64 protein-coding genes (2 of these 64 only partly in view) are annotated in these 57671 nt (G+C 27.8%); 40 read left to right on the top strand and 24 right to left on the bottom strand.

Annotated features, from left to right (window positions below; translation table 11 throughout):
• The 10 genes from CRU94_RS07055 to hypF all read left to right on the top strand — a co-directional run.
• Window positions 1-475, top strand: the 3' portion of a protein-coding gene (locus tag CRU94_RS07055) for a di-trans,poly-cis-decaprenylcistransferase (protein ID WP_129106072.1). It extends 212 nt beyond the left edge of the window; the window shows 475 of its 687 coding nt (coding positions 213-687); the start codon falls outside the window, past its left edge; it ends in the stop codon at window positions 473-475.
• A gap of 3 nt (window positions 476-478) precedes the next feature.
• Complete coding sequence (locus CRU94_RS07050; protein WP_129106071.1) at window positions 479-970, top strand: prepilin peptidase; 492 nt, start codon at window positions 479-481, stop codon at window positions 968-970.
• Window positions 967-1983 (top strand): LptF/LptG family permease, encoded by a 1017-nt coding sequence (locus tag CRU94_RS07045; RefSeq protein WP_129106070.1) that lies wholly within the window; start codon window positions 967-969, stop codon window positions 1981-1983. The genes CRU94_RS07050 and CRU94_RS07045 overlap by 4 nt, the downstream gene beginning before the upstream one ends.
• A gap of 2 nt (window positions 1984-1985) precedes the next feature.
• Entirely contained in the window at window positions 1986-2708 is a 723-nt protein-coding gene (truA, locus tag CRU94_RS07040; RefSeq protein WP_129106069.1) for a tRNA pseudouridine(38-40) synthase TruA, read from the top strand.
• Window positions 2709-2769: 61 nt separating this feature from the next.
• Entirely contained in the window at window positions 2770-3936 is a 1167-nt protein-coding gene (locus CRU94_RS07035) for a hydrogenase small subunit (RefSeq protein ID WP_129106068.1), read from the top strand.
• Complete coding sequence (locus tag CRU94_RS07030) at window positions 3936-5672, top strand: nickel-dependent hydrogenase large subunit (protein ID WP_129106067.1); 1737 nt, start codon at window positions 3936-3938, stop codon at window positions 5670-5672. The genes CRU94_RS07035 and CRU94_RS07030 overlap by 1 nt, the downstream gene beginning before the upstream one ends.
• Before the next feature lie 10 nt (window positions 5673-5682).
• Window positions 5683-6351 (top strand): Ni/Fe-hydrogenase, b-type cytochrome subunit, encoded by a 669-nt coding sequence (gene cybH, locus CRU94_RS07025; RefSeq protein WP_129106066.1) that lies wholly within the window; start codon window positions 5683-5685, stop codon window positions 6349-6351.
• Window positions 6348-6908: a HyaD/HybD family hydrogenase maturation endopeptidase gene (locus CRU94_RS07020; RefSeq protein ID WP_129106065.1), complete on the top strand. Its 561-nt coding sequence runs from the start codon at window positions 6348-6350 to the stop codon at window positions 6906-6908. Before cybH ends, CRU94_RS07020 begins: the two co-directional genes overlap by 4 nt.
• Window positions 6892-8511 carry a hypothetical protein gene (locus CRU94_RS07015; RefSeq protein ID WP_129106064.1) on the top strand — a complete coding sequence of 540 codons (1620 nt, stop codon included), beginning with the start codon at window positions 6892-6894 and terminating at the stop codon, window positions 8509-8511. The genes CRU94_RS07020 and CRU94_RS07015 overlap by 17 nt, the downstream gene beginning before the upstream one ends.
• Before the next feature lie 12 nt (window positions 8512-8523).
• Window positions 8524-10773 (top strand): carbamoyltransferase HypF, encoded by a 2250-nt coding sequence (gene hypF, locus CRU94_RS07010; protein ID WP_129106063.1) that lies wholly within the window; start codon window positions 8524-8526, stop codon window positions 10771-10773.
• Here the strand turns inward: hypF and CRU94_RS07005 are convergent.
• Entirely contained in the window at window positions 10754-11401 is a 648-nt protein-coding gene (locus CRU94_RS07005; protein WP_129106062.1) for a hypothetical protein, read from the bottom strand. The genes hypF and CRU94_RS07005 overlap by 20 nt on opposite strands.
• Before the next feature lie 117 nt (window positions 11402-11518).
• On the opposite strand from CRU94_RS07005, the gene hypB reads away from it, so the two are divergent.
• From hypB to mltA, 17 genes are all read left to right on the top strand, one after another.
• A complete protein-coding gene (gene hypB, locus CRU94_RS07000) occupies window positions 11519-12298 on the top strand; it encodes a hydrogenase nickel incorporation protein HypB (RefSeq protein WP_129106061.1) in 780 nt (259 codons plus the stop codon).
• Between the two features lie 129 nt (window positions 12299-12427).
• The gene (locus tag CRU94_RS06995) at window positions 12428-12709 is read left to right on the top strand and encodes a HypC/HybG/HupF family hydrogenase formation chaperone (protein ID WP_129106060.1); all 282 of its coding nucleotides are present in this window, start codon (window positions 12428-12430) and stop codon (window positions 12707-12709) included.
• A 4-nt stretch (window positions 12710-12713) separates the two neighbouring features.
• Window positions 12714-13838 carry a hydrogenase formation protein HypD gene (gene hypD / locus CRU94_RS06990; RefSeq protein ID WP_129106059.1) on the top strand — a complete coding sequence of 375 codons (1125 nt, stop codon included), beginning with the start codon at window positions 12714-12716 and terminating at the stop codon, window positions 13836-13838.
• Window positions 13839-13846: 8 nt separating this feature from the next.
• Window positions 13847-15037, top strand: coding sequence for an McrC family protein (locus CRU94_RS06985; protein WP_129106058.1), 1191 nt, complete (start codon window positions 13847-13849; stop codon window positions 15035-15037).
• Window positions 15034-16710, top strand: coding sequence for an McrB family protein (locus CRU94_RS06980; RefSeq protein ID WP_129106057.1), 1677 nt, complete (start codon window positions 15034-15036; stop codon window positions 16708-16710). Before CRU94_RS06985 ends, CRU94_RS06980 begins: the two co-directional genes overlap by 4 nt.
• Window positions 16707-17063, top strand: a complete 357-nt coding sequence (locus tag CRU94_RS06975) for a nucleotide pyrophosphohydrolase (RefSeq protein WP_129106056.1) — start codon at window positions 16707-16709, stop codon at window positions 17061-17063. Before CRU94_RS06980 ends, CRU94_RS06975 begins: the two co-directional genes overlap by 4 nt.
• The gene (gene hypE / locus CRU94_RS06970; protein ID WP_129106055.1) at window positions 17064-18062 is read left to right on the top strand and encodes a hydrogenase expression/formation protein HypE; all 999 of its coding nucleotides are present in this window, start codon (window positions 17064-17066) and stop codon (window positions 18060-18062) included.
• 40 nt (window positions 18063-18102) lie between these two features.
• Window positions 18103-18444, top strand: a complete 342-nt coding sequence (hypA, locus tag CRU94_RS06965) for a hydrogenase/urease nickel incorporation protein HypA (RefSeq protein WP_129106054.1) — start codon at window positions 18103-18105, stop codon at window positions 18442-18444.
• Window positions 18445-18534: 90 nt separating this feature from the next.
• Window positions 18535-19260: a DUF4198 domain-containing protein gene (locus CRU94_RS06960; protein WP_129106053.1), complete on the top strand. Its 726-nt coding sequence runs from the start codon at window positions 18535-18537 to the stop codon at window positions 19258-19260.
• Window position 19261: 1 nt separating this feature from the next.
• Window positions 19262-19864, top strand: a complete 603-nt coding sequence (locus tag CRU94_RS06955) for an energy-coupling factor ABC transporter permease (protein WP_129106052.1) — start codon at window positions 19262-19264, stop codon at window positions 19862-19864.
• Complete coding sequence (locus CRU94_RS06950) at window positions 19861-20340, top strand: hypothetical protein (protein WP_129106051.1); 480 nt, start codon at window positions 19861-19863, stop codon at window positions 20338-20340. The genes CRU94_RS06955 and CRU94_RS06950 overlap by 4 nt, the downstream gene beginning before the upstream one ends.
• Window positions 20337-20981: an energy-coupling factor transporter transmembrane component T family protein gene (locus tag CRU94_RS06945; RefSeq protein WP_129106050.1), complete on the top strand. Its 645-nt coding sequence runs from the start codon at window positions 20337-20339 to the stop codon at window positions 20979-20981. Before CRU94_RS06950 ends, CRU94_RS06945 begins: the two co-directional genes overlap by 4 nt.
• Window positions 20978-21628, top strand: coding sequence for an energy-coupling factor ABC transporter ATP-binding protein (locus CRU94_RS06940; RefSeq protein ID WP_129106049.1), 651 nt, complete (start codon window positions 20978-20980; stop codon window positions 21626-21628). Before CRU94_RS06945 ends, CRU94_RS06940 begins: the two co-directional genes overlap by 4 nt.
• Window positions 21629-21714: 86 nt before the next feature.
• On the top strand, window positions 21715-22506 hold the full coding sequence (locus tag CRU94_RS06935) for a heat-shock protein (protein ID WP_129106048.1): 792 nt from the start codon (window positions 21715-21717) through the stop codon (window positions 22504-22506).
• 9 nt (window positions 22507-22515) lie between these two features.
• Complete coding sequence (gene grpE, locus CRU94_RS06930) at window positions 22516-23109, top strand: nucleotide exchange factor GrpE (protein WP_129106047.1); 594 nt, start codon at window positions 22516-22518, stop codon at window positions 23107-23109.
• A gap of 103 nt (window positions 23110-23212) precedes the next feature.
• Window positions 23213-25096: a molecular chaperone DnaK gene (gene dnaK, locus CRU94_RS06925; RefSeq protein ID WP_129106046.1), complete on the top strand. Its 1884-nt coding sequence runs from the start codon at window positions 23213-23215 to the stop codon at window positions 25094-25096.
• 19 nt (window positions 25097-25115) lie between these two features.
• Window positions 25116-26177: a murein transglycosylase A gene (mltA, locus tag CRU94_RS06920; protein WP_164966577.1), complete on the top strand. Its 1062-nt coding sequence runs from the start codon at window positions 25116-25118 to the stop codon at window positions 26175-26177.
• A gap of 33 nt (window positions 26178-26210) precedes the next feature.
• Here mltA and CRU94_RS06915 read toward each other — a convergent pair whose 3' ends face one another.
• Window positions 26211-26435 carry a hypothetical protein gene (locus CRU94_RS06915; protein ID WP_129106044.1) on the bottom strand — a complete coding sequence of 75 codons (225 nt, stop codon included), beginning with the start codon at window positions 26433-26435 and terminating at the stop codon, window positions 26211-26213.
• Window positions 26436-26578: 143 nt separating this feature from the next.
• Window positions 26579-26821, bottom strand: a complete 243-nt coding sequence (locus CRU94_RS06910) for a hypothetical protein (protein WP_129106043.1) — start codon at window positions 26819-26821, stop codon at window positions 26579-26581.
• Between the two features lie 74 nt (window positions 26822-26895).
• On the opposite strand from CRU94_RS06910, the gene CRU94_RS06905 reads away from it, so the two are divergent.
• The 8 genes from CRU94_RS06905 (at window position 26896) to CRU94_RS06870 (ending at window position 33767) form a co-directional block, all read left to right on the top strand.
• Window positions 26896-27699: a phosphatidylserine decarboxylase gene (locus CRU94_RS06905; RefSeq protein ID WP_129106042.1), complete on the top strand. Its 804-nt coding sequence runs from the start codon at window positions 26896-26898 to the stop codon at window positions 27697-27699.
• On the top strand, window positions 27674-29059 hold the full coding sequence (locus tag CRU94_RS06900) for an EAL domain-containing protein (protein WP_258237422.1): 1386 nt from the start codon (window positions 27674-27676) through the stop codon (window positions 29057-29059). The genes CRU94_RS06905 and CRU94_RS06900 overlap by 26 nt, the downstream gene beginning before the upstream one ends.
• Window positions 29060-29115: 56 nt before the next feature.
• On the top strand, window positions 29116-29340 hold the full coding sequence (locus CRU94_RS06895) for a hypothetical protein (RefSeq protein WP_129106041.1): 225 nt from the start codon (window positions 29116-29118) through the stop codon (window positions 29338-29340).
• Between the two features lie 52 nt (window positions 29341-29392).
• On the top strand, window positions 29393-29809 hold the full coding sequence (locus CRU94_RS06890) for an ATP-dependent zinc protease family protein (RefSeq protein WP_129106040.1): 417 nt from the start codon (window positions 29393-29395) through the stop codon (window positions 29807-29809).
• Between the two features lie 9 nt (window positions 29810-29818).
• Window positions 29819-30751, top strand: a complete 933-nt coding sequence (rimK, locus tag CRU94_RS06885) for a 30S ribosomal protein S6--L-glutamate ligase (RefSeq protein WP_129106039.1) — start codon at window positions 29819-29821, stop codon at window positions 30749-30751.
• Between the two features lie 78 nt (window positions 30752-30829).
• On the top strand, window positions 30830-31192 hold the full coding sequence (locus CRU94_RS06880) for a thioredoxin family protein (RefSeq protein WP_129106038.1): 363 nt from the start codon (window positions 30830-30832) through the stop codon (window positions 31190-31192).
• 8 nt (window positions 31193-31200) lie between these two features.
• Entirely contained in the window at window positions 31201-32976 is a 1776-nt protein-coding gene (gene dsbD, locus CRU94_RS06875) for a protein-disulfide reductase DsbD (protein WP_129106037.1), read from the top strand.
• A 44-nt stretch (window positions 32977-33020) separates the two neighbouring features.
• Window positions 33021-33767: a sulfite exporter TauE/SafE family protein gene (locus CRU94_RS06870; RefSeq protein ID WP_129106036.1), complete on the top strand. Its 747-nt coding sequence runs from the start codon at window positions 33021-33023 to the stop codon at window positions 33765-33767.
• 27 nt (window positions 33768-33794) lie between these two features.
• Here CRU94_RS06870 and CRU94_RS06865 read toward each other — a convergent pair whose 3' ends face one another.
• Together CRU94_RS06865 and CRU94_RS06860 are read right to left on the bottom strand one after the other, a co-directional pair.
• A complete protein-coding gene (locus CRU94_RS06865; protein ID WP_129106035.1) occupies window positions 33795-35201 on the bottom strand; it encodes an anion permease in 1407 nt (468 codons plus the stop codon).
• A gap of 68 nt (window positions 35202-35269) precedes the next feature.
• Complete coding sequence (locus CRU94_RS06860; protein WP_129106034.1) at window positions 35270-36559, bottom strand: tellurium resistance protein TerC; 1290 nt, start codon at window positions 36557-36559, stop codon at window positions 35270-35272.
• A 67-nt stretch (window positions 36560-36626) separates the two neighbouring features.
• On the opposite strand from CRU94_RS06860, the gene maf reads away from it, so the two are divergent.
• Window positions 36627-37175, top strand: coding sequence for a septum formation inhibitor Maf (maf, locus tag CRU94_RS06855; protein WP_129106033.1), 549 nt, complete (start codon window positions 36627-36629; stop codon window positions 37173-37175).
• Here maf and CRU94_RS06850 read toward each other — a convergent pair.
• From CRU94_RS06850 to gap, 10 genes are all read right to left on the bottom strand, one after another.
• The gene (locus CRU94_RS06850) at window positions 37170-38312 is read right to left on the bottom strand and encodes an MFS transporter (RefSeq protein ID WP_258237421.1); all 1143 of its coding nucleotides are present in this window, start codon (window positions 38310-38312) and stop codon (window positions 37170-37172) included. The genes maf and CRU94_RS06850 overlap by 6 nt on opposite strands.
• A gap of 98 nt (window positions 38313-38410) precedes the next feature.
• Window positions 38411-39433 (bottom strand): cytochrome-c peroxidase, encoded by a 1023-nt coding sequence (locus tag CRU94_RS06845; RefSeq protein ID WP_129106032.1) that lies wholly within the window; start codon window positions 39431-39433, stop codon window positions 38411-38413.
• 121 nt (window positions 39434-39554) lie between these two features.
• Entirely contained in the window at window positions 39555-41360 is a 1806-nt protein-coding gene (gene dxs, locus CRU94_RS06840; protein WP_129106031.1) for a 1-deoxy-D-xylulose-5-phosphate synthase, read from the bottom strand.
• Between the two features lie 7 nt (window positions 41361-41367).
• Window positions 41368-42471 (bottom strand): histidinol-phosphate transaminase, encoded by a 1104-nt coding sequence (gene hisC / locus CRU94_RS06835; RefSeq protein WP_129106030.1) that lies wholly within the window; start codon window positions 42469-42471, stop codon window positions 41368-41370.
• A gap of 18 nt (window positions 42472-42489) precedes the next feature.
• Entirely contained in the window at window positions 42490-43572 is a 1083-nt protein-coding gene (gene pheA / locus CRU94_RS06830; RefSeq protein WP_129106029.1) for a chorismate mutase, read from the bottom strand.
• A gap of 9 nt (window positions 43573-43581) precedes the next feature.
• Window positions 43582-44790, bottom strand: coding sequence for a diaminopimelate decarboxylase (gene lysA / locus CRU94_RS06825; RefSeq protein ID WP_129106028.1), 1209 nt, complete (start codon window positions 44788-44790; stop codon window positions 43582-43584).
• 24 nt (window positions 44791-44814) lie between these two features.
• On the bottom strand, window positions 44815-45639 hold the full coding sequence (gene fabI / locus CRU94_RS06820) for an enoyl-ACP reductase FabI (RefSeq protein WP_129106027.1): 825 nt from the start codon (window positions 45637-45639) through the stop codon (window positions 44815-44817).
• The gene (locus tag CRU94_RS06815; protein ID WP_129106026.1) at window positions 45639-46349 is read right to left on the bottom strand and encodes a triose-phosphate isomerase; all 711 of its coding nucleotides are present in this window, start codon (window positions 46347-46349) and stop codon (window positions 45639-45641) included. The genes fabI and CRU94_RS06815 overlap by 1 nt, the downstream gene beginning before the upstream one ends.
• Window positions 46350-47552, bottom strand: coding sequence for a phosphoglycerate kinase (locus CRU94_RS06810; protein WP_129106025.1), 1203 nt, complete (start codon window positions 47550-47552; stop codon window positions 46350-46352). It abuts the gene before it with no gap.
• Between the two features lie 8 nt (window positions 47553-47560).
• Window positions 47561-48559, bottom strand: coding sequence for a type I glyceraldehyde-3-phosphate dehydrogenase (gene gap / locus CRU94_RS06805; protein WP_129106024.1), 999 nt, complete (start codon window positions 48557-48559; stop codon window positions 47561-47563).
• Window positions 48560-48649: 90 nt separating this feature from the next.
• Here gap and nadD point away from each other — a divergent pair, with 90 nt between their 5' ends.
• Together nadD and rsfS are read left to right on the top strand one after the other, a co-directional pair.
• Complete coding sequence (nadD, locus tag CRU94_RS06800) at window positions 48650-49198, top strand: nicotinate (nicotinamide) nucleotide adenylyltransferase (RefSeq protein ID WP_066351476.1); 549 nt, start codon at window positions 48650-48652, stop codon at window positions 49196-49198.
• Window positions 49188-49514, top strand: a complete 327-nt coding sequence (gene rsfS / locus CRU94_RS06795) for a ribosome silencing factor (RefSeq protein WP_066351473.1) — start codon at window positions 49188-49190, stop codon at window positions 49512-49514. The genes nadD and rsfS overlap by 11 nt, the downstream gene beginning before the upstream one ends.
• A 16-nt stretch (window positions 49515-49530) precedes the next feature.
• Here rsfS and argS read toward each other — a convergent pair whose 3' ends face one another.
• Genes argS through CRU94_RS06750 form a run of 9 tightly spaced genes read right to left on the bottom strand, consistent with a single transcriptional unit; the run spans window position 49531 to window position 56829 of the window.
• Window positions 49531-51120: an arginine--tRNA ligase gene (gene argS / locus CRU94_RS06790; protein WP_129106023.1), complete on the bottom strand. Its 1590-nt coding sequence runs from the start codon at window positions 51118-51120 to the stop codon at window positions 49531-49533.
• Between the two features lie 35 nt (window positions 51121-51155).
• Window positions 51156-51392, bottom strand: a complete 237-nt coding sequence (locus CRU94_RS06785) for a twin-arginine translocase TatA/TatE family subunit (RefSeq protein ID WP_129106022.1) — start codon at window positions 51390-51392, stop codon at window positions 51156-51158.
• 59 nt (window positions 51393-51451) lie between these two features.
• Window positions 51452-51838, bottom strand: coding sequence for a fluoride efflux transporter CrcB (gene crcB, locus CRU94_RS06780; protein WP_129106021.1), 387 nt, complete (start codon window positions 51836-51838; stop codon window positions 51452-51454).
• Complete coding sequence (locus tag CRU94_RS06775) at window positions 51828-52514, bottom strand: lysophospholipid acyltransferase family protein (protein ID WP_129106020.1); 687 nt, start codon at window positions 52512-52514, stop codon at window positions 51828-51830. Before CRU94_RS06775 ends, crcB begins: the two co-directional genes overlap by 11 nt.
• The gene (locus CRU94_RS06770) at window positions 52501-53574 is read right to left on the bottom strand and encodes a hypothetical protein (RefSeq protein WP_129106019.1); all 1074 of its coding nucleotides are present in this window, start codon (window positions 53572-53574) and stop codon (window positions 52501-52503) included. Before CRU94_RS06770 ends, CRU94_RS06775 begins: the two co-directional genes overlap by 14 nt.
• 20 nt (window positions 53575-53594) lie before the next feature.
• Window positions 53595-54266 carry a phosphoribosylformylglycinamidine synthase subunit PurQ gene (gene purQ, locus CRU94_RS06765; RefSeq protein ID WP_129106018.1) on the bottom strand — a complete coding sequence of 224 codons (672 nt, stop codon included), beginning with the start codon at window positions 54264-54266 and terminating at the stop codon, window positions 53595-53597.
• Window positions 54267-54268: 2 nt separating this feature from the next.
• On the bottom strand, window positions 54269-54514 hold the full coding sequence (gene purS, locus CRU94_RS06760; RefSeq protein WP_129106017.1) for a phosphoribosylformylglycinamidine synthase subunit PurS: 246 nt from the start codon (window positions 54512-54514) through the stop codon (window positions 54269-54271).
• A 45-nt stretch (window positions 54515-54559) separates the two neighbouring features.
• On the bottom strand, window positions 54560-55513 hold the full coding sequence (locus tag CRU94_RS06755) for a phosphoribosylaminoimidazolesuccinocarboxamide synthase (protein WP_129106016.1): 954 nt from the start codon (window positions 55511-55513) through the stop codon (window positions 54560-54562).
• Window positions 55514-55521: 8 nt separating this feature from the next.
• Entirely contained in the window at window positions 55522-56829 is a 1308-nt protein-coding gene (locus tag CRU94_RS06750; protein ID WP_129106015.1) for a S41 family peptidase, read from the bottom strand.
• Window positions 56830-56940: 111 nt separating this feature from the next.
• Here CRU94_RS06750 and CRU94_RS06745 point away from each other — a divergent pair, with 111 nt between their 5' ends.
• Together CRU94_RS06745 and CRU94_RS06740 are read left to right on the top strand one after the other, a co-directional pair.
• Complete coding sequence (locus CRU94_RS06745; RefSeq protein WP_129106014.1) at window positions 56941-57519, top strand: hypothetical protein; 579 nt, start codon at window positions 56941-56943, stop codon at window positions 57517-57519.
• Between the two features lie 3 nt (window positions 57520-57522).
• Window positions 57523-57671: the start of a hypothetical protein gene (locus CRU94_RS06740; RefSeq protein ID WP_129106013.1), read on the top strand. 835 nt of this gene lie beyond the right edge of the window; 149 of the gene's 984 nt are visible here — the first part of the coding sequence; it begins with the start codon at window positions 57523-57525; its stop codon lies off the right edge, out of view.

Below are 57671 nucleotides of genomic sequence, written 5' to 3'. Positions count from 1 at the left end.
TGATTATTTAATGAAGCTTTTGGAAAAGTTTTTAAAAAATGAACTTGAAACTTTGATGAAAAACAACATAAGATTTAAAGTTATAGGAGATTTAAGTAAATTCTCACAAAACTTACAAAAAATTATAAAAGAGTTAGAGGAAAAAACATCAAAAAACTCTGGACTTACTCAAGTTTTAGCTTTAAATTATGGCTCAAAAGATGAGATTATTAGAGCTATTAAAAAATTAAATGAAAAAAATCTTGAAATAAATGAAGAAAATTTTGAATCATGTCTTGATACAGCTGGATTTGGGGATGTTGATTTATTAATACGAACAAGTGGAGAGATTAGACTTTCAAACTATTTGTTGTGGCAAAATGCCTATGCAGAGATGTTTTTTACAAACACACTTTGGCCAGATTTTAGTGTTGATGAGCTTGAGGAGATTATTATTGAGTTTAATAAAAGAGAAAGAAGATTTGGAGGTCTATAAAATATGCAAACAGTTTTAATAACACTATTTTTTCTAAATCTTTTTATTTTAGTAATTTATGATTTTAAGTATAAAGCAGTTCCTGATTATCTTTTATTAATTGCTCTATTTTTATCATTTTTTATAAGTGAATATAGTTTTATTGACTCTTTAAAAAATGCATTTTTTATCTCTGGAGCATTTGTTTTATTAAATTTTGTTGTTACTTTTTATATACAAAATATTAAATCAAGATTTTTAAAAGATGAGAGCTTAAAAACAAAAACAGCTTTAGGTGAGGGAGATATACCACTTATTGCATCTTTTGCAATAATAGTTGGTTTAGAAGAGGTTATTTTTTTAGTTTTTTTATCTGCACTTTTAGCAATAGTTTTATACATTTATAGAGTAAAAAGGTTTAAAGATGGTGAAATACCATTTATTCCACCTCTTGCAGTAGCATTTTTACTTGACTATTTTTTAAATTTATCAATATTTTTTAAGGGATTGTTTTGAGATTAAACAGCTATTTACATGCACAACTAAGTATTACATTTTTTCCTATATTTTTAGGACTATTTTTTATTACAAGCGTAGTTTTTTTGGTAAGAATTGCATCATTAACATCAGTTATTACAATGGATTTATATGAACTTTTAAAACTTTTTAGCTACTCATTGCCTCAAATTCTGTTTTATACTCTTCCAATTACATTTTTTATCTCTTTAGCAATTAGTGTTTCAAAACTATCAAGTGAGTATGAACTAACAGTTATTACATCTTTTGGATTAAATCCAGTTAGAGTTTTAAAGATTTTTTTTCCAATTACTATTTTGCTCTCAGCTATGCTTTTGGTAATCTCTTTGGGGCTCATTCCAAAAACAAAATATCTGACAAAAACATTTTTAGATTTTAAGAAAAAAGAGGCAAACTTCAATATAAAAGAGAGTGAATTTGGTCAAAAATTTGGTGATTGGCTTATTTATATATCAGAAAAAGATGGCAAAATTTATAAAGATGTAAAACTTTTCAAAACTGAAAAGAATAAAGAGCAGTTTATTATAAGTAAAGAGGCACACCTTTTAAATCAAGATGGAAATTTAAGTTTTAGATTAGATGATGGAAAAGTTTTTATAATTGATATAGATGAGGTAAATCAAATTGACTACTCTAAAATGTATATAAATGACTCAATAGCTAGTTCAAATTATGAAGAGTTCACAAATAGTTATGATTTTTGGAAAAATAATTTTAAAATTAATAAAGATATTGATGATTTTACATTTTATATACTAACATCAATTTTTCCTCTAATATCACTATTTTTTGTAATAGTATTTGGATATTTTAATCCAAGATATGAAAAAAATAGAACAACAGCTTATGCAATTATTACAGTTGTAATTTATTATATTTTAATCAAATATATAGCAGATAAATTACTTTTTCATTCACTCTATATTATTCCACTTATTTGGATAGCTTCTAGCTATCTTTTATATAGCAGAACTATTAAAAAAGAGTATTAAAATTGAATCTAAAATTTACAATATCTTACGATGGAACTGCTTTTTGTGGAAGTCAAAAACAGCCAAACAAAAATACAGTTGAAGATGAGCTATTAAAAGTTTTTAAATCAATAAATATTGATACAAAAATTATTTTAAGTGGAAGAACAGATAGAGATGTTCACGCTACAAAACAGGTTTTTAATGCTTTCATTCCAGATTATTGGAGTGATTTTGAGAAATTAAAAAAGATAATAAATAAAAGAGTTGATAAAGCAGTAAAGATTTTAAATATTTCAAGAGTTGATGATAAATTTCACGCAAGATTTAGTGCAAAAACAAGAACTTATAGATATTTAATCACAACAAAACCTACAAATCCATTTAATCAAAAATATATTACTTATGTAAAAAGTGTAGATGAAGAGCTTTTAAAACTTGCTATAAAAGAGTTTGAAGGAGTTCATGATTTTATATATTTTCATAAAACTGGAAGCGAAAAAGAGAATACAAAAAGAGAGATATTTAAGACAAAATTTTATAAATATAGGGATATTTATGTATTTAAGTTTACGGCAAACTCATATTTAAGAAGTCAAATTAGATTGATGGTTGGATTTTTACTTGAAATAAATAGTAAAAAACTCACAATTGATGATTTAAGAAAACAGTTAAATTGTGAAAAAAATATATTCAAAACACCAATTGAACCAAATGGTTTATATCTATCAAAAGTAAAATATTAAATAAATAGTAAAGTTAAAGAGGATAGAATATGGAGCAAAAAATAAAACACAGGAGCATTTTTTGAAAAAGAGTGAACTTTATAACAAGTTATCTAATCGTTTAAAACAGTTAGAGAGCTTAGAGGGATTTAAAGAAGAGAAGAGTTTAGCTTCTCATTTGGAAGAAAAAGGTGTTTCAAGAAGAGACTTTATGAAGTGGGCGGCTGCTATGACTGCTATGTTAACACTTCCATCAAGTTTCTCTCCATTGATTGCAAAAGCAGCAACTTTAAGTGATAGATTACCAATTATTTGGTTACATATGGCAGAGTGTACAGGATGTAGTGAATCACTACTTAGAACAGATGCACCAACTATTGATTCACTTATTTTTGATTATATCTCTTTGGAGTATCATGAAACATTGATGGCAGCTTCTGGATGGCAGGCTGAACATAATCTTGAATCAGCTATTCAGAAGTATAAAGGAAGATATATTTTAATGGTTGAGGGTGGAATACCAACAGGAGAAAATGCAAGTTATTTAACTATTGGTGGTCATGGAAAAACAGGTGAACAAAGTGCAATAGAGGCTTCAAACAACGCTTTAGCAATATTTGCAATAGGAACTTGTTCATCTTTTGGTGGAGTTCAAGCAGCTTTTCCAAACCCAACAGGAGCTCAAGCTTTATCAAAAGTTACTAATAAACAAGTAATAAATGTTCCAGGTTGTCCACCAAGTGAAAAAAATATAGTTGGAACTTTGCTTCATTATATTCTTTATGGAACTTTACCCTCTCTTGATGCTTATAATAGACCAAAATGGGCTTATGGTTTAAGAATTCATGACTTATGTGAAAGAAGAGGTCATTTTGATGCTGGAGAGTTTGTTGAAGAGTTTGGAGATGAAGGTGCTAAAAAAGGGTATTGTCTATATAAAGTAGGGTGCAAAGGACCATATACATTTAATAATTGTTCAAAAAATAAGTTCAATTCTCATATGTCGTGGCCAATTCAAGCAGGTCATGGTTGTATTGGATGTAGTGAACCAAACTTTTGGGATACTATGGGACCTCTTGAAGAACCAGTTGCAAATAGATTATATAACACTGTATTTAAAGGGCTTGGTGCAGATGCAACTGCTGATAAAATAGGAGTTGGATTACTTACTATTACAGGAATTGGTATTGCAGCACATGCAGCTATTTCAAAATTTAAAAATCCAAAAGATTCACAAGGAGAACAATAATGTCAAATAAAAGAGTTATAATTGATCCAATTACAAGAATTGAGGGGCATTTAAGAATAGAAGTTGAAGTTGATGAAAATAATGTAATACAAAAAGCTTATTCATCTTCAACTTTGTGGAGAGGTTTGGAGACAATAGTAAAAAATAGAGATCCTAGAGATGCAGGTTTTTTAATGCAAAGAATTTGTGGGGTTTGTACATATTCACACTATAAAGCTGGAATTGAAGCTGTTGAAAATGCTTTAGGAATAGTTCCCCCTTTAAATGCAAAACTTACAAGAAGTTTAATGTTAATGGCACTTTTTATGCATGATCATGTTGTTCATTTTTATCATCTTCATGGGCTTGATTGGGTTGATATTGTTTCAGCTCTTGATGCAGATGAGAAAAAAGCTTCAAATGAAGCATTTAAGTATTCAGATTTTCCAATAGCAACTGGTGAAAATGATTTAAAAAAAGTTAAAACAAGAGTAAAAGAGTTTGTAGAAAAAGGGCAATTAGGACCTTTTGCAAATGCTTATTGGGGACATAAAACTTATAGATTATCTTCTGAACAAAACTTAATTTTATTATCTCACTATTTAAAAGCTTTAGAAGTTCAAAGAGATTTAGCAAAACTTATGGCTATTTTTGGTGGAAAACAACCACATCCACAAAGCTTAAGTGTAGGTGGAGTTACATGTATTATGGATTTATTAGATCCAACAAGAATGGGAGAGTATTTAACACTATTTAAAAATGCAGCAGAGTTTATAGAGAATGCTTATCATGCTGATATTGTAATGGCTGCAAGTGTATATAAAGATGAGTTGTCAGTTACAAGAAAAGCTGGAGTTATGAACTTTATTGCTCATCAAGAGATGATGTTAAATCAAACAGAGTTTTTATTTGATTCTGGAATTATTTTTGATGGTGATTTATCAAAAGTTTTTGAAATAAATGAAGATTTAATAACAGAAGAGGCGACTCACTCTTGGTATGAAAATGATGAAGCACTTCACCCTTATGATGGAAAAACAAATCCTAAATATACAGGCTTTAAAGATATGAAAACAGTTGGAATGAATAAAGAGCTTGTAGATTCTAAAGTTTTAGATGTAAAGGGTAAATATTCATGGATAAAATCTCCAAGATATGATGGAAAAGCTATGGAGGTTGGACCACTTGCTTGTATATTAGTATCTTATGCAAAAGGAAATAAAAGAGTAGTTCCAATAGTAGATGAGTTTTTAGCAAAAACAAAATTGCCAAAAAGTGCATTATTTACAACTTTAGGAAGAACAGCTGCTAGAATGCTTCAGGTAAAAGCTATTGCAAAACATGGATTAGAGACATTTAATACTTTGATTGAAAATCTAAAAGTAGATGAAACTACTTATACATCTTATAAAATAGATAAAAACAGAGAGTACAAAGGAAGATTTATAGGAGATGTTCCAAGAGGAATGTTATCTCATTGGGTAAGAATAAAAAATGGAGTGATTGAAAACTATCAAGCTGTTGTTCCTTCAACTTGGAATGCAGGACCAATAGATGCAAAAGGAGAAATGGGACCTTATGAAGCAAACCTAGTTGGTTTAAAAGTTCAAGATATTTCTCAACCTCTTGAGATTATTAGAATTATTCATAGTTTTGACCCTTGTATTGCTTGTGCTGTTCATGTTATGGATAAGAAAGGTAATGATTTAGGAACATATAAAGTAGATCCATTATATGGTTTTTCTTGTAATAGTTAAGGAATAAACTATGATTAAAAAACATTATGAATACTCTGTATGGCTTAGAATAACTCACTGGCTTAGAGTTTTAGCTATTACAGCTTTAACTTTTACAGGATTTTATTTGGCATATCCATTTATATCTCCTTCTTTAAATGGTGGTGAGCCAACAAACTTTTTAAATGCTTTAATGAGAAGTTGGCACATAATTTTTGGTTTTTTACTAATTTGTGTGACTATTGGAAAAATATATCTATTTTTCTTTGATAGACAAAGTAAGAAAGAGAGATTATCTTTTTGGGATTTTATATCACCAAAAATGTGGATAAAACAGATTAAATACTATATTTTAATAGGTGAACACACTAAATTAAAAGGGATATATAATCCACTACAATTTATGGCATATTCAGCTATTTATATCTCTTTAATAGTTATCTCTTTAACTGGATTAATTTTATATATACATGTTTATCATGATGGTTTGGGTGGATTTTTATTTGATATTTTAAGACCAATTGAGGTTTTAATGGGTGGTTTAGCTGTTGTTAGAGAAGTTCATCATATTTTTATGTGGATTTTTTTGATATTTTTGCCTATACATATCTATTTGGTTGTATTTAACTCAATTTATGGAAAAAAAGGGGATATGGATTCAATTATCTCTGGATATAAATGGGAAGATGACCATAAATGAATATCTTAATTTTAGGAATAGGAAATATCCTATTCCAAGATGAGGGAATTGGAGCTCATTTTATTCACTATTTAGATGAAAAGTATGAGTTTGAATCTTCAAAAAATAGTTTAACTTTAGTTGATGGTGGAACTTTGGCTCAAAGACTTATTCCTTTAATTATAAAATATGATGAGGTTTTAGTAGTTGATTGTATTGATTCATTAAACTCAAATGCTGGAGATGTTTTTTTCTTTGATTATAGAAAAGTTCCATCAAATATAAACTGGCAAGGAAGTGCTCACGAAGTTGAGATGCTTCAAACATTAAATATGATTGAAATGAATGGTGATTTACCAACAACTTATGTTTTAGGAGTTGTTCCTAAAAGAGTTGCAGATGATACTACATTTGATTTGAGTAGTGAAATTATAGAAGCTTCTAAAACTATGGAGAAAACGATAGTAGATTATCTTTTAAAACATGATATAAAAGCAGTAAAAATAGAAGATATTAGCATAGAAGAGATAGCTAAAATTTCATTTAAAAGAGATATAAAAAATGGTCCTAGAGTTTAGATTTAACTATAAATCAAGTAATAAAACTTTGATGAAGTTTTTAGACTTTGTTGCAAAAAAGTTTGATTGTGACTATAAAATATATCAAAAACTAGATTTTGTTTATCTATATATAGAGGCTGAAGAGAAAATATTAGAAGAGTTTTCAAATGCTTTATCTTTGTATGTTCCTGTCTCAATTTTTTATTATGGATTGGAAGTTGAAGTAGTTGAGAAACTGCCTCTAAAAGCTTCAGACTCTATTGATGAAAAGAATTTAATATCTTTTTCTCCAAGTACAATAAAAGATGTGGAAGATGAAAATAGCGAAGATTTTTACAATGCCTTTAAATCTTGCAATATTTCAAAAGGTTTTGAAGATGCAACTTTTATTTTTGAAAATCAAAAAGTAAAATCAGATAAAAAACTTTTTGAAAAATTAAGCTCTTTAATATATGAAGGTAAAAAAATCAAAATAAAAACTCTAAGTGGAACTTTTGTATTCTCAAAAGTAGAAAATATAGATAAAAGCAGTGAGCTTTTAGTTGTAAGCTTAGAAAATATAAGTAGCTTAGTTGTAGAGGATATTAATTCAATCGTCTCTCTTGCAACTATTGAAAAACCAAAAATAGAGTTTAGAATAAATGAGATTTATAGATTAAAAAATAAGATTGATAAAAAAAGTATAGAGATAAGATATGCAAATGATTTAACACTATATTTACTAACTCTTGAGCTAAAAAAATTAAAGATTGATTTTTTAAATATTGAAAATGAAGATGCAAGTTTTGACTATTTTTTAGATGTAAAAAGTAAAAATAGCATCAAGCTTGATATTCCAAAAATATTATGCTTTGATAATAAAAAACTTATTTTAGAATCAAACTCATATCCAAAAAAGCTAGATACAGTTTTTAATAAATTTCAAGAAAAAGATAAATCTCAGTTTATGACTGTTTTAGCAGAGAGTGAACTGTTTGAGAAATCTATTATAAATTTTTATATTAGCTTTTCAAACAAAAATAAAATCTCTTACTACTCAAAAAATGGTTTAGTTGATATTTTAGAGGATTTATATATTCCAAGCTCAATAGAGGAGATTTTTGAATCTATAAAAAAAGATACAAAAGGTGAAAAGCTTCTAAAAAACTATAAAAATAAGTTTGAAAACAGTTACAATAAAGCGCTAAATACAAAGATAGATTTTTTTGAAAAAACATTTTTTTCATATTTTAAAATAGCAAAAATTATATTAGATTTTGAAGATGATATTATTTTAAATGCTTCAAACTCTTTGCTTGAAAAAGGACCTAGAATTGATTATAAAATTTTTGATGACAAAAAAGTTTTTAATAGAAAATTTGATTATCTACCACTTATAAAATCAGCTATGAGTTTTAAATTAGCAGGAGTTGATGAACAAACAATTAGTTTGGGTTTTATTGAAAGTTTTGCACATTTTATAGCAAATGAAGTTGATACTTTACATGGAAATTATGAACTAGAAGGAGTGAGTTTATGTGGAGATATGTTTGCAAATATTAGATTCAATCAACTTGTTGAAAAGAGCATAACAAAAAACTTCAAAATCTACTACAACAAAGAGTTTGTAATTCAAAAATAGGTATAAAATTTTATGATAAATCAAAAAATATCTATTTTTGGACTTGTTCAAGGTGTTGGGTTTCGACCATTTATCTATAATCTAGCAATAAAACATCATATAAAAGGTTGGATTAAAAATGATGAAAATGGAGTTGAGATTCAAGCTTTTGCCAAAAAAGAAGATTTAAAAGAGTTTATAAAAGAGATTAGATTAAATCCCCCAACTTTAGCCAAAATATTTGATATAAAGATTGAAAATTTAGAGTTTAAAGAGTATGAAAAATTTGAGATTAAAAAAAGCTCAAATTCAAATATTAAAAATAAAAGTGCCCTTATTTACCCTGATATTTCAATTTGCGAAGATTGTATAAAAGATATTTTTGATAAAAATAGTTTTAGATATAACTATGCTTTGACAAATTGTACAAATTGTGGACCAAGATACTCAATAATCAAAGATATTCCTTATGATAGAGTAAATACCTCTTTAAAAGAGTTTAGCTTATGTAAAAATTGTCAAGATGAGTTTGAAAATCCTAAAAATAGAAGGTATCACGCACAGGCAATCTCTTGTGAAGAGTGCGGACCAACTACTTTTTTATATGATAAAAATCAAAATTTAATATCAAAAAAAATAGATGCTATAAATCAAGCATCAAACTATATAAAAGATGGAAAAATTTTAGCTATCAAAGGTATAGCAGGTTTTCATATTGTTTGTGATGCTACAAACTCAAAAGCAATAGAAAAAATAAGAGAGTTTAAAAAAAGAGCCTCAAAACCTTTTGCTGTGATGTTTAAAGATATAGAAAATGTAAAAGATTACGGATATTTTAATAAGCTTGAAGAGAAGATTTTAAACTCAAAAGAAAAACCAATAGTTTTATTGAAAAAAAGAGAAAATAGTGATTTATCAAAGCAAATAGCTCCAAATTTGGATATTGTTGGCTCTTTTTTACCAAATAGTGCTTTGCACTATCTTCTATTTAAAAATTTAGAAAAACCAATCTTGGCAACAAGTGCAAATTTAAAAGATGAGCCAATAATTACAAAAAAAGAGGATATTTTTTTTAAACTTGCCAATTTAGTAGATTTTGTACTTGATTATAATAGAGAAATAGTAAATAGTTGTGATGACTCAATAGTTCAAATAGTAGATGAAAAAGTTTTGAAACTTAGAAATAGTAGAGGTTTTGCTCCAAATATTTTGCAAGTAGAAAATAAGTTTTCAAAAAAAGTTTTAGCTTTAGGCGCAAATCAAAAAGCAACTTTTAGTATAGCTTTTGAAAATAAGATTATAACAACTGTTTATTTAGGAGATTTAAACTCAATATCTTCAATAGAAAATTATAAAAAAACTCTTGAAAATTTTCTTCATTTTTATGATTTTAAACCTGAAATTATAGTTTGTGATAAACATCCAAATTATGAGACTACAAAAATTGCTTTAGATTTTGTAAAAGAGAATAAAAATCTAAATTTGATTCAAATTCAACACCATTATGCTCATATTTTGGCTGTTTTAGCAGAGAAATCTTTAAAAAAAGATGTTTTAGCATTCTGTTTTGATGGAACTGGATATGGTGATGATGGAAATATTTGGGGTGGAGAAGTTTTTATAGCAAATCAAAAAGAGTATAAAAGAGTTTATCATCTAAAGTATTTTAAACTTTTAGGAGGTGCTTTGGCTATAAAAGAGCCAAAAAGAGTCGCTTTATCACTACTTTTTGATAATTTTACTCTAGAAGAGATTTTAGATTTACCTTTAGATTTTTTAAACTCATTTGAAAAATCAGAGATAAAAATTCTATATACTCTTTGGCAAAAGAATTTAAATTCACCTCTTTCAAGCTCTTTTGGAAGAGTTTTTGATGCAGTTTGCTTTTTTGCCAATACTCTTCATATTCAAGAGTTTGAAGGGCAAACTGGTCTTTATTTAGAAAATTTATATGATGAAAATATAAAAGATGCTTTCTCTTATGCCTTAATTGATGATATTATAGATATTTCACCAATGATAAAAGAGCTTATATTTGAAAAAGATAAAAAAATTATTGCTTCAAAATTTATAAATACTCTTGCAAATATAATTTTTGATATCTCAAATTTACACAAAGATTTAGCTATTGTTTTAAGTGGTGGAGTTTTTCAAAACAAAACTTTACTTAAAATTGTATTTGAAAAACTAAAAGAAAAAGAGCTTTATATAGGAGAAAATTATAGTGTAAATGATGAAAATATATCTTTGGGACAAGCTTTTTTTACTCTTGAAAATATATAGAGTTTAAAATCTCTATTTGCTCACTTTTTTTGTAGTTAAACCTAAACTCACACTCTTTTAAGTAGTAGAAAAAATTTTCTTCATCTACTCCTTTATATTTTTTTAACTCCTCTTCAAGAAACTCCCAAAATAGTTTTAGAGTTGTTTTATGTGAGTTTTGTGATTGAAGTTTGTACCAAAGAAGATATTGAAAAAAATCCTCATCATTTGTAGCAAAAGTTCTATACTTTATATTTGGCATAAGAAGTGTATATACTTTTTGGTTTGAGTAAAATCCTATTATATTTGTAGCCTCATCTAGTGATTTTATTTTTTTACGCTTTCCTCTTTGTTTGAAGTAATAAAACTCTTCATATTCACTATAATCATTTATAGAATCTTGATAAGAGTTTTCCAAAAATATAGCTATTTTTTTTCTAAACAGATCAAATCTATCTTTTATAGTTTTGTAGTTTAGCTTTAACTCTTTTGAGCTTTGAAGTGCATTTTTGTTTTCACAAAATTTTTCTATGATTAATTTATCTTTAGCTATCTTTTTCAAAGATAGTTTTTTTGCACATTTTGTGCATTTTATATAATCATTTGCTAAATTATAAAAGTTTCTATTTTTGCAGTTTGGACAAATCATAAAAATAGTTTATCAAGTTTGTTCTAAAACTATATAAGTGATGTAAACTATTATATTATATTTAGCCTTTTTGGGTTAAACTAAATAAAATATTGAATAAAACAAAAGGGAATAAAAATGTGTAAAGATTGCGGTTGTACAATAGCAGGACAAGAACATAATCATCATGACCATGAACATCATCATTCAAACGAAAATCATCATTCGCATATAAATGAAAATATTCATCACAATCCTCAGTTAAATGATGCAAAAACAATTTCAGTAATTCAAAAAATTTTAGATAAAAATGATCATGAAGCAAGACACAATAGAGCTCATTTTGATAATCATAAAGTTTTAGGAATAAATCTTATGTCAAGTCCTGGAAGTGGAAAAACTACACTTTTAGAGAATTTAGTAGATATTGCTGATTTTAAATTTGCAGTTGTGGAGGGAGATTTAGAGACTTCAAGAGATGCAGATAGATTAAAAGCAAAAGGAGTAGATGCTGTTCAGATACAAACAGGAAGTGCTTGTCATCTTGACGCATTTATGGTGCATAAAGGTTTGCATAACTTATCTTTAGAGAACATTGATGTCTGTTTTGTGGAAAATGTAGGAAATTTAGTTTGTCCAGCATCTTATGATGTAGGAACTCACTTAAATATTGTATTGGTTTCAATTCCTGAGGGCGAAGATAAAATAGCAAAATATCCAGTTATGTTTAGAAGTGCTGATTTAATACTTTTTACAAAAACTGATCTACTTCCACACTTTGAGTATGATATAGAAAAAGAGAAGACAGAAGCTAGAAAACTAAAACCAAATGTTGATATTTTGGAAGTTTCTATAAAAGATAAGCAATCACTTCAAAATGTAATTGATTGGATTAATTTTAAAAGAAAGATGAGATGATATTTGTAAAATCAATTTCATTTATTTAGGCTTCACGGTGGGTACCCAGAAATCAAATATTTTTACCCTTGCGTTGCAGAATCATTCATAAAATTGTTTTACAAATAATATATTAAAAGGAAAAATTGTATGTGTTTATCAATACCATCGAAAATAAAAAGCATAAATAGAGAGTCAAATAGTTGTGTAGTTGATACAATGGGAGTTGAGAGAGTTGCTAGTTTGGATTTAATAGATCAAGAGGTGCAAATAGGGGATTATGTTTTAATTCATATTGGATTTGCTATGAATAAAATAGATGAAGAGTATGCCTTAGAATCACTAAAGCTTTATGAAAAGATAATAGAAGAGATTGAGCAAGAGGATAGATTAGCAGCTATTGAAGAGTCCCAAAATTGCCCAAATAGATAGTATCATGGAAAAAGAGTTACAACTAAAAGATTTATATGATGGCTTTCGTGATGCTAAAACTGTAAAAGCATATAAAAAATTAATAGATGATGAGTTAAAAGATTATGATAAAACTATAAATATTATGGAGGTTTGTGGAGGACACACTCATACTATTATGAAGTATGGACTTCCACAAATTCTTAATAAAAAAATAAACTTTATTCACGGACCTGGCTGTCCTGTTTGTGTGATGCCAAGAGATAGAATCGATAGTGCATATATTTTAAGTTTACAAAAAGATCTGATACTTGTAACTCTTGGAGATATGATAAAAGTTCCAGGAACTCTTGGTAGTTTGCAAGATGCCAGAAGTAAAGGTGCTGATGTAAGATTTGTCTATTCTCCTCTTGATTGTCTGAAAATAGCAGATGAGAACAAAGATAAAATAGTAGTATTTTTTGCAATAGGATTTGAAACAACAACTCCAATGACTTGTGCATTGCTTGAACAAGTTATCAAAAGTGATATAAAAAATATTTTGTTTTATATAAACCATATTACAGTTCCTGAGGTTATGAGAGTTTTAGTTCAAGATGAGAAGTGCAAAATCGATGCTTTTTTAGGACCATCACATGTAAGTGTGATAAGTGGGAGTAAAATTTATGAAGAGTTTCCTTTAAAGTACAATAAACCAGTTGTTGTGGCTGGTTTTGAACCTGTTGATGTGATGCAATCTATCTATATGATTGTAAAACAGTTCAAAGAAAAAAGAGCAAATTTGGAAGTAGAGTATAAACGGCTTGTATCTTACGAGGGAAATTTAAAAGCACAAGAGCTTATAAACAGATACTTTAAAAAAGTTCCTTTTAAATTTAGAGGAATAGGTGTTGTAGAAAATAGTGGTTATGAGCTAAAAGATGAGTTTGATAAATATAATGCAAAAATAATTTATAAAGAAATTCTACCAACCAAAGAAGTAAAAGAGAACAAAGCTTGTAAATGTCCTGATATTTTAAAAGGAGTTGCAAAACCAAATGATTGTAAAATTTTTGGAACTGTATGTACTCCATCAAATCCTATTGGCTCTTGTATGGTAAGCAGTGAGGGTGCTTGTAGTGCTTATTATAAATATGGTAATTTGTTGTAAAATAGTAAATGCAAAATACAATTTATGAATATGAATCTATAACCAATGGAAAATTAAAAAATCATATTATTAACACAAAAGAGTTACATAAATACTTTACCCTTGATTGGAAAGATTTAAAAGCTTCAAATTATTGTGGAATTTTAAATTTTGACAATCAAGATTTTTATATCTTACCTAAAATTGCAAATCATAATGATGAAAAAGATGCAGAACAAAATCTAAATATATTTATCTATATGTTGATGTATGCTTATGATGTAAAACTATCAAATGAACAAATAGCAAGTTGTCAAAACCAAGAAAATCATACAATCTTAGAAGTTTTTGTACAAATGTTTGCAAATGGACTTTTACAAGAACTTAAAAAAGGTTTATATAAAGAGTATTTAACAAAACAAGATAATCTTCCAGTCTTAAAAGGAAAATATCTAATAAATGAAAATCTAAAATATAATTTCACAAAAGTAGCGAATAGCGATTGCGAAGCAAACTTTCCTCGAAAAAACAGAATCTATTGTGAATATGATGAATTTAGTGAAAATAACAGTTTAAATCAATTTTTTTTATATGCTATAAAATATCTTCAAAAGTTTGTAAAAGATAAAAAACTTCTAAAACAGTGTGAATTAATCTTTGATGAGGTTGAATATAAGTCAGTAGATATAAATAGAGTTGAAACTATTAATTTCAATAGATTAAATCAAAGATTTAAAACAAGTTTTGAAATAGCAATTTTACTTTTGAAACAATCTATTCCACTATTTAGTCAAGATAAAAAATCATTTGCTTTTTTATTTGATATGAATGTTTTGTTTGAGAAGTTTATAGCTAGAATGGTAAAAGAATCAGATAGTAATGTAAAAATACAAAATCAAAATAATTTTGGAGATTTAACTTTAAAGCCAGATATAATACTAGAAAATCAAATAATAGATACAAAATATAAAAAAATTAAATCAATAGAAGATATAAAACAAAGTGATAAACTTCAAGCTTTTGCTTATGGAATAAATTATGGATTTGAAAATGTAATGCTTTTATATCCAAAAGATGAAAAAGATATGATATATGATTTAGTTTTAGGGAAAGAAAATATTGTTAATCTAAAAATTAGAACTATTTATTTAAATTTTAGTGGTAATGATTATAAAGAATATATTGATGAAATTATAGAAAGAGTGGAGAGTTTATTATGAAAGTAAAGTTTAATAGTAAAATTTATAAAAAAAATGGAAATGTAAAATCAGAAAGTGGAGATGGATTGGGAAGATTATGTTTAGATATTTTTAGATTATATTTAAAATTAAATCCTAACAAGACCTATGATGAGTTAAAACAAATTTTTAATTCGCCAAATATTCATAAAACTTTTTCTGGTAATGGATTAAAGAAAGTTATTTTTAATAAAAGTGATTTTACAAATTGGTATAATAATTCACAAGATGATACAAAAAAAAATGATAGATATTTTGGGTTTGATACATATGAGTTTATAGATAATCAGTATAATGGTGAAGAATTATATTTTACAACTCAATGGGGAAATAGTGATGGAAATATTGATAAAATGATTAATTTTGCAATTGAACAAAATTATGATATTAAAGTCATTCAAGAAAATTCAGAGGAAGAGAAAGAAAAAATAAATTTAAAAACAAAAAATATAATGCTTTATGGTGCACCAGGTGTTGGAAAAACTTATAATTATAAAAAATTAGTTTCTTTAATTGAAAGTAAAACATATAATGAAAATGATATTTTTAAATCAATTATAGAAAATCAAAATTTGGGTATAGATATTGATAAAACTTTTGAAATTATAAAAAACGAAAAAAGAATAGAGTTTGTAACTTTTCATCAAAGTTACTCTTATGAAGATTTTATTGAAGGGTTTAGACCAAATGAAAATGGAGAAATTGAATTAGATAAAAAAGGTGGAGTTTTTAAAAGAATTTCAGATAAAGCAAGAGAAAATTTAGAAGAATCACAAAAAGAAAAAATTCAAGTAAAAGAAGAGATAACATTTAGACAAAAATTGGATAGTTTTATAGAAAAGCTTGAAATAGAACTAGAAACAAAAGGTTATTATGAGATAACAGATGCAGCCTATATAAGTAGTATTGATAGCGATGCTTTTAGATATAACATAAGAAAAGAAAATCCTACATATAAATATGATTTACGAATGAAATTTGAAGATTTATTTGAGTTTGAAAAAAATAAAGTTTCTTCAAGACAAGATGTAAAAAAACTTGAAAATATAAATTCTTTAGCAAATCAACATGCAACTTATTATTATAAAGTTTTTAGCGAAATAATTTTAAATTCAAAAAATATAAAAATAAATGATAAAGAAATAAATAATGTAGAATTAAAAAACTTCTATATAGTAATTGATGAAATAAATAGAGGAAATATCTCTAAAATTTTTGGAGAATTAATTACTCTTATTGAAGAAGATAAAAGAGACAGTTATGAAGTAACTCTTCCATACTCAAAAGAGAAGTTTAAAATTCCATCTAATCTTTTTATTATAGCTACTATGAATAGTACAGATAAATCTATTGCAACTATTGATATAGCCCTAAGAAGAAGATTTACATTTTTAAAAATGAAACCAAATGAAGAATTAGTTAAAAATGAAAAAGCAAAAGATTTAATGAATAAATTAAATGAACATATTTCAAAAGCTATAAGTGAAGATTATACTTTAGGACATAGTTACTTTATGAAGATAGAGAATGAAGATGATTTAGAGTTTGTAAAAGAGTATAAAATAAAGCCTTTACTTGAAGAGTATTTTTATGGTGATGAAACAAACTACAATAAAGCAATATCAATATTAAATATAAAAGAAGATAATCAATGAACATAGAAAAAATAAAACAAAGAATTCAAAAGTTTAGTGATGATAGAAATTGGGATGAGTTTCATAATCCAAAAAATCTAGTTATGGCATTAAATGGTGAAGTAGGTGAGCTAAATGAGATTTTTCAGTGGCTAAACTTTGAAGAGTGTATGAATTTACCCCAAGATGTAAAAGAGCATACAAAAGAGGAGATTGCAGATATTGCTATTTATCTTATAAGAATTTGTATGAAACTTGATATAAATCTTGAAGAAGCGATATTAAACAAAATGACAAAAAATGAAGCTAAATATCCAGTTGAAACATCACAAGGTGGAAGTAAAAAGTATAGTAAAAGTAGGGAAGATAAATAGATGACAAAAACAATAACACTAGCCCATGGAAACGGTGGAGTAGAAAATAACGAGTTAATAAAAGAGGTTTTTTATAAAGCTTTTAAAAATGAGATTTTAGAAAAAAGTGAAGATGCAGCAGTTATAGAAAATGGAAAACTAGCCTTTAGTACAGACTCTTTTACCGTAAGTCCTCTTTTTTTCAATGGAGCAAATATCGGAAAACTTTCCATTTGTGGAACTTGCAATGATTTAGCAATGATGGGAGCAAAGCCAAAATATCTTACTTGTTCAGTTATTATTGAAGAAGGGTTTGAAGTTGAGCAACTTGAACTTATAGTAAACTCTATGAAAGAAGAGTTAGCAAAAAATGAAGCGATAATAGTAAGTGGTGATACAAAAGTAGTTCCAAGGGGAGCAGTTGATAAAATCTTTATAAATACAACTGGAATTGGAGAGATAATTTATAGTGGAATAAGCTCAAACAATATTACGCAAGATGACTTGATACTTGTAAGTAGGGATATTGGAGCACATGGCGCTACTATATTTACTGCACGAGAAGGTATAGACATACACTCAAATTTAAAAAGTGATTGCGCATCTTTGTATCCTTTAGTAAAAGCCTTGATAGATGCTAACATTAAAATAACAGCTTTAAGAGATGCCACAAGAGGAGGAGTAAGTGCTGTATTAAATGAGTGGGCAAAACAATCAAATATCTGTATTGAAGTAGATGAAGAAAAAATACCAGTAAGCAATGAGGTAAAAGGAGTTTGCGAAATGTTAGGCTTTGAAGCTACAAATTTAGCAAATGAGGGAACATTTCTCCTTGCAATAAAAAAAGAGGATGCAGAAAAAGCTATTGAGGTTTTACATAAATTTGAAGAGGCAAAAAATGCTTGTATCATAGGAAAAGTGACACAACAATATCCACAAAAAGTTATATTAAATAGTTCTTGGGGAACTAAAAGATTTTTAGATACACCAAGTGGTGAATTATTACCAAGGATTTGTTAATTGCTTATTTTTGAATGGGAGATTTAAAAAGGAGACTATTATGCATGAGTATTCTATTGTTCAATCACTATTAGAGAGTTGCGAAGAACACGCAAAAATAAATGACGCAAAAAAAGTTACAAAAGTAGTTGTTAAAATTGGAGTTTTAAGTGGAGTTGAACCAGAGCTTCTTCAAACTGCTTTTGATACTTTTAAAGAGAAAACTATTTGTGATGATGCACAATTTATAATAAATATTCAAAAAGTTGAGATTTTATGTAATAAATGTAAAGCTAAATCAACTTTACAAAAACATGAGTTTGCTTGTCCAAAATGCCAAAGCACAGATATAAAAGTGACAGATGGGGAAGATATGTATCTTATGAGTTTGGAGTTAGAGTAATCTTGTTCTAAAACTATATAAGAAACTATAAAATTTATATTCTATAAAGTAAAGCCAATTATAATCAGCAAAAAATAAAAAGGATAACTTATGAGAAAAATTATTTATGCTTTAGCCTTAACAACTCTTTTTGCAAATGCACATTTTTTAACTCTTCTTCCAAGTGTTGATAATATTGAAGATAAAAAAGATGCAAATATCAAAATAGAGGCTATGTTTATTCACCCTTTTGAACAAAGTGGTATGAATATGGAGAAACCAAAAGGTATTTTTGTAAATAACACTAAAAACTCTCTACCTTTAAAAGAGAGAAAAAAGTTTGAACATAAAGCTTGGGAGAGTTCATATTCAATAAATAAACCAGGAGTTTATAAGTTTTTTGTACAACCAGAGCCTTATTTTGAAGAGAGTGAAGAGCTATTTATAAGCCATGTTCCAAAAGTGATAGTTAGTGCTTTTGGTGTTGAAGATGGATGGGATGAGCCAATTGGTTTAAAATATGAGATAGTTCCACTTACAAAACCTTTTGGACTTTATGCTGGAAATATTTTTCAAGGTGTAGTTTTAAAAGATGGAAAACCACAAGCAAATGTTGAAGTAGAAGTTGAAATTTATAATGAGTTTGGCTTAAAAGCTCCAACATCTTCACATATTACTCAAAGCTTAAAAACAGATAAAAATGGAGTTTTCTCTTTTGTGATGAATCACAAAGGTTGGTGGGGATTTGCAGCACTTATTCTTGAGGGAGAAAAAGAGTTAAATGGTAAAAAATACCCTATTGAAAATGGTGCATTACTTTGGTTAAAAGCACACTAAAATGCATATAAGTGATGGTATTTTAACTCTTGAAGTTACAGTAGTTTCAACTACTGTTGCTACTCTATTTTTAATATACTCTTTTAAAAATTTATCAAATGATAAAATAGCATTAGCTTCTGCTTTTAGTGCTCTTTTTTTTGTAGCTTCATTTATTCATATACCCTTTGGATTTACTCAAATTCATCTAATGCTTTTAGGCTTTATTGGAGTTTTTTTAGGAAGTGTTGCAATATTTTCTATATCTTTGGCACTTATTTTACAAGCTTTGCTTTTGGGTTATGGGGGAGTTAGTTCTTTGGGAGCAAATATTTTAATAATAGCAATTCCCGCATATTTTGTATTTTTATTATTTAAAATTGATATTTTAAAAAAGTTAAATGAAAAAGTAAAGTTTTTTATAATTGGATTTAGTGGAGTTTTTTTCTCAGCCATTATGATGTTTATGCTTTTGGTTTTTTCAAAGCAAGAGTACAAAAATGCAGCATATTCAATAGTTTTTGTAAATATTCCAACTATGGTTTTGGAAGGGTTAATTACACTCTTTTTGTTTTTATATATAAAAAAAACAATGCCAAGTTTATTTAAAGGATTAAATATATGAGATTTTTTTTGATTCTATTTTTGCCAATATTTCTATTTGCTCACAAGGTGAATCTATTTTTAGATCTAAAAGATGATAATTTATACATAAATTCATATTTTGCAAATTCAAAGCCATGTAAGAGTTGCAAATTTAAAATTGAATCAGATGGTTTGGTTTTTGAAAGTAGATTAGATGAAAATGGTGAGTACAACTATAAAAGCTCAAATGATTTTTTCAAAGTAACAGTTGATGCAGGAAGTTCTCACTTTGTTAGCAAAGATATAAAAGTTTCAAAAAAGATTGTTGAAGTTGAAAATAAAGAAACAATAGAAGAAGATAAAAAAATTAAAGAGTTAGTAGAAGAGAATACTCTTTTAAAAAATAAAATAGAGGTTTTAGAAGAGCAACTAAACTATTTTGAGATATTTAAAATAGCTTTTGGATTGATTTTGATAGCTTTTATATTTTTAATAATAAAAAGAGTTAAAAGTTGAGTTTAAATCCAGCTATCTCTTTGTTGAGTGCAGTTGGATTTAGTTTGATTTTGAGTTTCTCAAAATTTGAACTATTTTTTATACTTCCTCTAATTTTTCTTATATATTTAAACTATAAAAATATTTTAAATATTTTAAGAAAACTACTATTTTTAAACTTTTTTGTAGTTGTATTAACTCTTTTTTTATATTTTGAAACTAATATAAATGAAGCTTTAAACCTCTTTTTAAAAGTAAATTTCATACTTTTATTTAATCTTTTACTATTTTACTTTTCAAATGGTTTTGATATTGTAAAAGCTTTTATGATTTTAAAATTTCCTAAAAAGTTTAATTCTACTTTATATTTTACTGTTAAGTCTATTTATGATTTAAATATGGAGTTTAAAAATATAAAAGAGTCTTTAAAAGCTAGAAACTTTAAAGCAAAAACAGATATTTTTACATATAAAACCTATGGAAATATTTTTGGAATACTATTTTTAAAAACTATAAGAAATAGTGAAAAATTAAAAGATAGTTTTAAAGTAAGAGGTTTTAAAGGTGAGATTTTTATAAATTATGAAAATAGTTTTAGCTTAGTTGATTTTATTTTGATATTTTTAATATTAATTATATTTTTTTTAAAGGTAGTTTTATGAGTTGTTCAATAAATTTAAAAGATATTTCATATAAAAAAGATGAGAAGATTTTATTTGAAAATATAAGTTTTGATTTAGGACACAAAGAGAAAATTGCAATTATTGGCAAAAATGGGGTTGGAAAATCAACACTTCTTAAAATAATAGCTGGTTTAAAAAATCAAAATAGTGGCACAATAGATATTTTTCATAATAGAATCAACAAAAAAGAGGATTATGAAAAATATAGAGATGAAATAGCATATTTACCTCAAGATATAGATAACTTTTTTTTATCAATTACTGTAATTGAAGATGTTATGTTCTCCTTATTGGCTTTGGGAGTAAAAAAAGATGAAGCGTATAAAAAAAGCTTAGATATTTTAAAAAGCTTAGATATTTTGCATTTAGAAAATAGAGTAATTTATGATTTAAGTGGCGGAGAGAAAAAGCTCGTAGCTTTAGCAGCTATTTTAGTAAAAGAGCCAAAAATTTTGCTTCTTGATGAGCCAACAAATAATTTAGATGAAGATAGTGAAAAGAAGCTTATTGATATTTTAAATAATATAGAAAAATCAATGATAATTATATCTCATCAAAAAACCTTTATAGATAGCCTAGTTACAAAGATTTATATACTAGAAGAGAAAACTTTAAAAGTTTACTAATATAATACTTGACAAACATTGACTCAATAAGCTATAATTCTTTAGCAGTTTAAACATTAGAGTGCTAAAAGATAGAGAGGTTAATTTTGTTAGATAAAAAAGAGTTTTTATTACAATCAATTATAAAAGCATATATCGAACATTTAGAACCAATTGGTTCAACTCAACTAAAATCTATGTACGATTTAGAGTACTCAACTGCTACAATTAGAGGTTATTTTAAAAAACTAGTAGATGAGGGTTTTTTAGCTCAAGAGCACATAAGTAGTGGTAGAACTCCTACAAATGAAGCTTTAAAACAGTATTGGATAGATAGACTTAATTTCTCTCTTGGTGGAGTTAATATCAAAGCCGTAGAAGAGATGTCAAAAAGAGTTGGTCTTTGTGTTTTTCTAAAAAGAGATAAAAGTGATATTTTAAAAAATTTAATAAATGTTGAAAATAGATACATAATCTTAGAGTTTTCAAGTTTTGCAGTAACTATAAAATATAGTAGTGCACTTTTTAAATTTTTAAGTGATTTTGTAGAAACTTCTTTAAATGATATTTTAAAAATATCAAAAGAGGTTGGAGCTTATGAGCTTTATACAAATATAAATGATAGTTTACAAGGCAAAGATTTAAAAATTTTTAACTATAAAGAGTTTTTATCACTAGCTTTAGAAAAAGATTTTGATGAGTTTACGATAAATAGATTTTTAAAAGGATCTATTTTGGATGAGTTAAAAGAGGGCTTATATTTTGATGGTTTTTTACCTCAAAATTATATAGCAATATGTAAATTGTGCAAAATAGATAATGAAGATACAAAAATGTTTGTTATTGGTGAATTATCAAAAGATTATGAATATTTTTTTAAACAAATTATAAATTTTTAAGGAGAAAAAATGAGTGAAAACAGAAATGAAGAGCTTTTAAAAGAAGAGAGTAATATTGAGTGTGCTCAAGAAATTGATGATAAAAATGATTGTTGTGAAAATAAAGATGAGTGTTGTTCTGGTGAAAAAAAAGAGGATAGCCTAGAAGATGTTATAGCTAGACTTGAAGATGAGTTAAAACAGAGTGAAGATAAATTTTTAAGAGTTCATGCTGATTTTGAAAATATTAAAAAAAGATTAGAAAGAGAGAAATATCAAGCAATTGATTATGCAAGTGAAAAGTTTGCAAAAGATCTATTAACGCCTCTTGATACTTTAGAGATGGCACTTGCATCTGCTAATGCAAATATAAGTGCCCAAGAGTTACTTCCAAAACTAAAAGAGGGAATTGAGCTTACAATTAAAAGTTTTATAACAACTTTTGAAAAGCACAATATTACAAAAATAGATACAGATTGTGAGTTTGATCCAAATGTTCACAATGCAGTTATGCAAGTTGATAGTCCTGAGCATACATCTGGACAAATTGTAAATGAGTTACAAAAAGGTTATATGTTAAAAGATAGGTTGCTAAGACCTTCGATGGTTAGCATAGCAAATTAGAAATAGTCTAAAATCTGGCTATTTCTAAGGTTTCTGACCGAAATGTCAATAAACTATGAATAAAATTTAGAATTTAAAAAAACTTAATAAAAGGAAGAAAAAAATGAGTAAAGTAATTGGTATAGATTTAGGAACAACAAACTCTTGTGTTGCAGTTTATGAAAATGGTGAAGCAAAGATTATTCCAAATAAAGAGGGTAAAAATACAACTCCTTCAATAGTTGCATTTACAGATAAAGGTGAAATTTTAGTTGGAGATCCAGCAAAAAGACAAGCTATTACAAACCCTGAAAAAACTATCTATTCTATTAAAAGAATTATGGGTCTTATGATGAATGAGCCAAATGCAAAAGAGGCTCAAGGAAAAGTTGGATATAAAATTGTTGATAGAAATGGAGCAGCTGCTGTTGAGATTGCTGGAAAGGTATATACTCCTCAAGAGATCTCTGCAAAAATTTTAGGAAAACTAAAAGCTGATGCTGAAGAGTATTTAGGAGCAAAAGTTACAGATGCAGTTATAACTGTACCTGCGTATTTTAATGATGCACAAAGAAAAGCTACTCAAGAAGCTGGAACAATTGCAGGATTAAATGTACTAAGAATTATAAACGAGCCAACAGCAGCATCACTTGCTTATGGACTTGATAAAAAAGGTGAAGAGAAAGTTCTAGTTTACGATTTAGGTGGAGGAACTTTTGACGTTACAGTTTTAGAGATTGGTGATGGAACATTTGAAGTTTTAAGTACAGATGGAAATGCATTCTTAGGTGGAGATGATTTTGATAATGCAATTATTGATTGGCTTGCAAAAGAGTTCAAAGATGAGAATGGATTTGATATTAAAAATGACAAAATGGCACTTCAAAGATTAAAAGATGCTGCTGAAAATGCTAAAAAAGAGTTATCATCTGCTGAATCAACAGAGATTAATCTACCATTTATCTCTATGGGAAATGCAGGACCAGTTCACTTAGTTAAATCTTTAACAAGAGCAAAATTTGAGTCAATGACTGAACATTTAATAAATGAGACTTTAGGTCACATCAAAACAGCTTTAAAAGATGCAAACTTAGATAAAGGTGAAATTGATGAGATTATCATGGTTGGTGGATCTACAAGATTACCAAAAGCAAACCAAGTTGTAAGAGAGTTCTTTGGAAAAGATTTAAATAAAGGTGTAAATCCAGATGAAGTAGTTGCTGCTGGAGCTGCAGTGCAAGCTGGAGTTTTAAGAGGAGATGTAAAAGATGTTCTTTTACTTGATGTTACGCCATTAAGTTTAGGAATTGAGACTTTAGGTGGAGTTATGACAAAATTAATTGAAAAAGGTACAACAATTCCAGTTAAAAAATCTCAAGTATTTAGTACAGCTGATGATAATCAACCTGCTGTTTCTATTCATGTTTGTCAAGGTGAGAGAGAGTTTGCAAAAGATAATAAATCTTTAGGTATGTTTGAATTATCAGATATTCCAGCAGCTCCAAGAGGTGTTCCTCAAATTGAAGTAACATTTGATATTGATGCAAATGGTGTTTTAAATGTAAGCGCAAAAGATAAAGGAACTGGAAAAGAGAATAAAATTACTATTTCTGGAAGTTCTGGATTAAGTGATGATGAGATTGCAAAAATGGTTGCTGAAGCTGAAGCTAATAAAGATGTTGATGCTAAGAAAAAAGCTTTAATCGAAGTTAGAAATCAAGCTGATGCAATGCTTCACTCTACAAGAAAAACATTAGAAGAGAATGAAAATGCAATTAGCGAAGATGAGAAAAAAGCTATTATTGATGCAGCAGCAGATTTAGAAGAGTTATTAAAAGATGATAATGCAACAAAAGAGCAAATTGAAGAGAAATTAAAAGTTTTAACTGAAAAATCTCACAAATTAGCTGAAGCTATGTATAAAAAAGAGGGTGAGCAAGGACAAGGTGGACAAGCAAACCAACAAGCAAAAAAAGATGACGATGTTATCGATGCAGAGGTAGAGTAAAACTCTACCTTTGATGCTTATGAGAAATTTAAACTTAATAGCTCTTATTTTTATATCTCTATTTTTTATCTCTTGTTCTCAAAAAGAGATAAGTTTTCAAAAAACACCATTTTCAAAAATTGATGGTTTTTTTGATGATGACTTAGAACTTGCCTTTGAAGTATTCAAAAAAGATTGTGAAAAATCACAAATAAATCCAAAATTTACAAATGTTTGTAAACTCTCAGAAAATTATAACAATGCCCAGAAGTTTTTTACTGAAAATTTTGAAGCTTATACTATTGTTGATAGAAATAAAAACAAACAAGGTTTAATTACAGGATATTATGAACCACTTTTAAAAGGTAGTTTTGAAAAAACTTCAAGATATAAATATCCAGTTTATGGCTTACCGCAAGATTTAGTAATTTCAGATGATAGCAAATTAAAAGATTATAAAAATGTAGGAAGAGTTGAAAACAATAGATTAACCGCATACTATACAAGAGCCCAAATAGAGTCAAAAGTGAGCAAAAGCTTAGAACCAATACTTTATGTAGATAATAAAATTGATCTATTTTTTCTTCAAATTCAAGGGAGTGGAAGAGTTGAATTAGAGGATAAAACTTTGATAAATCTAGCTTGGGCTGGTCAAAATGGAAGAGCCTATAAATCTATTGGTAAATATTTGGTAGAAAATGGAATTTTTACTCTTGAAGAGATTGATGGTATAAAAATAAAAGAGTATTTAAATGCAAACTCTCAAAAAGTTGATGAGATTTTAAATATAAATGAGAGTTATATCTTTTTTAAAATATCGCCAAATATAGCAACAGGTGCTTTAAATACAGTTTTAACTCCAAAAAGAAATATTGCTGTTGATAGAAGATTTATAGAACTTGGAACTCCTGTTTTTATAAAAACAACAAATCCAGTAACAAAAGAGCCCATAAAAAAACTTGTTGTAGCTGCTGATGTGGGAGGTGCAATAAAAGGTGAAATTAGAGCTGATTTTTATTGGGGATTTGGAGAAGAGGCTAAAATAAACTCTCACAAGATGAGAGAGTATGGTGAAATAATAGTTTTAGAACCAAAAAAATAGTTTAGTGTAGTTTCCTACACTAAACCAAACTAGCTATTTACTTTTTTTAATAGCTTTTTTTATCAAACTTTGTTTGTTTTTAAGCTTCTTAACTCTTTTTTTATCTTTTTTAGATGTTTTTTTAAGTTCAGACTTTAGTTTTGAATTTTTTGATTTTAATTCACCAAGAAGTTTTTTAGACTCTTTTTTTTGTGATTTGCTTAGCTCATCTTTTTTTGTAAGCTTTACAAGCTCTTTAATTGCTTTTGTAGTTTTCATTTTACACTCCATATTATATTTTTGTTTACAAAACTTAGTAAACTACCTTCTTTGAACTATTTTATGAAAAATAATACTGAAGATAGGTACATCCTACAGAAGCAACTCTTAGTTTAAGCTTACTTGTCAATATAAAACCCAATTTACATACAACAGCCATTTCCACAACAAGATTTTATTGGTTCATCTTTATAAACTTTAATTACAAAATTATTAAGCATCTCTTGAAGCTCAAATGAGTGTTTTTTGCAAAAAGTTCTATTCATAATATTTTTTATCTCAATAGCTTTTTCTAAAGCCACATCTTTTGAATTAAATGTAAGATTATTTTGTAGTGAACTTTTATAAAAGCAGTCACATCTATCTTGAATAACAATTTTATACATAAATATCCTTTTTAAAAGCAAAACTCTAGCAAAAAATAGGTAAAATATTAGACTAATTTTTTACGGGGGCTTAAATGCATATTACAAATCTTATATCACAATACTTTGGGAAGTTTGCAAAAAAAGAGTTTCCAAGACCTATTCAAAAATTTATAAATATTTCTTATGCAAAATTTATGAAGCTAGATTTAAAAGAGTTTAAAAATGCAAAACATTATAAATCATTAAATGAGCTTTTTACAAGAGAGTTTATAATACAAAGAGATTTTGATAAAACTTCTAATATTTTTATATCACCAACAGATAGTTTAATTACTCAATGTGGAAAATTAAACAAAGATATTGCACTTCAAATTAAAGGGATGCAGTATAGTGTTGAAGAGCTTTTAACTTACTATTGTAGTGAAAATTTCCAAAGAGTAGAAAATGGTGATTTTATGAACTTTTATCTATCGCCTAAAGATTATCACAGATATCACGCTCCAATTGATTTTAAATTAAAAAAACTAATACATGTTCCTGGAAAACTATATCCAGTTAATTTAAAATACCTAAACAAAGAGTTTGAACTTTTTGTTCAAAATGAAAGAGTTATTTTAGAGTGTGAATCAAATAGTAAAATCTTTTATATGGTTTTTGTAGGTGCACTAAATGTTGGTCAGATGGTTTTTGAGTTTGAAAAGCAAGTTGAAACAAATCTTGATACAAAAGAGATAAAAGTTTACAACTATGATAATATTGAATTCTCAAAAGGTGACTGCTTGGGTTACTTTAAGATGGGTTCAACTGTTGTTATGCTTTGGGAAAAGGATTTTGTAAATTTAGAAAATTTATTAAATCAAGATGTAAAATTTGGTCAAAAAATTGCAAACTTTTAATCTTTTATATCTATTATTAATAATAAGTTCAAGCTTATCAATAATATTTATATATTTGTACATAAAATCTTTATTAAATACAAAAATTGTATGTAATAAATTTATTGTAGATGCAAAAAAAGAGGTAGAAGAGAGACTTTATAAAGATGAGCTTACATCTTTGCAAAATAGAAAAGCTCTTGAAGATAGCATAAGAGATCAAGAGTCGGTTGTTGCGATTCTTTTAGATTTAGACTCTTTTGAAGATTTAAATGAGATTTATGGTTTTATAAATGCTGAGTTAGTTTTAGTTGAAATAGGAAAAATATTAAAAGAGTTTGAGATAAATTATGAAGTAACTGCTTATAGATTAAGTGGAGATATCTTTGCTTTAGCAAATACAAAAAATATGGCTATTGAAGATATTTTTATTTTAATAGAAAAACTGAATCAAACATTTTTAAATAGAAAAATATATGTTGAAAAATTAAAAGATAATATAACAATCTCTATGACTCTTGGAGTATCAATTTTCCAAGATGAACCAATAATAACAGCTGCAATGGCTTTAAAAAAAGCAAAATCACTAAATCAAAGTTATTTTATATACAACAATGAGCTTGATTCAAAAGAGTTGATTATTCAATCTTTATATTGGAGAGAGAAGATTAAAAAAGCTGTAGAGGAGAATAGGATAGTTCCATATTATCAAGCAATATTTGATAAAGATAAAAATATAAAAAAATATGAAACTCTTATGAGAATTGAAGATAAAGATGAAGATAATCTTCCTATAATAGTAACACCTGATAAATTTTTAGGGATATCTTTTAAGACAAAACAGTATCTACAACTTTCAAAAATTGTAATATCAAGAAGCTTGGATAATCTTTTAAAAACTGATAAACAAATCACAATCAATCTTAGTTTCAAAGATATTTTAAACTATGAATTTGTAGATTATTTAGAGGATAAACTTTTAAGTTTAGAGCAAAGTGTTAGAGAGAGATTAGTTTTTGAAATTTTAGAGAGTGAAACTGTAAGTGATTATGATTTTTTAGAGGAGTTTGTTTTAAAATATAAAAATTTGGGTGTAAAAATAGCTATTGATGATTTTGGAAGTGGTTACTCAAACTTTTTAAGAATTATTAGAATAAAACCTCACTATGTAAAAATTGATGGAAGCTTAATAAAAAATATAAATATAGATCAAAACTCTTATGAGATTGTAAAATCTATAATAGCATTTTGCAAAACTTTAAATATAAAAACAGTTGCTGAGTTTGTTCATAGTGAAGAGATTTTTAATATTTTAATCAATTTAGAGATAGATGAGTTTCAAGGGTTCTATTTAGGAAGACCTGAACCAATTTTTAAGTAATTTAAATATATACAAAAGAAATTTTATGTAGAATTTAAAAAAATTAAGGAGATAAAATGTCAACAACTACAAAAATAGCTGAATTTGATTTAGCAGGAACAAAAAAAGGAAAAATAACAGTTTCAAATGTAAGTGAGCCTTATGGAGTAAATACTGCTGATATAGTAAGTATTGGAATCTCTTTAACAGGTGAAGATATTCAATGGAAATCTCATATTCCATACGATAATATTGATGAACTAATCTTGGCTTTACAAAAAGCAAAAGAGTTAAAAAAGTAGAGCTAAATTTTTTATTGTGATATAATTTACTTTATTTTAAAAAAGGGTGATTATGTCACAACTACAAATAATAGGAAGAGTAGAGCCCATATCTATTTTGGATTTAGAACTTTTTGATTTAGATGCAAAAATAGATACAGGAGCCTACTCAAACTCACTTCACTGCGATGATATCTTTGTAGATGATTCTAATTTTGTACACTTTAGACTACTAGATAAAATTCATCCATCTTATCATGGTAAAAGAGTAAAAATGCCACTTTTTAAAATAAAAAGTGTGAAAAGTTCAAATGGAGTTGTTCAAACTAGAGCCTCTATAAAAGTCAAAGTTGAATTTGCTGGAAAAATCTATCAAACAGTAGTATCACTAACTTCAAGAGCAGATATGAAATACCCCATGCTAATAGGTAGAAAGTTTTTGCAAAATCGTTTTTTAGTTGATGTTTCAAAAAAAAATATATTAAAATAGGAAACTATAATGTTAATTTATATCTTGTCAAGAAATGAGAATCTTTATTCGACAAAAAGATTGTATGAAGAGGCTTTAAATAAAGGTTGGGAAGTAAGAGTTATTGATTATTTAAAATGTACAATTGAGATTATGAAAAATGAGCTTGTTGTAAACTATGAAGGAGAGGTTCTAAAAGTTCCAGATGCAATAATTCCAAGAATTGGAGCAAGTAGAACTTTTTTTGGTGCAGCAATAGTTAGACACTTTGAGATGCAAGATGTATTTTCAACAACTGGAAATCTGGCACTTACAAGAAGTAGAGATAAGTTAAGAAGTCTTCAAGTTTTATCAAAAAATGGTGTTGATTTACCAAGAACTGTATTTGCTTCGAATAAATCAAATGCAAAAGATGTAATTGCTTTAAGTGGTGGAACGCCTTTGGTTTTAAAAATTTTAGAAGGAACTCAAGGTGTAGGAGTTGTTTTAGTTGATAGTAAAAAAGCAGCTAAATCTGTTCTTGATGCTTTTTATGGAATGGATGTAAATTTACTTGTTCAAGAGTATATTGAAGAGGCAAATGGAGCTGATATAAGAGTATTTATAGTTGGTGGAGAGGTTGTTGCTGCAATGAGAAGGCAAGGAGCTGAAGGTGATTTTAGATCAAATCTTCATCAAGGTGGAAATGCCTCTATTTATAACTTAAATAGAAAAGAGAAAACTACAGCACTAGCAGCTGCTAGAGCAATGGGACTTGGAGTTTGTGGTGTTGATATGATAATTTCAAAAAGAGGTCCTTTGGTAATGGAGGTAAACTCAAGCCCTGGACTTGAAGGAATTGAGAAATCAACAAATATAAATATAGCTCAAAAGATTATAAATTATATTCAAAATAGCGTAAATCCAACTACTACAGATAATCAAAAAAGGAAAAAATTTAAAAAAGATAGTATTGGTGCATAATTAAAAGTTATAATTCTTAAAGCAAATTGTTTACTATTATTTAATATAATATAATCCATTTTTAAAAAAGGATTATAAATGATTAAATTTTTTATTTTTGCACTATTCTCTTTAGTCTCTTTAAATGCTTATGAAGAGTTAAATATTGATAATTTTGATGAAAAAACCAAGGGTAAAAATGCCATTATTGACTTTTATGCACCTTGGTGTCCACCTTGTAAAGTCTTAGCAGTAAATTTAGAAGATTTCGAAATTATAAAACCTGATAATGTAGAGATTTTTAAGGTTAATATTGAAGATGAGTTAGTTTTAGCAAAAAGATATGGGGTAAAAAAATTACCAACTTTGATATATTTTAAAGATGGAAAACCAATAAAAGAGTATGTTGGAATAAAAACATCGCAAGAACTTTTAGAGAGTTCAAAAATAGATTTTAAGTAGGATAGAAAATGAAAAAAATAGTTCTCTTTTTAGCACTTTTTGTCTACTCTTTTTCACTAGATTTTGAGAATAGAGTTTTAGAACCAGAAGAGGCTTTTAAAGTAAATTTTGTACAAAATGAAGATAGTTTGGTTATAAAATTAGAGTTAGGAAAAGATATTTATCTGTACGATGATAAGCTGCAAATAAATATAACAAAACCAAAAAAAGTTGAACTTTTAAAAGAGTTAGAACTTCCAAAGCCAGTTGTTTATGATGATTTTATTGTTCATTTTGAAGATTTAAATATCAATATTCCATATAGTTTAATAAAATCAAAAATAGATTCAAATAAGTATGAAATTGAGTTCAAATTTCAAGGTTGCTCAAAAGCAGGGCTTTGTTATGCTCCTATTAGTGAAAAGCAAGTTATATTTTTTGATTCAAGTTCTGTAAAAGAAGAGCCAGAAAGTAAAAATAATATAAAAGAGACTAATAAAGAAGTTTTAACAAAAGATGAAAATATTAGTGAAACAGATAGTATTGCTTTAGCTTTTAGTGACTCAAGCACTTTAATAATTCTTGCAACATTCTTTGGATTTGGACTTTTATTATCATTTACTCCTTGTGTTTTTCCTATGATTCCAATACTCTCATCAATTATTGTAAAAGCTTCTCAAAATGAGACAATGAATGCTAAAAAAGGTTTTATAATGTCTTTGGTGTATGTATTAGCTATGAGTTTTGCATACTCACTAGCAGGAGTTGTTGCTGGAGTATTTGGAGCCAATTTACAAGCTTCTTTACAAAACCCTTATGTTTTGGTTGTTTTTGCTTTTGTGTTTGTTGCTCTTGCATTTTCTATGTTTGGATATTTTGAAATAAGAGTTCCAACAGCTTTGCAAAATAAGATAAATAAAACAAGTGAAGGAAAAGAGAAACAAGGAATGCTAGGAGTTGCAATTATGGGATTCTTATCGGCTCTCATCGTTGGTCCTTGTGTAGCGCCTCCTTTGGCTGGTGCATTAGTATATATTGGGCAAACAGGAGATGCAGTTCTTGGAGGAATGGCACTATTTGTAATGAGTTTAGGAATGGGAGTTCCACTACTTTTAATAGGTGTTGGAGCTGGTAAATTTATGCCAAAACCAGGTGGATGGATGGAAGGTGTTACAAAAATCTTTGGAATAATCATGCTAGGAGTTGCTATTTGGCTTCTTGATAGAGTTATTAATCCAACTATAGCTATGTATTTATGGGCACTTTTACTTTTGGGAAGTGCAATTTATTTAAGAGTTTATACTCATATTATTTCTCAATTAATCTCTAAAGTTATATTAATATTTGGAGCTGTAATGCTTGTTGGTGCAATAAGTGGAGCAACAAATCCACTAAAACCGCTTGAAAAGTTTACAAGCGGTGTTGCAATTTCATCAAATACTCAAAGCCTTAATTTTACAAAAATAAAAAATATAAATGAACTAGAAGTTGCTATAAAACAATCTTCAAAACCAATAATGCTAGATTTTTGGGCATCTTGGTGTGTATCTTGTAAAGAGTTAGATGAGATTACTTTTAAAGATGCAGAAGTTATTAATAAACTAAAAGGATTTACACTTTTAAAAGTTGATGTTACAGACAACACAGATGATGACAAAGCTTTACAAAAAAAATATGGAATTGTAGGTCCTCCAGCTCTTGTTTTTTGGGATGAGAATAAACAAGAGATAAAAAGTGCAAAGATTGTTGGATATAAAAACCCAAAAGAGTTTTTAGAAATAGTAAACAAAAATTTTCAAAATTAAATGATATTCATATATAATAAATCCTTCTTTTTTTAGGATTTATTATGGACTTAAATATTGATTTTTTAATCATCTTTTCAATAATTTTATTTTTTTCTTCTTTAGTTCAAGGAAGTATTGGTTTTGGTTTTCCTTTAATCTCAACTCCTCTTTTAGCAATGATTACAGATATGAAAACAGCTATTTTGTATGTTGCTATTCCTACACTTTTGATTAATTTAATAGCTATTTTTAGTGAAGGAAACTTTTTAAATGCTATAAAAAGATTTTATCCTTTGGCAATTTTTGCGATGATAGGAAGTGCTATTGGTACACAAATATTAATCTATAGTAGTTCTGAAATTTTTAAATTATTATTGGCAATCTCAATTATTTTTTATTTACTAATTCAAAAATTCAAATTTGAAATGGTTTGGGTAAAAAATAAACCTAAAACTTCACTTGTTATATTTGGATTAAGTGCTGGAATTATAGGTGGTTTAACAAATGTTATGGCTTTGGTTTTAATAATATATTCTTTAGAATCAAAACATTCAAGAAAAGAGATAATTCAGTCTTCAAATATATGTTTTTTGTTTGGAAAACTTATTCAAATTATGCTTTTCGGAATTCATGGTTCATTTACGCAAGAGTTATTAACAATTTCTTTTAGTAGTTTAATACTTGTTGTAGTTGCAATGGTTATTGGACTTAAAATAAAGAACAAAATTCCGCAAGAAAATTATAATAAAGTTATAAAAGGATTTTTATTTTTAATGGCGATAGCATTAATGTATCAAACGATTTTTTAAAAGGAAGTTAGACTTCCTTTTAATTTTTTATATAAATATAAATACACCTAAAAGAATAACTGCTAAATACAATCCTCCAAAGATAGCTCCTAAACCCCACCATCTAGCTTGAGATATATATCCAGCACCATACCAAATTGGATTTGGTCCACTTCCATAAGGAGTGATAATTCCCATAACTCCTAAACTTCCTGCAAGTAAAACCATAAATGGAATTATTTGATCTGCTGGTATAAATGTTGTTGCAATAACCATAAATAGAGGAACTAATGCAGTAACATGAGCAGTTGTACTAGCAAAGAAGTAGTGAAGTACATAAAATAAAACAAGTAGTGATACTATTAAAGCCATTGTATCAAGTCCTGATAGCATCGATTCAGAGTTTTTACCTATAAAATCTAAAACACCAACTCTTTTTAATCCATCAGCTAGTGCAACCAAAGTGGCGAACCAGATAAATACATTAAATGCAGCTTTTTCACTAAGCAAGTCATCCCAAGAGATAATTCCTGTAAGAACCATAACAGTCATAACACAAATAGCAGTTGTTGTAGCATTTATTCCTATCTCTTTTCCAAAAATCCAAAGAACTAAAGCAACAATTGCAAGTCCTGCCATTAAATACTCTTTAAATGTAACATTTCCTAGTTTTTTCAGCTCTTCTGCTGCCCATTTTGGAGCTTCAGGAGATCTTTTTTGTGTTGGTGGATAAATAACATAAGTTAACCAAGGAGTTAGTAAAAATAGTGGAATCATAATCGGAACCATGATAGTTGCCCACTCCATCCAAGTAAGTGTATGTTGTGTATGTCTTCCCATTAAATCAACTGCAAGTAAGTTTGGAGCAAGAGCTGTTAAAAACATAGAGCTTGTAACAGAAGTTGAAGCTATTGCTACCCAAGTGATATAAGATCCTATTTTTCTTGGCTCATTGTTTGGTAATGAGTTGAAAATTTGTGGAATATTAATAGCTATTGGATAGATAGTTCCAGCACTTCTTGCAGTGTTTGATGGCATAAATGGAGCTAAAACTAAATCAGAAAATGCAACTGCATATCCTAAACCTAAAGTGCTTTTACCCATATATTTAACCATAATTAGTGAAACTCTTTTCCCAAGACCTGTTTTTTTGTAACCAAGTGCAAACATAAAAGCTGCAAATATTAACCAAATAACACTATTGCTAAAACCAGATAATGCCCAGTTTATACTCATTGTTGGATTTCCTATTAATCCTAATGCAGCTATTAAAGCTACACCTGCAAAACCAATTAGCGCTGCTGGAATTGGTTCAAGAATAAGTCCAACAACTACAGCTAAAAATATTGCTAAAAAATGCCATGCATTTTGTGACAAACCTTCAGGTGCTGGTATAAACCACATAACAACTGCTACAAGAACAGGTATTAGTAGTTTTATATTTCGTGCCGACATAAAAACTCCTTATAAAAAAATTAAGCAATTATAATATATTTTTATTACAATCTTATTATAAGATAAAATTAAATGTTTAAAAAATGTGATAAAAGATATAAAAATGTTATACATACAAAATAAATCTTGATTGCATAAACAATATTTAATTTAAAAATCTCCTTTGGACTACAAGAGTATCTTGAACTTAAAGTTAGATTTAAGCCAGATATTGGAGAGGTTGATACTGTTGTTGCCCATGACATCAAAAAAGTCATAGCAAGAAGAGTGTGATTTGCGTTGACAAAAAAATCTCCCAAAATTGATATAGATATAATTGGATGAATTCCAATAAAACCTAAGATTATAAAAGTAAGTAAAACAACTGAAGCTGCTTTGTAATCAAAAATTTCAAAAGGGAGTTTAAAATCAAATGATAAAAGAGTAGTTCCTATAAAAATTCCAAAAATACCAGCTACTAAAAATAGTGTTAATTCACTCTTCATCTTTGGTAAATCATCAATAATATAAAATTTTAATATTTTAAAACTTTCAAAAAAACCTTTTTTTATAGGTAAAATAAAAAGTGTAAGAAGTAAAGAGAAGAGTGAGATTAAAACAATAATTTTAAGATCTTCGTAAAAATGGTGAGTAAATAGAACAAAAATAGCTAATAGAAGTGGAATAAAAAGTGTTTGTAAAGATAGAGGATAACCTCTAAACTCTTTTAAATCAAATTTTTTATTGTAATTTACCTCTAAGAGTGTAATTATAAAAGTTGCTATTGCTAAAAATATTCCAAAAAATATTATTGTAAGTGTTTGTAAATTTGGAGCATAAGTAATAGCAGCTGCAAATGCCACAAAAAAAGGTGACCAGTAAGCATCACTTGCAAATGAACGAGTAAGCAAAACAATTTGTAATGCGGTTAATTTTCCTTTTTTATACATTTTATCAGCAACTAAAAGTAGGGCTGATAGATTTATAACTGAACCAAATAGATGAATACTTAAATATGTTTTTATAAATGAGCTTTTTCCACTTGGAAGTTCAATACTTTTTTCACTTCTAGGAGTTGCAATAAGTTTTAAAAATCCAACTGCTATTAAAAGATTTAGAAGATATAAATTTATACTAAATGCTTTATAAAAATCTATTTTTATATCGTTAAAGTAGCAGTATAAAAGCGATAAAAAGGATAAAAGTAGAAGTATTGATATAAGTTTTCTCTTTTTTAATGTAAAAAACAAAATTGTAGCAGCTATCCAAATTGATACAACAGCTACTATTTGAAGATTTTCATTAAAAAAGTATGAGTAGAGTGTAAAAATAAATGATAAAAATATTAAAAAGCCTGAAAATCTTGAAAGTGCTAACATAAAAATCCTATATATTAAAATCGTATTATATTAAAACTTAGTATAATTCAAGGAAAAAAGGAAAAAATTGATAAGACTTGGTTCAAATTCGCCAACACGAGCAAAGATATTAAAAGATTTTAAGATTGATTTTATACAAAGTGGTGGAAGTTTTGATGAAGATAGTATAACAACTTCAAATCCAAAAGAGTTTTGCTATGCAGCTACAAAGGGAAAATTTGATGAGTTGCATAATAAATATGGAGTTGAAATACCACTTTTGGTTGCTGATAGTGTAGTAACTTGTGAAGGTAAACTTTTAAGAAAAGCAAAAGATTATGAAGATGCAAAAAATATGTTAGAACTTCAAAGTGGAAATAAAACTTCAGTAATTACTTGTATGATTTATAAATCAAAAACTTTTGAGCTAATTGATATATCTATTACAAGTTATGAGTTTAAAAATTTTAAAAAAGATGATCTTTTAAACTATTTAAAAAGTGGTGAGTGCTTTGGAAAAGCTGGAGCAATTATGGTTGAAGGTTTTTGTAAACCTTATATAAAAAAGGTATCTGGTCTTGAAACTACAGCTATGGGGCTTAGTATTGAAAAATTAATACCTTTTTTAAAACTATAAAGTTTTAAAAAGGTCTTTGTTTAAAGCTACAACTAAAGCTACAACTAAAAGCAATACTACAAAACTAATTAACATAATGTTCCAATTAAATGCTTTGTATATCATTGATGGAACAAGTGAGCCTGTTGCTCCCCCTAGATAATAAAAGGTTAAATACATTCCAGAAGTTAAAGATTTTTGTGATTTTTGCATAGAGTTTGCAAGTTGTGTACTAACTGTATGAGCTGTAAACATTCCTATACAAACTAAAAATAGAAGTAAAAAAAGATATAAAATATTTTCTATAAATAGTGATGATATAGTAAATATAAAAAATATTGTTGCATACAATATAGTATTTATTTCACCCTTGAAAAAAGTTACTATTTTTTTAGAGTTTAATGATACTAAAATTCCCATTCCATATCCTAAATATAAAAGAGCAATTCGAAACTCAGAAAACTCACTTGATAACTCTTTTGCTCTAAATGGTAGCACATTTAAAACACCTGAAAATACAAAAAATATACAAAACATTACAAAATATACGATTACAAATCTTCTATCTTTTAAAATATTTAATACATCTGAAATTTTTGGTTTTATAATATTGGCTTCCCCATTAAAGTTTAGTTTTTTAATTAATAAAATAGAGATAAATATAGCAAGAGAGAGAGAGTAAAATACATATTCATATGAAAAAGTTGTTGCAATAAACCCTGAAAAAACTCTTCCAACAAGTCCTCCAAAAACTGTTCCAGCAACATAAATAGACATATTAAATTTAATATTATCTTTATCTATATTTGCCAATATACTCATAAGTGAAGTTAAAATTGCTGGAATTACTAAAGCTTCACAAACTCTAAAAAATAAAAATAGTTCATAACTATTTGCTAAACCTAAGAAAATATTTGTAATTAGTAAAACAATTGATGCATTTATTAACATCTTTTTTGCACAAACTTTCTCTAAAATATAACCATATATTATTGGAGCAACTGCTAAAAAGAACAAAATCACAGCTGTAAAAAGTGAAGCTTCTGTAATTGTTACTTCAAATTTTGAAGCTAAAAGTGGTTGAAGTGGTTGAGTTGCATACATTACAGACATTGTAACAATTAGTCCATAGATGATAATTAATAGATTACTTTTCAAAATCGATTACCTAGCCTTTAAAAAAAGGTAATTCTACTCTTAAAAATATTTGTTTAAAGTTAAGCAAAATAGTAAAACTAGGGGAAAATCCCTAGTTTTTAATCAAATGAAGGTTTTGGAGTTTTATCGTTTGATTCTGGAAGTTGTGGATAAACAATAGCTGGTTTAGTACCTGTTAATGATTTTAAGAAAGTTACAATTTTAGAAGCATCACTATTTGATATATTAATACCTAATTGAACAGATCCCATCTCTTTAACTGCCTCTGCTAAAGACCAGATTTGACCATTATGGAAATATGGAGCTGTTTCAGTAATATTTCTTAAAGATGGTGTTTTAACCATACCATTTTCATCACCTGTAAAGTCACCAACACTTATAAATTTGTATTGATTTGCAACTTGGAATGGTTGCATTGTTCCACCAAGAGCAATTCCTGTATGACAAGCTGTACAACCTTTGTTTAAGAATAACTCTAATCCCTCTTTTTCAGCTTTAGTTAAAGCATTAACATCACCTTCTAAGAATTTATCAAATCTTGATGGTGTAACTAAAGTTCTTTCAAATGTAGCAATTGCACTTGTGATTTTATCAAAATCAACTTTTGTATTTTTCCCATAAGCTTTTTTAAACTCATCTACATAAGCTGGAATTGAATTAATTCTCTCTTCTACAAGTGCTGGAGGTGCAGCCATCTCTGGACCAGCTTGAATTGGACCTGCTGCTTGATCAGCTAAGTGAGGACTTCTTCCATCCCAAAATTGTGCTTTAAAGAACACTGAGTTATAAACTGTTGGAGAGTTTAAGTGGTGTGGATTTGCAGTCCATCCATGTCCAATTGCAACAGGAACACCATCAGCTCCACCAAGTGCTAGATTATGACATGTATTACAAGATATTAAATTACTTCTTGAAAGTCTTGGATCAAAATATAATTTTTTTCCAAGTTCAACTTTTGCATCTGTTATTGGATCTGCTTTATCATCAATTAATTTCATTAAAGCTTTTTTATCTGATGGAATAGGCTCCAAACCAAAGTTTTTTGATTTTGTGATTAATGCTTGATCAGCAAAAAGTGTAGTTGCACCTAAAAATAGTGCTAAAGAAATTTTTAGTTTCATATAAAATCCTCCTAAATGATTTAAGAAATCATAGGAAAATTTTTGTTAATTAGAGCTTAGTTTTATCTATTTTTATAAATAATATTATAATTTTTACTTATAAAATAGGAGATAAAATATCCTATTTTATCTTTTCAACTAACTGTATTGGAAGCAGACCTAAAGAGTCTTCAACAAGCTTAGTGTCGCCATGTTCTATAAAGCTATCTTCAAATTCAAATGATTTTAAAGAGATGTTTTTTATATTCTCTTCATTTAAAGCCTCTAAAATAGCACTTGCAACACCGCTTTGTTTTTGTGAATCACTAAAAACATACCAAGAGTCATATTTTTTTGATAAATCTTTTAAGATATTTTTATCTATTGGTTTTACAAATCTTAAATCTAATATTGCTATATCTTCACTATGAAGTTTTTCAACTTCAATAGCTTTTGATACACCACTTCCATATCCAATGAAAAGTTTATTTGAAGTTCCATTTTTAAGTAGTTCCGCTTTTCCTAACTCAAATTTAGAAGCTTTGTACTCTAAATCTTTAAATGAACCTCTTGGATATCTAATTGCACATGGATTTTTTAAACTATAAGCAAACTCTAAAGATAATTCCAATGTTTTGTTATCTCTTGGAGCAAATAAAATCATATTAGGAATAAATCTTAAAAAATTAATATCAAAAGCTCCTTGATGAGTCTCACCATCATTTCCAACAATTCCAGCTCTATCCATTGCAAAAACAACAGGTAGATTCATAATACAAACATCATGAATTATCTGATCAAAACCTCTTTGTAAAAATGTAGAATAAATTGTAACAAAAGGTTTAAAACCCTCTTTTGCCATGGCTGCCATTGAAGTAACAGCATGTTGTTCAGCAATTGCTACATCCCAAAAACGAGAAGGAAACTCTTTCATTAATTTATCCATTCCAGTTCCGCTTGGCATGGCAGCAGTTACGCCAACAATATTTTTATATTTTTTTGCTAAATTTAGTAAAGAGTTAGAAAATACTTCAGTTGCACTTTTTTCGGTAGCTTTTTTGATAAACTCTCCATCTTCAACATTAAAAGGTCCAACTCCATGCCACTTTTCATGTTGTCCTTCAGCAATTTTATAACCTTTTCCTTTTACAGTTCTTGCGTGAACAATTACTGGCTTTTTCATAGATTTGGCTATCTCTAAAGTCTCTATAATCTCTTTTATATCATGCCCATCAATTGGACCAATATAATCAATTCCCATCTCTTCAAATAAAATACCAGGAGTTATTAATTTAATTGAGCTCTCAATTCTTTTTGCTAAATAAGTTGTACCTTCTGGCATATTGTTTCGTATAAATTTATCAACTGTTGCTTTAAAACTTTGATAAGTTTTTCCAGCTAATATTTTTGATAGATATTTTGAAATTGCACCAATTGGTTTTGCAATACTCATTTCATTGTCATTTAAAATTATTACAACTGGGAGTTTTAAATCTCCTAGTTCGTTTAGAGCTTCATAAACCATTCCAGCGCTCATAGAACCATCTCCAATCATTACAACTGGAACTCTATTTTCGCCTTTTAATTTTATAGCTTTTGCTGCTCCAACTGCAAGTGAGATAGAAGTTGAGCTATGCCCAGCTACAAAGTAATCAGCAGAGCTCTCATTTGGTTTTGTAAAGCCACTTAATCCACCAAATTGTCTAATTGTTTCAAACTCATCCCATCTAGAAGTTAAAAGTTTGTGAGGGTAACATTGATGAGAAACATCAAATATAAATGGATCACTATTTACACCAAAAACTTTGTGCATTCCAATAGTTAATTCAACAGCACCAAGTGTTGATGAGAAGTGCCCACCTTTTCTTGATACTACATCAATTATTCGCTCTCTTATTTTACAAGATAGCTCTTTTAACTCTTCAGTTGATTTATCTTTTATTTGCATTTTAAATCTATTTTAACTCTTCTAAAACTTCATTAAGGAGTTTAAAAAACTTCGTATTTTGTGCTTGAGTCCCAATTGTAACTCTAATTGCATTAAGACCATAACCTGTTAAATCTCTAATAATCATTCCTCTTTCTAAAAGTTTTTGAGCAATCTCTTTTGAAATAAAGTTTTTGAATAAAATCGTAATAAAATTTGTATATGAAGGTATATATTCAAAACCATTATCTTGGCAATATTTTTCATATCTTTTCATCTGTTTAAAGTTTTTATCAATACAATCATCTACAAACTCTTGATCTTTTAAAGCTTCAATAGCAGCTGCTAAACTTAAAGTTGTAATATTAAAAGGAGCTCTTATTTTATAAAAAGTTGAAATTATATCCTCATTTGCCAAACCATAACCAACTCTCATTCCCCCAAGGGCATATGCTTTTGAGAATGTTCCAAGATAGATTGCATTTGGAAATTTTTCTATTAAATCTTTTGGGCAAATTCTTTTTTTCTCATCTTTAAAACTAGCGTACTCTTGATATGCACCATCAACTATAACTAATGTGTTTTTATCAATAGTTTCTAAAAATTCATAAACTTCATCTTTATCTAAACACTCTCCTAGTGGATTGTTTGGAATACAAAGAAAAATTACATCAGCTCCATGTTTTTTATAAAGTTTACTAAACTCTTTTAAGTTGTGTTGAGAAGATTTTGTTTTGATAATCTTTGCACCAACTTGCTTTGCATATATTTCATACATAGCAAATGTTGTTTGAGCCATTAAAACTTTTGAATTCTTTTTACATTTTGCATGAATTGCAAACTCTAAAATTTGATCACTTCCAGAACCAATAATTACATTTTTGCTATTAAGATTGAACTTATTTGCCAAAGCTGCTTTTAGTTCAAACATAGAGTCATCTGGGTATAAGTACATATTTTTTGCTAAACTCTCAATCTTTGCAACAACTTTTGGACTTGTTCCATAAGGATTCTCATTTGATGCAAGTTTTACAACATCTTTTTGATTAATTCCATACTCTCTTACAACTAACTCAATTGGTTTTCCAGCCTCATAAGTTGATAAATTTTTCAACACTTTATTAAATTTCATTTTTGCTCCTTGCTTAATTTATATATCTTTTATCTCTTTTACATAAGAGCCCAAAACTTTTATACTACTCTTATGTTTATCTAAAATCTCTTTAACATTTTCATCATCTTTATGTCCATCAAAATCTATAAAAAATATAGATATTCCCTCAACAATATGAGATTTTATTTTTGTTAAATTTATTCCAGCATTATTAAAATCATTTAGAAATTTTACAAGTGCTCCTTGAGTATCTGGAAGATTTACCAAAATCGATGTTTTGTCATTTCCACTTTGAGAATTTTCAAAATCACTTAATATGAAAAATCTTGTTTTATTGTTATCTTTATCTTCAATATTTTCAAATAAGATTGGAAGATTATAAAGCTTTGCCGCAACATGAGAACATATTGCAGCACTATTTGCTTCAATTGCTGCTAATTTTGCTGCTTTTGTTGTTGATTCAACTGGAATTAATTCAACTTCATTTAAACCAAAATTATTTAAAAATTTTCTACACTGATCAAATGCTATATCTTTTGAATATATCTTTTTTATATCGCTTATTTTATCACAAGTTGTTGCAAGTGTGTGATGAATATTTAATACAACTTCAGCAACAATTTTTGAGTTAAAATTTGTAAAACCATTTATTGTGTCGTTTACAATTCCATTTGAAGAGTTTTCAATTGGCACAACACCAAATTTTATCTTTTTTGATTCTAACTCTTTAAAAATTCCCAAAATTGAGCTAATAGATACATAAGAGCTCATAGCTCCAAATCTACTCTCAGCTGCTTGATGAGTAAAGCTTCCTTGGGGACCTAAATAGCCAATGTTTTCTGGTAGTTCAATATTTCTAGATATTGCAAAAATCTCTAAAAATAGAGCTTCAATAGCACTTCTATTTAAAAGACCATTTTTTTCTCTATTAATTCTATCAAGTCTATCAATAATAGCCTTCTCTCTATCAGGTCTATATATTGCTCCACCACTTTTTGCTTTTAAGGCTCCAACTTTATGAACTAGTTGCATTCTTTCATCTAAAAGTTCAAGAAGTTTATTATCAATACTATCTAGCTTATTTCTTAATTCAAGTAAGCCATCTTCACAACTTGCCATACAAAATCCTTATTTTATAAACTCTTCTTCTAAAGCTATTAAATCTTCAAATTTTTCTCTTCTTCTAATTAACCTATCAACACCATTTTCAACTGCAATCTCTGCAACTCTTCCTCTTGTGTTGTAGTTACTAGCCATTGTAAATCCATAAGCTCCAGCACTGTGAATTACAACTAAATCATTAGGTTGTGTCTCTTGCAAATCTATATTTTTTGCAAAAAAATCACCACTTTCGCAAACAGGTCCTACAAGGTTACAATCTGAGAAGTTTTTATTATCATTTAAAACTTCAATTTTATGATAGGCATTATATAAAGCAGGTCTTATTAAATCATTCATAGCTCCATCAACAATAACAAATCTCTTATTTCCATTTGTTTTTTCATATAAAACTTTTGTTATAAAGTATCCAGAGTTCCCAACAATAAATCTTCCTGGTTCACAAATAACAGTTAAATCAAGACCAAACATAGAGTCTAAAATTGATTGTGCATACTCATATGTATCAATTAGTTTCTCTTCATCATAAATAATTCCTAAACCACCACCAACATCCATAAATGATAGTTCAATTTTAATAGCTTTTAAGTTTCTTACTAAATCAGCCACAATTTTAACAGCATCTTTAATTGGTTGAAGTTGAGTAAGTTGTGATCCAATGTGACAATGAATTCCAGTTGGCTCTAAAAAATCGCTATTTTTACACTGAATATACATTCTTTTTGCTGTATCAATATCTACTCCAAACTTATTTTCATGTAGTCCTGTTGAGATATATGGATGAGTTTGTGGATCTATATTTGGATTTACTCTTATTGAGATTCTTGCAACTTTGTTTAACTCTTTTGCTATTGTTTCAACTTTGTTCAACTCAGCAGCACTCTCTACATTTATAAGTAAAATATCAAGTTGTAAAGCCTCTTTTATCTCTTCATCACTTTTTCCAACTCCTGAGAAGATAATTTTATATGAAGGAATACCAACTTTTAATGCTCTTTTTACCTCTCCAATACTAACACAATCAGCACCAGCTCCTAAATTTGCAAGATGTTGTATTACACTTAAATTCGAGTTTGCTTTAACTGCATATGCAATTAGAGATTTTCTTGCTCTAAATGACTCTTTAAGTTCAGTATACTGTTTTTTAATGTAATCAAAATCATATACATAGTATGGTGTTTGATATTTTTGTGCAAGTGTTTTAAAATCTATATTCATAATTCTCCTAATCAAAGTTTATATTTATTTATCAGTACCATTCCAAGCAATTTTTGGTTTTCCATCTTCAAACTCAACTGCTGGCATACCCATTATATTAAATCCACTATCAACATGGTGAATTTCACCTGTTACCGCACTACTTAAATCACTAAGCAGGTACATTCCAGAGTTTCCAACTTCATCAATTGTTACATTTTTCTTTAATGGAGAGTGAGCCTCATTCCATTTAAGCATAAATCTAAAATCACCAATTCCAGCAGCTGCTAAAGTTTTAATTGGACCTGCACTAATAGCATTTACTCTAATTCCATCTTTTCCTAAATCTTCCGCTAGATATTTAGTAGTCATATCTAAAGCTGCTTTTGCAACTCCCATAAGATTGTAGTTTGGAATATATTTTTCTCCACCATAATATGTTAGAGTTAAAATTGAAGAGTTAGAAGATAAAAGAGGTTTTAGCTCTTTTGTAACTTCAATTAGTGAAAACACTGATATATCCATTGCAATATCAAATGCCTCTTTTGAGATATTGTGAAATCTTCCACTTAAACCCTCTTTTGGAGCAAATGCAATTGAGTGAACTATAAAATCAATCTCGCCTAAATCTTTTTGTAAAGATTCTCTTAAAGCAACTATCTCTTCAGGTTTAGAAACATCGCAAGGATAAACTAAATTAGAGCTTCCAAATTCAGCTGCTATTGGTTCAACTCTTTTTTTAAGAGCATCATTTAAATATGTAAATGCAATTTTTGCACCTTGTGCATGACAAGCTTTTGCAATTCCATAAGCAATTGATTTGTCATTTGCTACACCTAAAATAACACCTTTTTTACCCTTCATTATCATTATAAATCCTTTGTATTTTCTAAAATTTTTATAAAATCATCTATTTGCCAAGATGCAGTACCAATTAGTGCCCCATCAACATTTTTAATAGAGCAAATCTCTCTTACATTTTCAACTTTAACGCTTCCACCATAAAGCAAAGGTTTATTGATTTTTGATTTTATTGCACTGTGAACTTTTTTTATATCTTCGTTTGTTGCAGTAACACCTGTACCAATTGCCCAAACAGGCTCATAAGCAAGAATTAAATTTTCATAGCTTGTATCAATTCCAATAAACTGTTCATAGATATACTCTAAAGTTTTTTCTAAACCACTATTTTTAACCTCTAATGGCTCTCCAATACAGTAGATTATCTTGAAACCTAAGTTTTTATAAAACTCATATTTTTTTGCAATCTCTTCTTGAGTTTCACCTAAAATATGTCTTCTTTCACTATGACCTATTAATATAGTTTTAATTCCAAACTCATCAATTTGTAAACTTCCAATCTCACCTGTAAAAGAGCCATATTCTACGGCATAAGCATTTTGAACACCAATTTTAAGATTTGAAACTATATTAAAAGAGTCCAAAGATGTTGAAGTAGGGAATATGAAAACTTCATTTTGAATACTTTTTTCAATCATAAAAGAGTTTAATTTTTCAATATACTCTTTTGTACTCTTTCTTGTATGGTTTGTCTTAAAATTACTAGCAATAATTGCCATTTATTTATCATCCTCAATAACTAATGCTTTAACTCCAGGAAGAATTTTTCCTTCAATTAACTCTAAAGATGCTCCACCACCAGTGCTTATAAATGTCATATCATCTTCATCACCAGTAATTCTTACTAAATCAGCTGTATCTCCACCACCAACAACAGTTGTTGCATATGAACTAGCTACTGCGTGAGATATTTTTGTGCTTCCTTTTGCAAATTTTTCCATCTCATAAACACCCATTGGACCGTTCCACAAAATTGTATTTGCATCATTTAAAACTTCACTAAATAATAGGGCAGTTGCTGGTCCTATATCAAGTCCTATCCATGATTTTGGAATCTCTTGTACTGGAACAATTTTAGCAATTGCTTCAGCATCAAAAGCTTCAGCAACAACAATATCAACAGGAAGATATAGTTTTGTATCTTTCTGCTTTGCTAATTCCATAATTTTTAAGGCTTCAGGGATTAAATCCTCTTCAACAAGCGATTTTCCAATTTCATATCCTAAAGCTTTTAAGAATGTAAATGCCATTCCACCACCGATTACAATTTTATCAACCTTTGGAACAAGATTATAAAGTGCTTCAAGTTTTCCAGATACTTTTGATCCTCCAACTATTGATACAAATGGTCTTTTAGGATTTTCAACTATATGGTGGAAAAATTTAATCTCTTTTGCTAATAAAAATCCAGCAGCTTTGTGATTTATATCAAAATATTTCGCAATACCTTCAACAGATGAGTGAGCTCTGTGAGATACCCCAAAAGCATCATTTATATAAACATCAGCCATTGAAGCTAACTTTTTACTTAACTCTTCATCATTTTTTGTCTCACCAGCTTCAAATCTCATATTTTCTAAAAGCATTATTTCACCAGTTTTTAAATCCTTTGCCATCTGTATAGTTTTTTCACAAACTACATTTGGAGCTAATTTAATCTCTTGCTTTAATAAAATATGTAATCTTTTTGCAATAGGTGCTAAAGAGTATTTCTCTTCAAAACCACCTTTTGGTCTTCCAAAGTGACTAGCTAATATAACAGAGCAATCATTATCAATACAATATCTAATTGTATTTAAAGCACTTCGAATTCTTCTATCATCTGTAATGTTATTGTACTCATCAACTGGAACATTAAAGTCACATCTAATAAAAACTTTTTTACCAGCAATATCTATATTTTTAATCTCTTGTAACTTCATTTTATCCCTTATTTTTTTGCTATATAAACTGCTAAATCTACAAGTCTAGCAGAATATCCCCACTCATTATCATACCAGCTCATAACTTTTATCATATTTCCACCAATAACTTGAGTTAAGTCACTTGCAATAATTGTTGAGTTTGTATTTCCAACTAAATCGCTTGATACAAGCATTTCGTTATCAACTGCAACAATACCTTTTAGTTCTTCTGATTTTTGAGTAAATAAAGCATTTATTTCCTCTTTTGTAGTATCTTTTTTGATTACAAAGTTAACATCTACCATTGATACATTTGGAGTTGGAACTCTTACGCTTTGACCATGAAGTTTTCCATCAAGTTGTGGCATAATAAGTCGCATAGCTTTTGCAGCACCTGTGCTTGTAGGAATCATATTTGCAGCACCTGCTCTTGCTCTTCTTTTATCAGATTTATGTTTTACATCTAATATATTTTGGTCATTTGTATATGAGTGAATAGTTGTCATTAAACCTTTTTCAATTCCAAAAGCATCATCTATAATTTTAGCTATTGGTCCAAGGCAGTTTGTAGTACAAGATGCGTTTGAAACTATATTTTCACCATCATAAGTGTGCTCATTTACACCAATAACATAAGTTTTTGTATCATCTTTTGCAGGTGCGCTCATAACAACTTTTTTAGCACCATTATTTATATGAACTTGACATGACTCTTTTGTTAAATATGCTCCTGTGCACTCTAAAACAATCTCTGCACCGCAATCTTTTGTAAAAGTTAGTTCATTTGCATCTCTAGTTGAATATAATTTAGCATTTATTTTACCCATTTTTAGGTAACCATTTTCAACTTTTACATCACCATCAAAAGTTCCATGAACAGTATCATATTTTGTAATATATTCAAGCATTTCAGGTTTTGCAGTATCATTAATAGCAACCAGTTCAACATCATCTCTGTTGGCAATAATTCTAGCCACACATCTTCCTATTCTTCCAAATCCGTTTATTGCAACTTTAATAGCCATTTAATCCCTTTATAAAAATTCTAAATAGCAAATATTTTATCGAAAAATTGCTATAATATAATTTAATTCATAATTTGAGGTAAGTTTTTTTTGAAAATTGCAATTTTTGGTGGTAGTTTTGACCCAATACATTTAGCACATGAAAAGATAGTTAAGACTGCACTAGAAGTTTTAGATATTGATAAATTAATCATAGTTCCAACTTATCTAAATCCATTTAAAAAAGATTTTTTATTTGAGCCAGAGATTAGATTCAAGCTTTTAAAAAAAGTTTTTGAAGATGATAAAAGAGTTGAGGTTTGTGATTATGAGATTAAACAAAAAAAACTAAGCTACACTTATGAGACTATTAGATATATTAAAAGTTTATTAAATCCTAGCAAAATCTACTTCATAATAGGTGAAGATAATCTAAAATCTCTTTATAGATGGCACAATATTGATGAGCTAAAAGAGAATTTAGAGTTTGTTGTGGCTAAAAGAGCTGGATATAATCTCTTATCAAGCGAGTTTAAAACTCTTGATATAAATATAGATATTAGCTCTACAAGATTACGTGAAAAATTAGATTTAAACTATGTTCCAAAAGTTATTTGGGAAGATTTAAAAAACTTAAAAAAGGAAAAAATTGAAAAATAGAGTAGAGAATATAAAAGCTATTTTAGAAGATAAAAAAGCTGTTGATGTTGAACTTTTTGATTTGAAATCAAAAGAGTATTTAGTGGATTATGTTGTGATTGCTACAACTTTAAATCCAAAGCATGGTGCTGCACTTTTGGATTATTTAAAAACAGATTTAAAACCAAAAGGTGAAGAGTTTTTAAGAGTTGATGAAGATGAGAATTGGACTGTTATTGATTTAGGAGATATTTTTATTCATTTAATGAGTGAAAAATATAGAGAAAAATATAATCTTGAAGATTTTTTAGAGAGCTTTGCAAAGCCTAAAAACTAATGCCTAACAAAAGAGATTACATAATCTCTTTTGCTTCAATCCCAAGAAGTTTAAGTCCTGTTTTTAGAGTTAATTTTGCCATACTTAGAACTTTTAAATAAGTTTTCTCTTCACTACTTCCAATAATTTTATGTTCATTATAAAACTTATGTACACTAGAAGCTAGATTGTATAAATATTCAGTTATTTTTTGCATATCTCTTTTAGAAAATGCATCTTCTAAAACAGATTTTAAAAGAAGTGATTCATAAACTAAATTTAAAGCTTCACTATTTAAAGCTTCAAAACTCTCATCTTTTATATCTTCAAAACTTAAATTTGATTTTACAAAAACTTGATTTATTCTAGCGTGTGCATAGTTTATATAAAAGATTGGATTACTTGAATCTTGATTTTTTAGCATATCAATATCAAACTCAAGGTGAGTATCGCTTTTTTTAGTTAAAAATATAAATCTTAAAGCATCACTTCCAATTTCAGCTGTTATATCTGACATTAAAATCACATTTCCAGCTCGTTTACTCATTTTATAAGGTTGTCCACCTTTAAGTAGTTGAACCATTTGAGATAAAATAACTTCAAGTTTAGATGAATCATTTCCCAAAAACTCAATAGCTGCTTTTACTCTTGTGATATAACCGTGGTGATCAGCTCCCCAAATATTTATATATCTATCAAAGCTTCTATCAAACTTATTTTTATGATAGATTATATCTCCAGCTAAATATGTAGGAATTCCATTCTCTCTTACAACAACTCTATCGCTATCATCACCAAACTTAGTTGAGTTTAGGTAAACTTTTTCATCTTTTGTGTAAAGTGAACCATTTTTTTCTAAAACATCTTTTGTGCTATCCCATGAGCTATAAAGTGATTTTTCAGATACAAAGTTTTGGAAACTTATTCCTAAATCATCTAAATCTTTGATGATTATTTCCATTACAATATCTTTTGCAAAAATCGCCATCTCATCGAATCTGCTCTCATCATAGATAATATCTTTCCCATATTTTTCTATAATTTTCTCTGCAATCTCGATTAAATACTCACCTCTATAGTAGCTTTCTGGATACTCTACTGTTTCATTAAAAATAAAATCTCTAGCAGCCAAACTAACGCTAATTCCTAATAGTTGCATCTGTGCACCAGCATCATTTATATAATACTCAGTTGTAATATCATATCCTAGATATTTTCCAACTTTATATAAAGTATCTCCAAAAACAGCCCCTCTTGCATGACCAATATGAAGAGGTCCTGTTGGGTTTGCACTAACATACTCTAAAAGAATCTTTTCAGTTTTTGCTTCACCTTTTGCAAAATTCTCACCACTTTTTAAAGCTTCATTTGTAAATTTTTCTATAAATTTTTTTGATAGTGTAAAGTTTATAAAACCTTTTACACTATCAACTTTTTCAAATATATCAGGATTTTGCAACTTTATAGCCAACTCTTCAGCCAAAATCATAGGAGATTTTTTGAGCTCTTTTGCTAAAGAGAATGCAACAGGCGTGGCAAAATGACCAAGAGAGCTATCTTTTGGCTTCTCTAATACAATATTTTTTTGTAAACTTTTTTCAATAAAATCTTTAACTATATTTTGCAATTTAATCTCTTTTGTAGGTGTTTTAAGACAAAGGCTTAAGCCTTTGTTTTGTCTTCAGTTTTAGCAGTTTCTACTTTATTATCAGCTTTTTTTTCACTATCTTCGATTTTTGAAGCTGTAGCACTCTCTTCATCTTCATCTTTTATAGCTTTTTTAAAGTTTTTAATACCACTTCCTAAACCTTTTGCAAGTTCAGGTATTTTTTTACCACCGAATAATATTAGTATAATTAAAACAATTACTAGTAATTGCATACCACTTGGCATACCCATAATAATTCCTTTTTTTTAAGATAAAGAATATTATATCTTTTTGTAGCTTAAAATTTTTTCTATTTAAAAATAAATTGTGCAATTTTTATACCAAGAAAAATTGCAAATATAGAGCCAGAAATATTTAAAACTATATTCAAAATTGCTAAATTTAAAGATGAGTTTAATAGTAAATAGCTGTCAAGTGCAAAAGTTGAAAATGTTGTAAGACCACCTAAAAAACCTGTGATTAGCAGAAATCTTACATTTTCAGAAACAATAAAATTAGATATATAAAAATAGACAAAACCAAGTAGTAAAGAACCTAAAATATTAACTACTAAAATACCCAAAGGAAAATCAACTGGATAATATTTTGTTTGATAAAAAACAGTTATGGCTCTTAAAATTGAGCCAACTGCTCCACCAATACCAATTGCAATAAGAGTTTTAAACTCAAGAAACATAGTTTTTATACTCTTTGTAAAATACCTCTTTCATATTTTTTTCAGTATCTTCATACCAAGAGCTATCTTTACTAGCAAGAACTGGTTCTAAAAATACAACTTTTACAACTCCCGAAGATGCTTCAAGTTTTTTAGAATCTACAATATTTCTAGTATTAAACATAACAACGGGTTGAACTTTTAGGTTATATTTATTTCCAAGCATTTTAGCTCCCGCTTTAAAATCACCCATAAAAGTTCCATCTCCTCTAGTCCCTTCTGGAAAAATTGCTATTGGACGACCTTTGTCTAATCTATCTTTTGCTTCACTTAATAGATGAATTAAACCAGCTTTATTCTCTCTATCAATGCTAATCATTCTTGGAGCTTTTATAATATGACCAAAAAAGAACATATCAGTTATCTGTTTTTTTGCAACCCAAGCTATATTTCTTTTATGAATATACTCCATTACTATAATATCAAGCATTGATTGATGATTTATTAAAATTAAATCACAACTCTCATCAAGTTTACCCTCAATTTCAAGCTTAATTCCCAAAAAGTACATCTGAATAGTCATCCAAATTTTAATAACTTTATGTGCATTGTTTCTAAACAGATACATAAAAAATATAACAAATGCAACAGTTATTGAAAACTGAATTGCAACAAAAAGACCTCTAATTTTTTTCAAAACTCTCCTCCTTGATCCACCCAATAAAACTATTATCCAAACCTAAAACTTTTTTAAATTGACCTTTTTTTTCTAATACTTCAACTCTCTCTTTGTTTGTTGTTTTAAAAAATATAGTTGAGTTTTTTGTAGGAAGAATATATATAAATGAATCTTCACTTACATAACCTTTTTGATTTGGAAAATTATAAATAATTGCAAATATAAGTGAAATAAACATAAGTGTAAATATAACTTTGTTTCTTCTTTTCCAAATAAATAGTAGGAAAAATATTACAAAAACAACAATAGCAGCGATTTTTTTATATTTTTCAAATGTTGAATCATTTGGATTTAAATCAGTTTGTGTACTTACTAACTCATTTTGTAAAATAAGTGGAACTTTCATCTCCACAAAACTATTAGTTTTGCTATTAAAATATGTAAATATAAGATTTTTTTGATAAATTGGTGTTACAAAATAGTAAACTAAATTCTCAATATTTTCTATCTCTTTAATTGAAGAGATTCCTTGCTCTTCTATCTCATTTAAATGAAAATTTCCCAAATTTGAGTTTATTGCATCAATATCTACAATCGTAAGAGCATCTTTATTGTTGTATTGTTTTGTTTTATAGGCTTTTATAACTAAATCATCAGCAATAATATTTGTAAATCTTTTATCACTTTTTCCAATCTCCAAATAATTTATACTATTTAACTCTAAAACATCATTATCAATAACTTCATTATAGTTTAAAAGTGAGATATTTATAATTGGAAGTTTAAAATTAGAGCTTAAAACTTGAAGGTAGTAACTATTTTCATACTTATCATTTGATATTTTTTTCCAAGGAGAGTTTGGATTTATAATATCTATATCTTCCATTTCAAAGAATTCAGTATTTAAATCTGTAAAATTTGAAGTTGTTACTAATGCTTCAACTTTTATCTCAAATTTTTGATTAGCATAGATATTTTTTGGTATTTTTGAAAATGATAAATATAGATTCTTTGATGCAAATAGATTTATAGTAAGAAGAGTTGAAAAAAGTATAAATAAAGATATTAGTTTTTTCATATTATTTAAAGTAGAAAAATCTACTTTAAAAATCCTTTCAACATGTTAATACCATCTGTTGAACCCAAAATCTCTTCAATAGCTCGTTCTGGATGAGGCATTAAACCAAATACATTTCTTTGTTTATTACAAATTCCTGCAATATTTGAAACACTTCCATTCATATTTGTAGTCTCGCCATCTTTTGTACAATATTTTAATAAGATTTGATTATTCTCTTCAAGCTCTTTTAATCCAGCTTCATCAATATAGTAGTTTCCATCATGGTGAGCCACAGGAATATTAACTACATCACCAACATTTAAAAGTCTTAGAAATTCATTATTATTGTCTATAACTTTTAGGTGGTGATATTTTGATATAAAGTGTAAAGTATCATTTCTTTTCATTGCACCTGGAAGAAGTCCAGCTTCTAAAAGAATTTGAAAACCATTACAAATTCCTAATACTTTTCCACCATTTGATGCAAATTTTTTAACATCTTCCATAATATTTGCAAATCTAGCAATCGCACCACTTCTTAAATAGTCACCATAAGAAAAACCACCTGGTACAACAACTAAATCAGTATTTTCTGGAAGTTTACTCTCTTTGTGCCAAATAACTTCAACTTCACAACCAAGTTTATTAAATGCATATTTTGCATCAAACTCACAGTTTGTTCCTGGAAATTGTAGAACTGCTACTTTCATAATTAACCAACTATTTCTATTGTGTAATCTTCAATTACAGTATTTGCTAAAAGCTTTTCGCACATCTTTGTAACTTCCTCTTTAGCTGTTTCTTTATTAGTTGAGTTTAATTCAATAATAATTTGTTTTCCAACTCTTACATCTGATATTAAATCTTTAAATCCTAAAGTTCCTAAAGCATGATTTATTGCTTTTCCTTGATCATCTAAAACACCTTTTTTTAAACCTACATTTACAATTGCTTTCATATTTTATACCTTTACTTATATTTTTTTGGGATTATATCTAATATTTTATTTGCTTAATCTTTCTAAAATTGTTCTATATCCATTTAAAATTTTATCTTTAATCTCTTGAGGAACAACAACTTCTAGTTTTTCACCAGCTTTTAAAGATTTAGCTTTTTCTTTCCAGTTCTCTTTTTTACCAAAATCTCTTAGAATTTGTTTATCCATAGATATGAAATTATCTTTTTCAAAATCTTCTAATGCTATAAATCTTGAGCTCTCAGGTGTTAAAACTTCATCTCCTAAAACCCAATTTCCACTCTCATCAACAAAAATCTCAAATTTTGTATCAACTACAACAATTCCTCTTTTGTGTGCAAAAGCTGTAAACTCTTTAAAAACTCTCTCTAAGTTTGAGATTATTTCAGGAAACTTCTCTTTTACTTTTTGTGAATTTAAAGGCTCATCTTTGATTCCTTTTGTTGTTGGAGTAAAGATAGGAGTCTCAAATTTATGCCACTCTTTTAAATCATTTGGAAGATTTAATCCATAAGGGTCTTTATTCTCTTGTAGAGCTTGAAATAGTGAACCTGTTAAATAGTTTCTAAATATTAGCTCAAATTGAACAGTATCACCATCAATTTCAGCTTCAAGAGGTTTACACAGCTTCATAAGTTGGCATCTTGGTGAAAGTGAAATATCATTTGAAATTTTTTCATCTAATATTGCTGTTCTTATTCCAGCTTTTTTTGCAAAATCTGCACCAAAATTTGATATTTGAGTTTGGATTATTCCTTTACCTTCAATTTGAAAATTAAGTGGAATATCAAAAACAGATGTTCTATCACTTCTTACAAGTAGAGTTTTAGGTTCATCACCTGGACAACTATAAAGGTCTGCATTTTTTCCTATATAAAAAAGATTATATCCAGCATTTTCTAGCTCATCAAAACCTTTTTGTGTAGTTGTTTTTTTGTTATCTGGCCAAAGTTTTAACTCTTTTATTTTTTCTATATTCATTTCTCTTCCTAATTTTTATTCATAATTATTAAACTTTTTAAAATTGCTAATGATGTATTTAGTTGGTTGTCATTTAGCAACTCCTCTTTTGAAACTATTTTATTTGAATCATTTTTTGATGATTTTGAATCATCTTTTGATTTTTTATCAACTTTATCTAGCTCACCTTCAAGATGTCTTTTTAAATCAGCCTCTTTTATTCTAAAAGCAGAGTCTTCATCTTGTGTAACTTTTCCAGCACTTGCAATTATATCTGGAGTTACACCAAGAGCTTGAATAGTTCTTCCACTTGGAAGATAGTATTTTGCAATTGTTAATTTAATATTTTCAGTTTGATCATCGTTTATTGGTAGTACTGCTTGAACAGAACCTTTACCAAAAGTTTTTTCACCAATAACTACAGCTCTTTTATGATCTTGTAGTGAACCACTAACAATCTCTGAAGCTGAAGCAGAACCCTCATTTACTAAAACTACAAGTGGAAGATCTGATTTAAATCCAAATTTAGTTGCTTCAAACTTCTCTTCAGACTCTTTGTCTCTCCCTTTTTGTGAAACAATTGTTCCTGATTTTACAAATAGATCAACAACTCCAATAGCTTGACCTAAAAGTCCACCTGGATTGTTTCTTAAATCTAAAATAATACCTTTTGCTTTTGGATTGTTTTTAATTGCTTTTTGTAGCTCTTCTGTTACTTTAGCATCAAAGCTAGAGATTCTAATATATAAAAGCTCTTCATCTTCAACTGTTTTTGCAAATACAGATTGAACTTTTATAATATCTCTTTGCATCTTTATCTCAATTGGTTTTAATTCACCTTTTCTAACAACTGTAATAGATATATCAGTTTTTGGTTTCCCTCTCATGATGCTTACAGCTTCATCTAAAGTCATTCCTAAAGTTGCTTTATCATCAATTTTTAAGATTATATCAGATGCTTTAACCCCAGCTTTATATGCAGGAGTGTCATCAATTGGTGAAATTACAGTTAATGCACCATCTCTCATTCCAACAGTAATTCCCAAACCTCCAAATTCACCAGCTGTTGTAATACTCATCTCATTTGAAGCTTTTTTATCTAAATAGCTTGAGTGAGCATCAAGCTCTTGCATTAAACCTTTTAAAGCTTTATCAATAATCTCTTGAAGTTTTATATCATCAACATAATACTTTTCAACTGTTCCAATAACTTTTGTTAATTTTGTTAAAGATTCAAATCTTGTTTGGTCTGAAGTTGCTACTTCATTTTTCTCTTTTGCGAATAAAGAAATTGTTAAAAATAGTGATAAAATAGAAGTTATAATTAGTTTTTTCATAATAGATTACCTTTAAAATTAATGGCTACAATTATACAAGAAAAAAAATAAAAGTAAGGTTTTATCAATATTTTTGTAGAATATTGTTTATTTTAAAAAAAGGTTAGATAAATGAGTATAAAAGATGATGTAAACTATCTAAAAAATGAATTAAACAATGAAGAGAAACTTTTAGAGAATTTTGTAAAACTAGAGAGATTTTTCAAAAAATATAAAAAAATTATATATGTGTTGGTAGTGTTGGCAATTGTTACTCCTATTGCGATTTTTACAAAAAATAAGATTGATGAGTCAAATTTATATAAAGCAAATATAGCCTTAAATAACTATTTAGAACAAGGTGATGAGAGCTCTTTGGAGTATTTGAAAAATAAAAATCAATCTTTGTATGAAGTAGCACTTTTTTTAACAGCAAAAAAAGAGTTAAGTGAAATAAATATCTCTTCTAAATATTTAAAAGAGTTATTAGAGTATCAAATTGCTGCAAAAGAGATGAATTTTGATAAGTTGGATGCTTTAAGAAAAAATGATGATTTTTTAATTAAAGATTATGCGATACTACATGAAGCTATTATTTTAGTAAATCAAGAAGAGTATGAAAAAGCAAAAGCTATCTTAGAGGAGATAAATCAAGATTCAAAAGTTTATGAACTAGCAATTTTATTAAAACACAATTTAGTAACGAAGTAAAATATGAGATACATAATTAGTGCAATTTTTATAATTTTTGTTTTTAGTGCTTGTTCAGGTAAAAAATATTTTGAACCAGAAGAGTTAAGTAAAGGTTTAAATCTTGAAAAAAACTCTATAAAAAGTGATATAAAATCAATGAATAAAATTGG

The organism is Arcobacter sp. AHV-9/2010 (genome assembly GCF_004116575.1).
Taxonomy (GTDB): Bacteria; Campylobacterota; Campylobacteria; order Campylobacterales; family Arcobacteraceae; genus Aliarcobacter; species Aliarcobacter skirrowii.
This window is presented reverse-complemented; position numbering and strand designations above follow the sequence as displayed.

Coding starts and splice junctions, on each gene's coding strand:
- CRU94_RS07050 (WP_129106071.1), top strand. CDS start 479: ATGCAAACAGTTTTAATAACACTATTTTTTCTAAATCTTTTTATTTTA.
- CRU94_RS07030 (WP_129106067.1), top strand. CDS start 3,936: ATGTCAAATAAAAGAGTTATAATTGATCCAATTACAAGAATTGAGGGG.
- cybH (WP_129106066.1), top strand. CDS start 5,683: ATGATTAAAAAACATTATGAATACTCTGTATGGCTTAGAATAACTCAC.
- CRU94_RS07020 (WP_129106065.1), top strand. CDS start 6,348: ATGAATATCTTAATTTTAGGAATAGGAAATATCCTATTCCAAGATGAG.
- CRU94_RS07015 (WP_129106064.1), top strand. CDS start 6,892: ATGGTCCTAGAGTTTAGATTTAACTATAAATCAAGTAATAAAACTTTG.
- hypF (WP_129106063.1), top strand. CDS start 8,524: ATGATAAATCAAAAAATATCTATTTTTGGACTTGTTCAAGGTGTTGGG.
- CRU94_RS07005 (WP_129106062.1), bottom strand. CDS start 11,401: ATGATTTGTCCAAACTGCAAAAATAGAAACTTTTATAATTTAGCAAAT.
- hypB (WP_129106061.1), top strand. CDS start 11,519: ATGTGTAAAGATTGCGGTTGTACAATAGCAGGACAAGAACATAATCAT.
- CRU94_RS06995 (WP_129106060.1), top strand. CDS start 12,428: ATGTGTTTATCAATACCATCGAAAATAAAAAGCATAAATAGAGAGTCA.
- hypD (WP_129106059.1), top strand. CDS start 12,714: ATGGAAAAAGAGTTACAACTAAAAGATTTATATGATGGCTTTCGTGAT.
- CRU94_RS06985 (WP_129106058.1), top strand. CDS start 13,847: ATGCAAAATACAATTTATGAATATGAATCTATAACCAATGGAAAATTA.
- CRU94_RS06980 (WP_129106057.1), top strand. CDS start 15,034: ATGAAAGTAAAGTTTAATAGTAAAATTTATAAAAAAAATGGAAATGTA.
- CRU94_RS06975 (WP_129106056.1), top strand. CDS start 16,707: ATGAACATAGAAAAAATAAAACAAAGAATTCAAAAGTTTAGTGATGAT.
- hypE (WP_129106055.1), top strand. CDS start 17,064: ATGACAAAAACAATAACACTAGCCCATGGAAACGGTGGAGTAGAAAAT.
- hypA (WP_129106054.1), top strand. CDS start 18,103: ATGCATGAGTATTCTATTGTTCAATCACTATTAGAGAGTTGCGAAGAA.
- CRU94_RS06960 (WP_129106053.1), top strand. CDS start 18,535: ATGAGAAAAATTATTTATGCTTTAGCCTTAACAACTCTTTTTGCAAAT.
- CRU94_RS06955 (WP_129106052.1), top strand. CDS start 19,262: ATGCATATAAGTGATGGTATTTTAACTCTTGAAGTTACAGTAGTTTCA.
- CRU94_RS06950 (WP_129106051.1), top strand. CDS start 19,861: ATGAGATTTTTTTTGATTCTATTTTTGCCAATATTTCTATTTGCTCAC.
- CRU94_RS06940 (WP_129106049.1), top strand. CDS start 20,978: ATGAGTTGTTCAATAAATTTAAAAGATATTTCATATAAAAAAGATGAG.
- grpE (WP_129106047.1), top strand. CDS start 22,516: ATGAGTGAAAACAGAAATGAAGAGCTTTTAAAAGAAGAGAGTAATATT.
- dnaK (WP_129106046.1), top strand. CDS start 23,213: ATGAGTAAAGTAATTGGTATAGATTTAGGAACAACAAACTCTTGTGTT.
- mltA (WP_164966577.1), top strand. CDS start 25,116: ATGAGAAATTTAAACTTAATAGCTCTTATTTTTATATCTCTATTTTTT.
- CRU94_RS06915 (WP_129106044.1), bottom strand. CDS start 26,435: ATGAAAACTACAAAAGCAATTAAAGAGCTTGTAAAGCTTACAAAAAAA.
- CRU94_RS06910 (WP_129106043.1), bottom strand. CDS start 26,821: ATGTATAAAATTGTTATTCAAGATAGATGTGACTGCTTTTATAAAAGT.
- CRU94_RS06905 (WP_129106042.1), top strand. CDS start 26,896: ATGCATATTACAAATCTTATATCACAATACTTTGGGAAGTTTGCAAAA.
- CRU94_RS06895 (WP_129106041.1), top strand. CDS start 29,116: ATGTCAACAACTACAAAAATAGCTGAATTTGATTTAGCAGGAACAAAA.
- CRU94_RS06890 (WP_129106040.1), top strand. CDS start 29,393: ATGTCACAACTACAAATAATAGGAAGAGTAGAGCCCATATCTATTTTG.
- rimK (WP_129106039.1), top strand. CDS start 29,819: ATGTTAATTTATATCTTGTCAAGAAATGAGAATCTTTATTCGACAAAA.
- CRU94_RS06880 (WP_129106038.1), top strand. CDS start 30,830: ATGATTAAATTTTTTATTTTTGCACTATTCTCTTTAGTCTCTTTAAAT.
- dsbD (WP_129106037.1), top strand. CDS start 31,201: ATGAAAAAAATAGTTCTCTTTTTAGCACTTTTTGTCTACTCTTTTTCA.
- CRU94_RS06870 (WP_129106036.1), top strand. CDS start 33,021: ATGGACTTAAATATTGATTTTTTAATCATCTTTTCAATAATTTTATTT.
- CRU94_RS06865 (WP_129106035.1), bottom strand. CDS start 35,201: ATGTCGGCACGAAATATAAAACTACTAATACCTGTTCTTGTAGCAGTT.
- CRU94_RS06860 (WP_129106034.1), bottom strand. CDS start 36,559: ATGTTAGCACTTTCAAGATTTTCAGGCTTTTTAATATTTTTATCATTT.
- CRU94_RS06845 (WP_129106032.1), bottom strand. CDS start 39,433: ATGAAACTAAAAATTTCTTTAGCACTATTTTTAGGTGCAACTACACTT.
- dxs (WP_129106031.1), bottom strand. CDS start 41,360: ATGCAAATAAAAGATAAATCAACTGAAGAGTTAAAAGAGCTATCTTGT.
- hisC (WP_129106030.1), bottom strand. CDS start 42,471: ATGAAATTTAATAAAGTGTTGAAAAATTTATCAACTTATGAGGCTGGA.
- pheA (WP_129106029.1), bottom strand. CDS start 43,572: ATGGCAAGTTGTGAAGATGGCTTACTTGAATTAAGAAATAAGCTAGAT.
- lysA (WP_129106028.1), bottom strand. CDS start 44,790: ATGAATATAGATTTTAAAACACTTGCACAAAAATATCAAACACCATAC.
- fabI (WP_129106027.1), bottom strand. CDS start 45,639: ATGATAATGAAGGGTAAAAAAGGTGTTATTTTAGGTGTAGCAAATGAC.
- CRU94_RS06815 (WP_129106026.1), bottom strand. CDS start 46,349: ATGGCAATTATTGCTAGTAATTTTAAGACAAACCATACAAGAAAGAGT.
- CRU94_RS06810 (WP_129106025.1), bottom strand. CDS start 47,552: ATGAAGTTACAAGAGATTAAAAATATAGATATTGCTGGTAAAAAAGTT.
- gap (WP_129106024.1), bottom strand. CDS start 48,559: ATGGCTATTAAAGTTGCAATAAACGGATTTGGAAGAATAGGAAGATGT.
- CRU94_RS06785 (WP_129106022.1), bottom strand. CDS start 51,392: ATGGGTATGCCAAGTGGTATGCAATTACTAGTAATTGTTTTAATTATA.
- crcB (WP_129106021.1), bottom strand. CDS start 51,838: ATGTTTCTTGAGTTTAAAACTCTTATTGCAATTGGTATTGGTGGAGCA.
- CRU94_RS06770 (WP_129106019.1), bottom strand. CDS start 53,574: ATGAAAAAACTAATATCTTTATTTATACTTTTTTCAACTCTTCTTACT.
- purQ (WP_129106018.1), bottom strand. CDS start 54,266: ATGAAAGTAGCAGTTCTACAATTTCCAGGAACAAACTGTGAGTTTGAT.
- purS (WP_129106017.1), bottom strand. CDS start 54,514: ATGAAAGCAATTGTAAATGTAGGTTTAAAAAAAGGTGTTTTAGATGAT.
- CRU94_RS06755 (WP_129106016.1), bottom strand. CDS start 55,513: ATGAATATAGAAAAAATAAAAGAGTTAAAACTTTGGCCAGATAACAAA.
- CRU94_RS06750 (WP_129106015.1), bottom strand. CDS start 56,829: ATGAAAAAACTAATTATAACTTCTATTTTATCACTATTTTTAACAATT.
- CRU94_RS06745 (WP_129106014.1), top strand. CDS start 56,941: ATGAGTATAAAAGATGATGTAAACTATCTAAAAAATGAATTAAACAAT.